Origin of the sequence: Xanthomonas sp. NCPPB 1068, assembly GCF_041479385.2 — a bacterium.
Classification (GTDB): domain Bacteria; phylum Pseudomonadota; class Gammaproteobacteria; order Xanthomonadales; family Xanthomonadaceae; genus Xanthomonas; species Xanthomonas cannabis.
The window spans coordinates 1,141,845-1,196,744 of sequence record NZ_CM192986.1; the positions used below are offsets into that span (position 1 = coordinate 1,141,845).

Consider the following 54,900-nt stretch of genomic DNA (forward strand, 5'->3'; position numbering starts at 1 on the left):
CGTGCCACCGGTGGTGACGATCAGAAGGTCTTCCATTGCTGCCAATCCTGTAGGGCCAACGCGGTGCAGGCCGCGCGAGGGCCGCCATGATACCGCCCGACTGCGGTGCTGGCTGCGGCCCGCGGGCAGGCAAGCCGGACACCTACGCTCACCTGGACAGGTGAGCGGTCCGCCACCGGGCCACCGGCGTGGTCAGTCCGCGCGCAGCTGCGCCGGTCAGCGCGCCCTGCGCTTGCTGCCGAACCGGGCCGCCACGCCAGGCCCGCTGACCAGCCCGATCACCAGCAGCGCCAGCAGCAGTTCCAGCCACGCCAGGCCGCGGGCGTGCGGCTGGCTCCAGGCAGCCATCACGCCGTGGCTGAACCATCCCAGCGCGAACACGCCGGCCCAGAAACGTGCGCGGGCGCTGCGTACCGCCAGCACACCGGTCAGCGCGGCCGGCAGCACGAACACGATGAGCGCGGCGATCGGGCGCGCATCGTCGTGGAACCAGACCACGAACAGCAGCGCCAGCGCCAGTAGCGCCGCCGTCAGCAGCCAGCGCGTGGCGCGCAGGCTCACGGGGTCGCCAGCCGCCGCGCGATGTCGGCCACCCGGCGGCCGAGCGCGCGCGCCAGCAGGGTCTCGTCCTCGCTCGGTTGCGGGTCGCCGCCGGCACCGGACACATGGCTGGCGCCGTACGGCGTGCCGCCGCTGGTGGTGTGGCTAAGCGCCGGCTCGGTGAACGGAATGCCGACGATCAGGCAGCCGTGGTGCAGCAAGGGCAGATGCATCGACAGCAGCGTGGATTCCTGCCCGCCATGCATCGAGGCGGTGGAGGTGAACACACCCGCCGGCTTGCCGGCCAGGGTGCCACTGGCCCATTCGGCGCCCAGGCTGTCCAGGAAGTGCTTCATCGGCGCAGCCATGTTGCCGAAGCGGGTGGGGCTGCCCAACAACAGGCCGCTGCATTCGGCCAGATCGGCGCGGTCCACGTACGGGGCGCCTTCGTCCGGCACCGGCGGGGCGCTGATCTGGGTGACCGCGGCCACCGGCGGCACCGTGCGCAGCCGCGCGCTCATGCCGGGCACTTCGCCGATGCCGCGCGCGATCTGCCGCGCCAGCCGCGCCACCGAACCGCCACGGCTGTAATACAGCACCAGAATCTCCGCCATCGCATCTACCAACTGTGTGAGTTGCCGCAGTATCGGCCAAGCGGCCGGCCTGCTGCACGCCGCAGGTGCGGCAAGGCCGCGATGACGGCGCATCGGGTACCCTTGCGCGATGTCGCGTGTGAACACCCTCCACCAATGGAAAGAGCGTCTGCGCGACCGCGCGCGGACGGTGAGCTTCGGGCGCTTTCTGTGGCGCCGCTTTCTCGATGACCGGCTGTTCCAGGCGGCGGCCTCGCTCGCGTACACCACCGTATTCGCACTGGTGCCGCTGGCCATCGTGGTGTTCGGCGTGTTGTCGGCATTTCCGGCCTTCAACGAGTGGAAGGACGCGCTCACCGACTTCATCTTCAACAATTTCGTGCCCGGCGCCGCGCGTTCGGTGCAGAACTACCTCAACCGCTCGCTGGAAGACCTGGGCAAGTTCACCGTGGCCGGTATGGTGGCGCTGGTGGCTTCGCTGCTGATCACCCTGCACAGCATCGAGCAGACCTTCAACAGCATCTGGCGGGTGGCCGCTGCGCGCCCCAAGGTGACGCGGTTCCTGATCTATTGGACGGTGCTGACGCTGGGCACGATGCTGGCCGCGGCCTCGATGGCGATGGCGGCCTACGTGTTTGCGCTGCCGCTGTTCCGCACCACCGAAGGCCAGTGGCTGGCCGAATTCGCCTGGCGGCTGGCGCCGATGGCGGTGGAGTTCGTCTGCATCGTGCTGATCTACCGCGTGGTGCCGCAGCACGTGGTGCGGCTGCGGCATGCGCTGCCGGGCGCGCTGCTGGCGGTGATCCTGATGGAAATCGTCAAATGGGGCTTCGGGTTCTATCTCGGTAATTTCCAGACGTATCAGCGCATCTACGGCGCGCTGTCGGCATTGCCGATCCTGTTGTTGTGGATCTATCTGAGCTGGGTGTCGGTGCTGCTGGGCGCCTCGCTGGCTTCGTCGATGTCCGCGTTCCGCTACCAGCCCGAAGCGATGCGGCTGCCGCCGGGCTTCGAGATCTACGGGCTGCTGCGGCTGCTGGGGCGTTTCCGCCAGGCGCGCATCCATGGAAACGGCCTGGACGAAGACCGCATCCTGGCGCTGGAACCCATGCTCACCGATACGCTGATGCAGGAGCTGCTGTGCGAGCTCAAACGCATCCGCCTGCTGCGTCGCGACGAGCGCGGGCAATGGCTGCTGGCGCGTGATCTGGACGTGGTGACCTTGGCCGAACTCTACGAAAACTGCCAGCTGCGCGTGCCGATCGAAGACCGCCCCTTGCCCTGTCGCGACGATGCCTATGGCCAGGCCGCCGCCGCCGCGCTCGAACAATTGCGCCAACCGTTGCGCAGCGTGCTGGCGCAACCGGTTGGCGACCTCTACACCCACCTTCCCGGAGATCCTCCATGACTGTGCGCCTTGTGCGCGGCGCGTGCGCGCTGCTGTTGCCGCTGTTAGTGCTGACTGCCTGCAAGCCCACCGGCGACGGCGCGCCCGCGGCCGATCATGCGGCCGCTCCCACCGCGCCGGTTCAGCCACCTGCAGCGCCTGCCGCTCCCGATCCGGCCGGCGCCGCCAACACCTCGGTCGTGCAGCAGACCGCCGAAATGCCCAAGCTCTCGCTGCCGACCGTAACCGGCGAGACCTACGATCTGGCCGCGCATCGCGGCAAGTGGGTGGTGGTCAATTTCTGGGCCACCTGGTGCGCGCCCTGCCTGAAGGAAATGCCGGAACTGTCGGCGCTGCACACCATGCGCGATGCCGTCGAAGTGGTGGGCCTGGCCTATGAAGACATCACCGCTGCGGACATGCAGGCCTTCCTGAAGGACCATCCGGTCTCCTATCCGGTCGCCATCCTCGACCCGTACCAGCCGCCGCAGGACTTCGCCACGCCGCGCGGCCTGCCGATGACCTATCTGATCGGCCCGGACGGCAAGGTGGCCAAGCAATTCCTCGGCCCGGTCACCGCGCGCGATATCGAAGCCGCCGTGGGCATCACCGGCAAGGCCGGTTGATGCAGGCCGCACGCTTTGTCATCAGCGGCGTGGTGCAAGGCGTCTACTACCGGGCCTCCACCCGCGACCGCGCGCTGGCACTGGGCCTGTCCGGGCACGCCCGCAACCAGGCCGACGGCAGCGTGGAGGTGATCGCCGCCGGCAACGCGGACGCCCTGGATGCGCTGGAAGCCTGGCTCTGGCAAGGCCCGCCGGCGGCGCGAGTGGCCGCGGTGACACGGGCACCGTGCCCGGTTCCGACGACTGAAGACTTTGTAACTGGCTGAGCGCCGGCCCGCACGGCGGGGCAACAGAGTTGGGGCACCGCGCCGATAACCTTGTCAACGCGATCAGGCGTTCAGGGGAATGTAATGGCCGCTCCAACTCAGGATCACAACGACGCGCACGATCAGCCGGCACGCCGCCGTCGCCAGCTGGCGCAATCCGCGCCATGGCTGTATCTCGGCGCGCTGCTGGGCAGCGGCTGGCTGCTGTTCGTGCAGCCGTCCACGCGCGTGCTGCAGTCTGGCCAGGCGGCCACCAGCTGGCTGGTGGCCTGGACCTTCGGCGGCATCGTGATCGGTGCGTTGCTGTGGAGCCTGCGGCTGGCGCGCCGTGGCCTGGCGCAGCCCTCGGCAAGCTACCCGCTGTCGGCACGCCTGCCTGAATCCTGGGCCGATGCCTACGCCGCATTGCTGCGTCCCGCGCCGCCGGCCCCGGTTGCCGTCTCCCGGTTGGACCCGGCCCACACCCAGCGTGGCGCGGCCTGGCATCGCTTCGGCGGCGGCATGCTCAGTGCGGAAACCTTCGACCCCGACGATGCCACCCGCGCGCCGTGGGATGGGCTCGATGCCCAGACCTGCATCGCGCGGCTGGACGAAGTGCGCACCGCCTGGCAGAACGCCTCGGCCAACCGCGCGCTGCAACAGGAACGCCGCTACTGGCTGGACGTGGTGCTGTCGCTGCTCGACCACGGTGTCATGCGGCCGTTGCAGGACGGCTACCTGCCCGACACCGCCGCGCTGCGGACCGAGCGTTTCCTGCTCGGCGCCGATGCCGGCCCGGTGGTACTGGCCGAGGTGCCGGCCCTGTTCGCACGTCGCCTGGCACTGGCCATCGACGCCATGCCGCCCGCCCAACGCGGCGCGGCCGAGGCGCAGTGGCGGCTGCTGCAGCAGATGCACGCCCTGGTGGCCGAAGGCCGCATGCTGGACGAGCGTTCGCAGGTGATCCAGGTGCTGGCCTGGAACCCGGACGTGGACCTGGACCAGGTCGAAGTGGCCTACATCCTGGCTGCCGAATACCGCGAAGGCATGCGCGACTGGCTGCGCCGCGCCGCCCTGGTGCGCCTGCCCGACAGCGCGCTGCGCCTGGACGAAGTGCTGCTGTCCTCGTGCAGCCCGCTCGGCGCGCAAGCCGATGACGTGGACTACATGGAAGCGATGCGCCCGCTGCACCGCGGTTTCATGCAGTTGTTCAGTCAGCGCCTGAGCCAACTGGTGCTGCAGGCCGAGCAGGCCGAACGTCAGGCCGGCCTGCATCCGCTGCCGCGCGCTACTGCGGCCAGCGATGAAGTCTCTCAGGACTGGCCGGCGTAATCGTCGATCGGCTCCAGCACGCCGTAATGTTCCTTGTGCGGCTTGCCGTGCAAGGGCGGTAACGCGAGTTGCGCTTCGGGCACCGACGTGTCCGGGAGCCGATCCAGTAGATCGCGGATCAGGCTCAACCGGCCCCGTTTCTGGTCGTTGAAATCCACCAGCGTCCACGGTGCATCGGGCGTGTGGGTCGCTTCGAGCATGCGCTCGCGGGCGGCGGTGTAGTCGTCGTATTTGTCGCGCGATTGCAGATCCACCGGCGACAGTTTCCAGCCCTTGAGCGGGTCTGCGTGACGCTCGGCGAAGCGTTCTTCCTGCTCTGCCTGGTCCACGCACAACCAGTACTTGAACAACAGGATGCCGTCGTCGACCAGCATCTGTTCAAAGCGTGGCGCCTGCTCCAGGAACGCGGCGTATTGCGCGTCGGTGCAATAGCCCATGACCCGTTCCACGCCCGCGCGGTTGTACCAGCTGCGATCCATCAGCACCAACTCGCCGCCCGCCGGCAGATGCGTGACATAGCGCTGGAAATACCACTGCGTGCTCTCGCGGTCGCTGGGCTTGGGCAGCGCCACCACCCGGCACTGGCGCGGATTGAGATGGCTGGCGATGGTCTGGATCACGCCGCCCTTGCCGGCGGTGTCGCGGCCTTCCACCAGCACCAGGGCGCGCTGATTGGTGTGGCGCAGCCAGCGCGCCATGCCGACCAGTTCCAATTGCAGCGGTGCCAGCAGTTTCTTGTAGGCCTTGCGTTTGAGATGCGACATGCGCGTTCCAGCCGGTGGAGAGCGCGCAGGCTATTCGCCCAGACGTGGACGCAGTGTCGCCAGATTGCACGGTTTGGTCCGCGCATCCAGCTGCGCACGCACGATCTTCTCCCATGCCGTGCGGCAGGCCGAAGTGGAACCGGGCAGGCAGAACACGAAGCTGTGGTTGGCAAGCCCGGCAAACGCGCGCGATTGCAGCGAGGAGGTGCCGATCTCGTCCACGCTGACCGCGCGGAACATTTCGCCGAAGCCGGGCATGACCTTGTCCAGCAACGGCATGATTGCCTCCGGAGTGCTGTCGCGGCCCGTAAAGCCGGTGCCGCCGGTGATCAGGATGCCGTCGACCTGTGCGTCGGCGATCCAGCCGGACACGATCGCGCGCATGCGGTAACGGTCGTCCGGGCACAGCGCACGTTCGTGCAGCACATGACCTTCGTGGGTGAGGGCATCGGCCAGGTAATCGCCGGAGCGGTCATCGGCCAGGGTGCGGCTGTCGGACACGGTCAGCACGCACAGGCGCAGCGGAATGAAGTCGAGAGTGGAAGGCATGCGCGCAGCCTAGCGAGCCGGGACGGCCGGGTACAGCGTTGTGGTGTGAAGTTGTACGAAGCGGCTGCCTATCAGGCGTTAGCTACCGCGTCGCTCTAAGCCCCTCTCCCTGCGGGAGAGGGGTTGGGGTGAGGGTACGGTTAACCAGTGTCACTGCCGCAGCCGCACCCTCATCCGGCGCTACGCGCCACCTTCTACCGAAGGGAGAAGGGAGAAGCATCCATGCCTGACTGTCGCTCGTATGGCAGCGCCAGCAAAAGATTCCGCGCCTCAAGCACCACGCCATCTAGCATGCCAACCCGGCAGCGCAACATCCGGCAACCGACGCTAACCTCCCAACCACCCACTGCGCCGCGCAATGCCACGCAGCAGCGCAGCCAGATCATCTGCAAATCCGTCCATATCGAAAACGCCACTGCGCAGGCGTTGTTCCGCCAATCGCACGCGCGCACCACGCAAGGCATCCGCATCGCTCGCCAGTTCGATCGCCTTGGCGACAAACGCAGCGTCATCGGCCACATTCATCTCATCCAGCCCCAGATGCTGATTCAGGCTGCCGGCCACGCGCGCGGCGAACGTCTCGCCTGGTGTGGTCAATACCGGGCAGCCCACCCATAGCGCGTCGGAGGCCGTGGTGTGCGCGTTGTACGGGTGCGTGTCCAGAAACAGATCCGCATGCCGATAGCGCGCCAGATACTGCGGATGCGGCAACTTCGGCATGAACACCAGCCGCTGCGGGTCCACGCCCTGTTCCTGCGCCACCGCGCGCAGTCGCGCATCGGCCCGGCCCGGCCCGGACAGCAGCCACAGCACGCTACCGGGCACCGCGCGCAACACCGCCAGCATGCGCGCCATGCTGCGTGGAGTGAGTTTGTAGCTGTTGTTGAAGCAGCACAGCACCACACCCTGCTCAGGCAAGCCGCACTCCGCACGCGGTGGCGGTTGCGCGACCGCGCGCGAGGTGTCCGACGGTTGAAACACGCGTGGCAGGCGCAGCACCTGTTCGCTGTAAAACGGCTCCAGCGACGGCGGCAGTGCAAACGCATCGCCCAGCACATGGTCCATCCAGGGCGCACCCGAGGTCCCCGGATACGCCAGCCAGTTGAGCTGCACCGGCGCCGGCCGCAGCGCGAACACTTCCGGGCGCCCGCCACCGCCCCAGCCGCGCAGATCGAACAGCAGATCGATGCCCTGGTCCCGGATGTGCTGCGCGGTCGCCAGATGCCCCAGTGCGGCGACGTCATGCAGGCGCGTCGCCTGCGCCAGGCGCGCACGGATCTCGCTGCCATCGTCATGGCTGGTCGCGAACAGGTGCACCTGCATGTCCGGCTGACGTCGCTGCAGCGCTTCGAACAAGGCCACGGTCAGCAAGCCGGTGGGGTGCGCGCCAAAGCCGTTGGAAACGAAGCCGAGCCGCAGCGCACCGCGGCTGCGCACCGTCACCGCAGGCAGCGGGCGTAAAGACGAGGCAATCGCCTGCGCACGGGTGCGGGCACACGCCAGTTGCTCGGCCGCGCTGGCGTCCTCGCTCAGGAATGCGAACGGCTCCACTGCCGCCTCGCCTCGCGCCACGGCGGCACGCACGTGCGCAGCCAGTGGCTCCAGTTCGCGCCAATCGCACAGGCGGCGTCGCCAATTGAGCAACTGCGCGGTGATGTAGGGTTCGTCGGGCAGCAACCGATGCGCACGCGCATAGGCGTCAGCCGCCTGCTCCGGTTGGCCGGCATCTTCCAGTGCGTGCCCAAGCCACAGCGCAATACCGGGATGCTGCGGTACCAGGTCCGAGGCCTGTTGCAGCAAGGTGGCGGCGTCTGCATGGCGCTGCTGCGCCCAGCGTACCCGGCCCAGCCGTGCAATCGCCTCCGGGTGACCAGGATGCATGGCCAGGGCGTGTTGTACCGCCACCTCGCCGGCGGTGCTGTCGCCCATGCCCAGCTCGGCATCGGCCAACATCAACCAGGCGACAAAGTCCCCCGGTTGGCGCCGCACCGCCTCGCGCAGCTGCAGCAGCTCGCGCGGGACGTTGGCACTCACGGGCCGTCGCTCAACCGCGCCAGTTCGTCGGCCTGATGCTCGTGCAGCAAGCGCGCGATCAGGGCATCCAGATCGCCTTCGATGATGTTGGGCAGGTCGTACAGCGTCAGCCCTTCCACACGATGGTCGGTGATGCGTCCCTGCGGGAAACTGTAAGTGCGGATGCGCTGGCTGCGATCGCCGCTGCCCACCTGCAGCTTGCGTGTCTGCGCTTCGGCGGCGGCGGCCTTGCTACGTTCGGTGTCCAGCAACTGCGCCTTCAGGCGCTTCATCGCCTTGTCGCGATTGGCGTGCTGGCTGCGTTCGGTCTGGCATTCCACCACCACGCCGGTCGGCACATGGGTGATGCGGATCGCCGATTCGGTCTTGTTGACGTGCTGTCCGCCCGCACCGGACGAGCGGAAGGTATCCACTTTCAGATCGGCCGGATTGATCGCGATCTCTTCCACGTCATCGGCCTCGGGAATGATCGCCACCGTCGCCGCCGATGTGTGGATGCGGCCCTGCGACTCGGTCGCGGGCACGCGCTGCACGCGGTGCGTGCCGGATTCGAACTTCAGCCGCGAATACGCGCCACGCCCGACCACCCGCGCCACCACTTCCTTGTAGCCGCCATGTTCGCCGGGGCTGTCGGATTCGATTTCTACCTTCCAGCCCTGGCGCTCGGCGTAACGCGCGTACATGCGGAACAGGTCACCGGCAAAGATGGCCGCTTCGTCGCCGCCGGTACCGGCGCGCACTTCCAGGAACAGGTTGCCGTCATCGCGCGGGTCGCGCGGCACCAGCAGCAGCGCCAGTTGCGCATCCAGCTCGTCCAGGCGTGCCTGCGCGGCGGCGATTTCCTCTTCGGCCAGTTCGCGCATTTCCGGGTCGCTGCGCAGGGCCTCGGCCGCGCTCAGGTCGGCCTTGGCGCGCGCTTCGTCTTCCAGCGCCACTGCCACCGGCTCCAGCTGCGACAGTTCGCGCGACAAGCTGCGGAACTTGTCGTTGTTGCCGACCACATCCGGGTCGGACAACAGGTGCTGCAGTTCTTCGCGGCGCTCGGCCAGCGCTTCGAGCTTACGGCGCAGGGTCGGCGTCATCTGTCCTCACGATCGGGGTAGCTATAGGGGGATGTTGGTAACCGGGCTTTTCCGGAAACAGCCGGTCGGCCGCACTGGTCAGTTCCAGGTCATTGTTAAGTGCCGCATCGCGCAGCGCAGCGGTGGGCGGATGCAGCAGACGGTTGGTCAGCGCATGCGCCAGCTGTTCCAGCACTTCGTCGGCGGGCTTGCCGTTGCTCAACTGTTGGCGTGCCTTGGCCAGCAACTCGTCACGGGTGCTGTCGCCGAATGCGCGCAGGCGCTTGAGCGGCGCCTGGCGTGCGTTGGCCTGCACGGTCTCGACGTAGCGTGCCACCTGCAGGTCGATGATGGCTTCGGCCTGATCGGCGGCCTCGCGGCGGCTGCGACGGTTGTCTTCGACCGCGCGCTCCAGATCGTCCACCGTGTACAGGTAGGCATCGCCCAGCTGCGCCACCGAGGCCTCGATGTCGCGCGGCACCGCCAGGTCGAACAGCAGCATCGGCTTGCGCTTGCGTGCGCGCAGCGCCTGTTCGACCTGGGCGCGCGTCACCACCGGCTCGCGCGCGGCGGTGGCCGAGAACACCACGTCGGCCTCGGCCAGGTGGCGTTCCAAGTCGGTCAATGGCAGCGCATAGCCGCCATGCTGGCTGGCCAGCGTCTGCGCATGGGCGAGGGTGCGGTTGGCGATCAGCAGGCGCCGCACGCGACCCTCGCTCAGATGCTTGGCCGCCAGCTCGATGGTCTCGCCGGCACCGACCAGCAATACGGTCGATTCGTTGAGCCGGGCGAACGATTCCTGCGCCAGCCGCACCGCCGTGGACGCCACCGACACCGGATTGGCACCGACCCGGGTATCGGTGCGCGCGCGCTTGGCCACCGAAAAGGTCTGCTGGAACAGCCGATCCAGGCCGCTGCCCAACGCACCGTGGGCGCGCGCCACCGCCCAGGCATCCTTCACCTGGCCCAGGATCTGCGGCTCGCCCAGTACCATCGAATCCAGCCCCGTGGCCACCCGGAACAGGTGACGTACCGCATCGGCATCCTGGTGTTGATACAGATACCCGCTCAGCCCGGGAGCGTGTGCGTCCAGCCAGCCGGCCAGCGTCTGCGCGTCGTCGGCCATCGCGTACAGCTCGGTACGATTGCAGGTGGACAACAGTGCCGCCTCGCGCACCTGCGGCAACGTACGCAACGATTCGAGCGCACGCGGCAGTGCCTCACCGGCGAACGCTGCACGTTCGCGCAGGTCCACAGGAGCGGTCTGGTGATTCAGTCCGAGCACCCACAACGTCATTGTTCAGTTGCTTGCGATAAGCTGGCGGCCATTCAGGGCCCCATTTTACGGCCCGGTTGCCCCCGATGCCTGTACCGATTCGCATCCTGAGTGTTCTTTTGCTGGTCGCAGTCTCCACCAGTGCCACTGCAGCACCCAAGAAAGCACCGCCCGCGCCACCCGCCAAGGCTGCCGGCGCCACCTCGCTGGAACCCGTGCTCGCTGGCGAATTCGCCTTGCAGGCCGGGCAACTGGACGATGCCGCCCGTGCCTACCTGGACGCCGCCAAGGCCGAAGCCGGCGACGCCGGGCTGGCCGAACGTTCCGCCCGCATCGCCATGCTCGCCAACGACGACCCGCGCGCCATCGAGGCGATGGCGCTGTGGCGCGCCCGCGCGCCATCGTCGATGTCGATGCGCAGCACCGAGGCGTCGCTGGCCTTGCGCCGCAATGACCTGCGCACCGCCCGTCGCGATCTGCTCGGCCTGCTCAAGGAACCCGACCCGCGCGGCTGGCGTTTTGCGTTGATCGCCCTGGCCAATGGCGGCCGCGAGCCAGAAGCCTCTGCCGACGTGCTCGAGGACCTGGTCAAGGCGGGTGCCATCCCCAACCAGATCGAGGCCTGGCAGGAGTTCGGCCGGCTTGCGCTGCGCATGGAGCGCCCGGCGCTGGCCAAGCGCATCGTCGATGAAGTGGTGCGCCGCTTCCCCGAAGAGCCGCGCGTGGCCTTGCTGCATGCCACCCAGCTGCAGCAGGAAGGCAAGAACGACGAGGCGTTGGCCCTGCTGAAGGCCGTCGAGCCGCAGGCGGTGAAGGACTCCGAACTGCGCGGCGCGCTGGCCTTCGCCTACGACGCCATGGGCCAGACCGAAGCGGCCGCACGCGTGCTCTCCACCGGGCCGCAGGACACCCAGACCTACGGGTTGCGGGCCTCCATGCTGGCCAAGGAAAAGGACCGCAGCGCGCTCCAGGCGCTGTACGGCGACCTCAAGAGCAATGCCACCAAGCCGGATCCGGATCGCCGCCTGCTGCTGGGCAAGATCGCCGAATTCCTCAAACGTTACGACGAGGCGGTGGAGTGGTACCGCGGCGTGCCGGGCGGCTCGCAGCTGAGCGAGGCGCGGTTGCGCGCGGCCAGCGCGTTGTATGAACTGGGTCGCAAGCCCGAGGCGCTGGCCGAAGTGCGTGCCCTGCAGGGCGATGCCAGTGCCGACGACGATGCCCGTCGCGATGCGTACGTGCTGGAGGCCGAGCTGCACCAGCGCGCCGAGGATGCCCCCGGCGAGCTGGACGCCTTCGAACGCGGCCTGGCCGCCTATCCGGACGACAGTGCGCTGCTGTACGCCCGTGGTCTTGCATGGGAGCGTCGCGACGACGTGCCGCGGGCCGAGGCCGACCTGCGCAAGATCCTGGTGGCCGAGCCGGAAAACGTCGCCGCGCTCAACGCGCTGGGCTACACCCTGGCCGATCGCACCACACGCTACAAGGAAGCGCTGGCGCTGATCGACCGCGCCCGCACCGCCGACCCGGACAACCCGGCCATCGTCGATAGCTACGGCTGGGTGCTGTACCGCATGGGGCGCAACAAGGAGGCCCTGGTACAACTTCGCCGTGCCTGGGCGCTGGTCAAGGACCCGGAAATCGCCGCCCACGTGGGCGAGGTGCTCTGGGTCAGTGGAAAGCAGGACGAGGCGCGGCGTTATTTCGATGAAGCGCGCCGGCTGGACCCGGACAATCGCGCGCTGCAGCGCGCCGTGGAAAAGTTCGGCCTATGAATCGCGGGATCCGCACGCTGGCCCTGAGCGGGCTGGTGCTGGCCATGCTATCCGGCTGCGTGAGCGTGCCGCGCGGGCAGGGCGGCGGAGCAGCAGTGGTCGAACAGGTGTCCGACCAGGCTCGCCAGGCCGAAGCCACGCGCCAGGCCTGGCTGCAGGCCCACCCCACCTGGTCGTTCCAGGGCCGGGTGGCGATCAGTAAGGACCGTGACGGCGGCAGCGGCCGCATCGACTGGCAGCAGGATGGCCCGCAATACCGCGTGCAGCTCAGTGCGCCAGTGACCCGGCAGAGCTGGGTGCTCACCGGCGACAGCGCCACCGGCGCCGGCCGGATCGAAGGGCTGGATGGCGGCCCGCGCAGTGGGCCGGACGCAGAGCAGGTGTTGCTCGAGGCGACCGGCTGGACCATTCCGGTCAACCGGATGGCGGACTGGGTGCGCGCGCTGCGCATCGCCGACACCGGTGCGCAGCGCGTGGACCTGGATGCCGCCGGGCGCCCGCGCACCGTGCAACAGGGCGGCTGGACCATCGAGTTCCTGGCCTGGGCTCCTGCCGGTGACGGCCAACCCGAGCTGCCGCAACGCATCGAAGCCCGCAACGGCAGCGCCAAGGTGCGCCTGCTGGTCGATCAATGGACGGTCTCGCCCTGATGTCGGCGCCAGAAGGGTGGTCGGCATGGCCCGCGCCGGCCAAGCTGAACCTGTTTCTGCAGATCGTCGGGCGCCGCGCCGATGGCTACCACCTGCTGCAGACCGTGTTCCGGCTGCTGGACTGGGGGGACACCATTCATCTTCGTTTGCGCGGCGATGGCCTGATTCGGCGTATCGGCGAGAGTCTGCCCGGCGTAACCGAAGACGACGATCTGGTGATTCGCGCCGCGCGGCTCCTGCAATCGGCCGCCGGCACGGACGCGGGTGCCGAGATCCGGGTCGACAAACGCATCCCCGCCGGTGGCGGTTTCGGTGGCGGCTCCTCGGACGCGGCAACCGTGCTGGTGGCGCTCAATGTCTTGTGGGACCTGGGTTTGCCGGTCGATGCGCTGGCCGGGCTGGGCCTGCAACTGGGCGCGGACGTGCCGGTGTTCGTGCGCGGGCACAACGCCTGGGCCGAGGGCGTCGGCGAGCAATTGACCCCGATCGCGCTCCCGGACGCGGCCTATGTGCTGGTCGATCCAGGTGTCCACGTGCCCACGCCGGCCTTATTTCAATCACAGGAATTGACGCGGGATGCCGCGCCCGCGAAAATAGCGGACTTCGCTTCCGGTTCTCTGCTCGACAATGCGTTCGAGCCGATCCTGCGGCGCCGTGAACCCGCTGTCGAGGCCGTGTTCCTGGCGCTGTCCAGGATCGGAACGCCGCGTTTGACCGGGTCGGGAAGTGGGTGCTTCGTCGAATTCGCCACGCGCGCTGCTGCAGAGCAGGCCATGGCGCAGTTGCCGGGCAGCCTGCGGGCGTGGGTCGTGATGGGTGCAGCGCACTCGCCATTGCTCGACGCACTGGACGCGAGACAAGTTTGATGCAGGGGCGTCGCCAAGAGGCCCAAGGCACCAGGTTTTGATCCTGGCATTCGTAGGTTCGAATCCTACCGCCCCTGCCAATGTGTTGATGTGGGTCGCTCTGCAAGAGGTGTAGATGCAGATTCGTCTGCAGGCGCCCGCAGCTTCATGTGCGCAGATCGAGGTACGGCCGGGCAACGGCGTGGCTCCTCTGCTCTTCCGCCGACCCGCACGCTCTTCGCCGCCGCCTGAGAGATCCCATGCAAGATCAACGTAACCTGCTGGTGTTCTCCGGCAATGCCAACAAGCCGCTTGCCCAGAGCATCTGCAAGGAGCTCGGCGTGCGCATGGGCAAGGCGCTGGTCACGCGCTTCTCCGATGGCGAGGTGCAGGTCGAAATCGAAGAAAGCGTGCGCCGGCAGGAAGTGTTCGTCATCCAGCCGACCTGCGCGCCGAGCGCCGAGAATCTGATGGAGCTGCTGGTGCTGATCGACGCGCTCAAGCGCGCCAGCGCCCAGTCCGTCACCGCGGTGATCCCGTATTTCGGCTATTCGCGCCAGGACCGTCGCATGCGCTCCTCGCGCGTGCCGATCACCGCCAAGGTCGCAGCCAAGATGATCTGCGCGATGGAGGCCGACCGCGTGCTGACGGTCGACCTGCATGCCGACCAGATCCAGGGCTTCTTCGATGTGCCGGTGGACAACGTCTATGCCTCGCCGCTGCTGCTGGCCGATATCTGGCGCGCCTACGGCACCGACAACCTGATCGTGGTGTCGCCGGACGTGGGTGGCGTGGTGCGCGCGCGCGCCGTCGCCAAGCGCCTGGATGACGCCGATCTGGCCATCATCGACAAGCGCCGTCCGCGCGCCAACGTCGCCACCGTGATGAACATCATCGGCGACGTGCAGGGCAAGACCTGCGTGCTGGTGGACGACCTGGTCGATACCGCCGGTACCCTGTGTGCGGCTGCCGCTGCGCTCAAGCAGCGCGGTGCGCTCAAGGTGGTGGCCTACATCACCCACCCGGTGCTGTCCGGTCCGGCGGTGGACAACATCAACAATTCGCAGCTCGACGAGCTGGTGGTCACCGACACGATCCCGTTGAACGAAGCGGCACGGACCTGCCCCAAGATTCGTCAGCTGAGCGTGGCCGAACTGCTGGCCGAGACCATTCGCCGCATCGCCTTCGGCGAATCGGTCAGCTCGCTCTACGTCGACTGATCTCCCATTCGGTGCCCGGATCTCTCGGGTGCCGGTACCACGTCTCTCCTGGTCGCGGGTGAGACGCTTCATCGCCGCGAGGCGGTATTCCAAACTAGGTAGTGAAACAACATGGCAAAGACTCACGAAATCAAGGTCGAGCGCCGCGCAGACGAGGGGAAGGGTGCGAGCCGCCGCCTGCGTCACGCTGGCGTCATTCCGGCCATCGTCTACGGTGGCGAACTCGAGCCGGTCAGCATCCAGCTCAACCATGAGCAGATCTGGCTTGCCCAGCAGAACGAGTGGTTCTACTCGTCGATCCTGGACCTGAACCTCAATGGCGACGTGCAGCAGGTGCTGCTGCGTGACATGCAGCGCCATCCGTTCAAGCAGCTGATCATGCACATCGACTTCCAGCGCGTCAGCGCCAACGAGAAGCTCAGTGCCGCTGTGCCGCTGCACTTCATCAACGAAGCAACCTCGCCGGCCGGTAAGTCCAGCGAAGTGGTCGTCACCCACGAGCTCAACGAAGTCCAGGTGGTCTGCCTGCCGAAGGATCTGCCGGAGTTCATCGAAGTCGACCTCGGTGCCCTGGAAGTGGGCAACGTGATCCATCTGTCCGAGATCAAGCTGCCGGCCGGTGTTGAAATTCCGGAACTGAAGCTGGGCAAGGAACACGACGTTGCCGTGGTTGCTGCCAAGCACGTGCGCGTCGAGGAAGAAGACGCTGCCGGTGAAGAAGGCAGTGAAGGCGCAGAGACCAAGTAATCCGTTGGCCGATCCCTCGCAGCATGCGGGGAATCGGCTGCGGTCACTGGCATGTCTACACTTCGTCTGATCGTCGGGCTGGGTAATCCCGGTCCCGAACACGCGCAAACCCGGCATAACGCCGGGTTTCGTTTCGTCGATGCCCTCGTCGAGCGCAGTGGCGCCCGCTGGAGCCTGGACAGCAAGCTGTTCGGCGAGACGGCCAGGGTCGATATCGCGGGGCAGCCGGTCTGGCTGCTCAAGCCGGCGACGTTCATGAATCTCAGTGGTAAATCGATCACCGCCGCATTGCGGTTCTGGAAGATCGAGCCGGAGCAGATGCTCGTCGCCCACGACGAACTGGATCTGTCACCCGGCACGGCACGGCTCAAGTTCGACGGCGGACATGGCGGCCAGAACGGTCTGCGTGACACCATCCGCCTGCTCGGCCATGGCAAATTTCACCGCTTGCGCGTCGGCATCGGTCATCCCGGTCACAAAGACCGCGTGGTGCCCTGGGTGCTGGGACGGGCAGGGCGCGAGGACGATGTGGCGATTGGTCAGGCGATAGATGCGGCCATCGACGTGCTGCCGCTGGCAATGGATGGCAATTTCAACGAGGCGATGAAGCGCCTGCATACGGAAAAATAGAGAATGGGGAATCGGGAATGGGAGGAGCGTTGCTCTTGCCATTCTCGATTCCCGATTCTCCATTCACTGGAAAACCCATGGGTATCAAATGCGGCATCGTCGGCCTGCCCAACGTCGGCAAGTCGACCCTGTTCAATGCGCTGACCAAGGCGGGCATCGCTGCGGCCAATTTTCCGTTCTGCACCATCGAGCCCAACGTCGGCATCGTGCCGGTGCCCGATCCGCGCCTCAACCAGCTGGCCGAGATCGTCAAGCCACAGAAGCTGATTCCGACCGCGGTCGAGTTCGTCGACATCGCCGGCCTGGTGGCCGGTGCGGCGAGCGGTGAGGGCCTGGGCAACAAGTTCCTGGCGCACATCCGCGAAGTGGATGCGATCACCCACGTGGTGCGTTGCTTCGAGAACGATGACGTCATCCACGTCAACAACAAGGTCGACCCCATCTCCGATATCGAAACCATCGATACCGAGCTGGCGCTGGCCGACCTGGACAGCGTGGAAAAGGCACTCAATCGCGCCGAGCGCAGTGCCAAGGGCGGCGACAAGGAGGCTGCGGCACGCAAGCCGGTGCTGGCCAAGCTGCAGGCGGCGCTGGCTGATGGAAAGTCGGGGCGTACGGCCGGCCTGGATGAGGAAGAGAAGGCGCTGGTGCGCGATCTGTTCCTGCTCACGCTCAAGCCGGTGATGTACATCGCCAACGTGCTGGAAGACGGTTTCGAGAACAATCCGCACCTGGATGCCGTGCGCGCGCACGCTGCTGCCGAAGGTGCAGAAGTGGTGCCGGTCTCTGCCGCGATCGAAGAAGAGCTGTCCCAGCTGGACGACGGGGACCGCGATACCTTCCTGGCCGACCTCGGGCTGAGCGAGCCTGGCTTGAATCGCGTCATTCGCGCCGCTTACACGCTGCTCGGCCTGCAGACCTACTTCACTGCGGGCGTCAAGGAAGTGCGCGCCTGGACGGTCAGGGCTGGCTCCACCGCGCCGCAGGCGGCGGCCGTCATTCACACCGATTTCGAGAAGGGCTTCATCCGCGCCGAGACCATCGGTTTCGATGATTTCATCAAGTATCGCGGCGAAGCCGGTGCGCGCGACGCGGGCCGTCTGCGTCTGGAAGGCAAGGAATATCGCGTCCAAGAAGGCGACGTGCTGCACTTCCGTTTCAACGTCTGATCCGATGCGTGCGGCGTCGTTCGCCGCGCGCTGTCGGGTGTGACGAATAGTTCAAAATTTTTGTTGACACCGGGTGCGTCCCACAACAAAATAACGGGCTGCTTCACCCCGAACCGATTCGCTTCACCGCGCAACGGTCCGGTAGTAAAAGCTGGAGGGATACCCAAGCGGCCAACGGGGGCAGACTGTAAATCTGCTGGCTTACGCCTTCGGTGGTTCGAATCCACCTCCCTCCACCAGTTTCACGTTGTGGCATGCAGTTCCCGGCGCGGGAGTAGTTCAACGGTAGAACCTCAGCCTTCCAAGCTGATGGTGCGGGTTCGATTCCCGTCTCCCGCTCCATTGAACGCAAATGCATGGCATAATGCAAAACTCGCTCACGTAGCTCAGTCGGTAGAGCACCTCCTTGGTAAGGAGGAGGTCGAAGGTTCGATTCCTTTCGTGAGCACCATTACTCAATCGTCTTAACTCCAAACGATTACCGAGAACTTGCACCCATGGCAAAAGCTAAATTCGAGCGCACCAAGCCGCACGTGAACGTCGGCACCATCGGTCACGTCGACCATGGCAAGACCACGTTGACCGCCGCGCTGACCAAGATCGGTGCAGAGCGTTTCGGTGGCGAGTTCAAGGCGTATGACGCGATCGACGCAGCGCCGGAAGAAAAGGCGCGCGGCATCACGATTTCGACCGCGCACGTCGAATACGAATCCCCGACCCGCCACTACGCACACGTTGACTGCCCCGGCCACGCCGACTACGTCAAGAACATGATCACCGGTGCGGCGCAGATGGACGGCGCGATCCTGGTGTGTTCGGCCGCGGACGGCCCGATGCCGCAGACCCGTGAGCACATCCTGCTCTCGCGTCAGGTCGGTGTGCCGCACATCGTCGTGTTCCTGAACAAGGCCGACATGGTCGACGACGCCGAGCTGCTCGAGCTGGTCGAAATGGAAGTGCGCGAGCTGCTCAGCAAGTACGACTTCCCGGGCGACGACACCCCGATCATCCACGGTTCGGCCCGTCTGGCGCTGGACGGTGATCAGAGCGAGATCGGTGTGCCGGCCATCCTGAAGCTGGTCGACGCCCTGGACAGCTTCATTCCGGAGCCGACCCGTGACGTCGACCGTCCGTTCCTGATGCCGGTCGAAGACGTGTTCTCGATCTCCGGCCGCGGCACCGTGGTGACCGGTCGTATCGAGCGCGGCATCATCAAGGTGGGCGACGAAATCGAAATCGTCGGCATCCGCGACACGCAGAAGACCACGGTCACCGGCGTGGAAATGTTCCGCAAGCTGCTGGACCAGGGCCAGGCAGGCGACAACGCCGGTCTGCTGCTGCGCGGCACCAAGCGTGACGACGTAGAGCGTGGCCAGGTGCTGTGCAAGCCGGGTTCGATCAAGCCGCACACCGAGTTCGAAGCCGAAGTCTACGTGCTGTCCAAGGACGAGGGTGGCCGTCACACCCCGTTCTTCAAGGGCTACCGTCCGCAGTTCTACTTCCGCACCACCGACATCACTGGCGCGTGCCAGCTGCCGGAAGGCGTGGAGATGGTGATGCCGGGCGACAACGTCAAGATGGTCGTGACCCTGATCAACCCGGTCGCGATGGACGAAGGTCTGCGCTTTGCAATCCGCGAAGGCGGCCGCACCGTCGGCGCCGGCGTGGTTGCCAAGGTCATCAAGTAAGCAGTGCCTGCAGTTCGGCGACTTCGGTCGCCGATTTGCGCGAATGGCGGGCCGGCTGAACCTCGGTCCGCCTTCGTTGTCTTGGGGTTTGCGGTAAACGAGTACATACGCCAGTAGCTCAATTGGCAGAGCAGCGGTCTCCAAAACCGCAGGTTGGGGGTTCGAGTCCCTCCTGGCGTGCCACTCCTCTTTCCGGCCCAGCGATTCGGGTCAGATCGGTAACTAGAGCCGGATGAATAGCAAAATCGAGCCTTCCAAAAGCGCGTCTGCTGCCAGCGCTGATATCGTGAAATATGTGATCTCTGCGATCCTGGTGGTTGCGGGGCTATTTGTGTGGTTCTGGTTTTCCGCTCCCGAGCGCGCGACTCAGTTGGGCGCCTGGACGCCGCAGTTGCGCGCGCTGGCGGTCATCGTCGGGTTGGTGGCGGGTGCGTTTGTATTTCTGGGGACCGGCAAGGGCCGTGAAACCCGTGAATTCATGTCCGAATCCAGGTTTGAGCTGCGTAAGGTGGTCTGGCCGACGCGCCAGGAAGCCATTCGCACCACCTGGGTCGTGATTGTTGTTGTGATCATTCTGAGTTTGCTGTTGGGCGGCTTCGACTTCGTCATCCAGAAGCTCACGCAGTGGTTCCTGGCTCGTTGAGGAGAATCAAGCAGTGAAGCGTTGGTACGTCGTTCACGCCTATTCAGGCTTTGAAAAATCGGTTGCGCAGGCATTGCGCGACCGCATCGTCCGCACCGAGATGGAAGATCGTTTCGGTGAGGTGCTGGTGCCGACTGAAGAAGTCATCGAGATGCGCGCCGGCCAGAAGCGTCGCTCCGAGCGCAAGTTCTTCCCCGGCTACGTGCTGGTGCAGATCGAGACGCATGAAGAGGCCGGTATTCCGCGCATCGACAACGAAAGCTGGCACCTGGTGAAGGAAACTTCCAAGGTCATGGGCTTCATCGGTGGTACGGCCGACCGTCCTCTACCGATCCGCGACGAAGAGGCGGACGCCATCCTGCAGCGTGTGCAGGACGGTGTTGAAAAACCGCGCCCGAAGGTCTTGTTCGAACCGGGGCAGATGGTGCGCGTCACCGACGGTCCGTTCAACGACTTCAATGGCGTTGTCGAGGAAGTCAATTACGAGAAGAGCAGGCTGCGCGTTGCCGTGCTCATCTTCGGTCGCTCCACACCGGTCGAGCTCGAGTTCGGGCAGGTCGAGAAGGGTTGACCCTCGGCGGCGCCGGCTAGGCGCCTGCCTCAAATGCTGCTATAGTGCGCGGCTCGCTGACCTGGCGACCGCCGGGAAATATTGGCTGCCGCAAGGCGGCCATCTGCGTGTAATGACAACGCGAAGCCGGGACGCGTGATTCTCCCGGTCCGATGGGGAGCCTGCCGTGCAGGCGCTAGCACCCGGAGAGCATCGAAATGGCTAAGAAGATAGTTGCGTACATCAAGTTGCAGGTGAAGGCCGGTCAGGCCAATCCTGCGCCGCCGGTCGGCCCTGCGCTGGGTCAGCGCGGTCTGAACATCATGGAGTTCTGCAAGGCGTTCAATGCGGCGACCTCCAAGCTGGAACCGGGCCTGCCGACGCCGGTGATCATCACCGCGTATTCGGACCGCACCTTCACCTTCATCACCAAGAGCACCCCGGCCAGCGTGCTGCTCAAGAAGGCTGCAGGCGTCACGTCCGGCTCGAAGCGTCCCAACACCGACAAGGTGGGCAAGGTCACGCGCAAGCAGCTGGAAGAGATCGCCAAGACCAAGGAAGCCGATCTGACGGCAGCCGAGCTCGAAGCGTCGGTTCGTACGATTGCGGGTACTGCCCGCAGCATGGGTTTGACGGTGGAGGGCTAAGACATGGCACAGACCAAGCGCGTTAAGGCCATTGCGGCCGCTGTCGTTCCGGGCAAGACCTATGCCTTCGAAGACGCAATCAAGATCCTGAAGACCGCCACCAAGGCCAAGTTTGTCGAGTCCATCGACGTTGCCGTGCGTCTGGGCGTGGACGCCAAGAAGTCCGACCAGCAGGTGCGCGGTTCCACCGTGCTGCCGGCAGGTACCGGCAAGAGCGTGCGCGTTGCCGTGTTCGCACCGGCCGGTGCCAAGGCTGACGAAGCCCTGGCTGCTGGTGCCGAGGCAGTGGGCATGGACGACCTGGCCGAGAAGATGCAGGCCGGCGACCTGAGCTACGACGTGGTCATTGCCACCCCGGACGCCATGCGCGTCGTCGGTAAGCTGGGCACCCTGCTGGGCCCGCGCGGCCTGATGCCGAACCCGAAGGTCGGCACTGTGTCGGCGAACCCGGGCGAAGCGGTCAAGAACGCCAAATCGGGCCAGGTGCGCTACCGCACCGACAAGGCCGGCATCATTCACTGCACGATCGGCAAGGCCAGCTTCGATGACGAAGCGCTGAAGTCGAACCTGCAGGCCCTGCTGGCCGATCTGCTGAAGGCCAAGCCGGCGACCTCCAAGGGTACCTACCTGCAGAAGGTGTCGGTCAGCTCGACCATGGGTCCGGGCGTAACGGTCGACCAGTCGAGCCTGTCGCTGAAGTAATCGAATGCGTCAGGCGTCATGCGCCTGACGTGTTTGTGGAGTACAGCATTGTTTTTCCGGCCCGGGTTACCGTGTGCTGGGAGTCCGTTCCCTCCTTTGGGGTAACGGACATTTTGAAGGCGATCGCCGGCGTGTCCGGCGGTAGCCGTCAAAGACCGCAGGCGCGGTCAGCGCAGGTCGACGACGGGCACGGATGCTCGCACTGGCAGGGAGTCGCCGTCGACGTAGCGGGGTCGCTTAATCGGTTCGTTTTTGAACTGGCCGGCGTAGATGGTGTCGCCCTTCTGGAGCTTTCTGGTTTACGCGCGTCTGGGACATCCCGGATCGAGTCCACTCCAGGTCTAGAACGGCCACCAACGGAACATCGGTCGATGTTCCCGGCTTCCAGGATGGAGGCTGCCCTGGACCGCAACCGGCAGGAGCCGCGAGCGGAGTAGTTTGAAGCGGGGATTAGCGATTCGGCATTTGGGATTGGCAACGGCGGCGTGATCGCTGTGACGAATCCCGAATCACCAATCCCGAATCCCGGCTTTAACGGAGGAGTGCAATGGCTCTCAATCTGTCCCAGAAGCAAGACGTAGTCGCCGAGCTGGCAGACATCGCCGCCAAGGCCCACTCCCTGATCGCCGCCGAATACGCTGGCACCACGGTCTCCCAGATGACCGCGATGCGCAAGCAGGCCCGCGAGACCGGCGTGTTCTTGAAAGTCGTCAAGAACACCCTGGCCGTGCGTGCCGTCGAAGGTACCGAATTTGCTGTCGCGTCCGACAAGCTGGTTGGTCCTTTGGTGTATGCGTTTTCGATGGAGGAACCCGGCGCTGCCGGGCGCCTGATCAAGGAATTTGCCAAGAGCAACGAAAAGCTGCAGGCCAAGGTCGTGGCAATTGGCGGGGAACTGTTCCCGGCCAGCCACGTCGACGTGTTGGCCTCGCTGCCGACCCGTGACCAGGCCCTGGCCATGCTGGCTCGCGTGCTGTCCGAACCGGCTGCGATGTTCGCCCGTGCCGTCAAGGCCGTCGGCGACAAGCAGGGTGGTGGCGACGAAGCCGCCGCGCCGGCTGCCGAGACTGCCGAAGCTTGATGTCCTAGCGTTCGCTAGAACCCAATCCAGAATCAACTCTTAAAGGTAATCACAATGTCCCTTACCAACGAACAGATCGTCGACGCCATCGCCGAGAAGTCCCTGATGGAAGTGATGGAGCTGGTCAAGGCCATCGAAGAGAAGTTCGGCGTCTCCGCCGCCGCCCCGGTCGCAGCCGCTGCTGCTGGCCCGGCCGCCGTGGTCGAAGAGCAGACCGAGTTCACCGTGGTGCTGACCAGCGCCGGCACCAACAAGGTTGCCGCCATTAAGGCTGTCCGTGGCGTGACCGGCCTGGGTCTGAAGGAAGCCAAGGATCTGACCGAAGCCGGTGGCACGCTGAAGGAAGGCGCCACCAAGGACGAAGCCGAGAAGATCAAGAAGGAACTGACCGAAGCCGGTGCGACGGTCGAAATCAAGTAAGCAACACCTTGCATCGCCAGCGGTTCATGGTGATGCACTGAAGGCTGGGGGCGTAAAGCCCCCGGCCTTTGGCCGTTTCGGACGTAAGTCGGAGTGAGGGTCGAAAAGTCGCAACTGCAAGGTGTGCGCTCTTACGATTCCCGAATCCCCATTCCCGATTCCGGCCTCACCGAGTTGGTAGTTGGAAGTAGCGGGAGAAGGCGTGCTGGTGCCGGCAATACCAGCGACTTCCAACTGACAATTTTGTTATTTCAGGGCCGCCGCGACGTGGCCCCCGCAGCCTAGGGTGAAGACCTCATGACGTCTTATTCGTTCACCGAAAAAAAGCGTATCCGCAAGGACTTCGGCAAGCAGCGCTCGATTCTCGAAGTGCCGTTCCTGCTTGCCATCCAGGTGGATTCCTATCGCGAATTCCTGCAGGAAGACGTGGAGCCGACCAAGCGCAAGGACCTCGGTCTGCATGCCGCTCTGAAGTCGGTGTTCCCGATCTCCAGCTACAGCGGTAACGCTGCGCTCGAGTACGTGGGCTACAAGTTGGGTCAGCCGGTGTTTGACGAGCGTGAATGCCGTCAGCGCGGCATGAGCTATGGCGCGCCGCTGCGCGTGACCGTGCGCCTGGTGATCTACGACCGCGAGTCGTCGACCAAGGCCATCAAGTACGTGAAGGAGCAGGAGGTCTATCTCGGCGAAATTCCGCTGATGACCGGCAACGGTACCTTCATCGTCAACGGCACCGAGCGCGTGATCGTCTCGCAGCTGCATCGCTCGCCGGGCGTGTTCTTCGACCACGACCGTGGCAAGACTCACAGCTCGGGCAAGCTGCTGTACAGCGCCCGCATCATCCCGTACCGCGGCTCCTGGCTGGACTTCGAGTTCGACCCGAAGGATGCGCTGTTCACCCGTATCGACCGTCGCCGCAAGCTGCCGGTGTCGATCCTGCTACGTGCGCTTGGCTACAGCAACGAAGAGATGCTGGCCGAGTTCTTCGAGATCAACACCTTCCACATCAATCCGGACGAAGGCGTGCAGCTGGAGCTGGTGCCGGAGCGCCTGCGTGGTGAAACGCTGAACTTCGATCTGGCCGATGGCGACAAGGTCATCGTGGAAGCGGGCAAGCGCATCACTGCGCGTCACGTCAAGCAGCTGGAAGCCGCCGGCGTTGCCGCGCTGGCTGTGCCGGACGACTACCTGGTCGGCCGCATCCTGTCGCACGACGTGGTCGATGGTTCCACCGGTGAGCTGCTGGCCAACGCCAACGACGAAATCAGCGAAGACCAGCTGGCGGCGTTCCGCAAGGCCGGCGTCGACGCGGTCGGCACCCTGTGGGTGAACGATCTGGATCGTGGCCCGTACCTGTCCAACACCTTGCGCATCGATCCGACCAAGACGCAGCTGGAAGCGCTGGTGGAAATCTACCGCATGATGCGTCCGGGCGAGCCGCCGACCAAGGAGGCTGCGCAGAACCTGTTCCACAACCTGTTCTTCACCTTCGAGCGCTACGACCTGTCGACGGTCGGCCGCATGAAGTTCAACCGCCGCGTCGGCCGCAAGGACGTGCTGGGCGAATCGGTGCTGTACGACAAGAAGTACTTCGCCGAGCGCAACGACGAAGAATCCAAGCGCCTGGTCGCCGAGCACACCGATACTTCCGACATCCTGGAAGTGATCAAGGTGCTCACCGAAATCCGCAACGGTCGCGGCGTGGTCGATGACATCGATCACCTGGGTAACCGTCGTGTGCGTTCGGTCGGCGAAATGGCCGAGAACGTGTTCCGCGTGGGCCTGGTCCGCGTCGAGCGCGCGGTCAAGGAGCGGTTGTCGATGGCCGAGTCCGAAGGCCTGACCCCGCAGGAACTGATCAACGCCAAGCCGGTGGCTGCCGCAATCAAGGAATTCTTCGGTTCCTCGCAGCTGTCGCAGTTCATGGATCAGAACAACCCGCTGTCGGAAGTGACGCACAAGCGTCGCGTCTCCGCACTGGGCCCGGGCGGTCTGACCCGCGAACGCGCAGGCTTCGAAGTGCGCGACGTGCATCCGACCCACTACGGCCGCGTCTGCACCATCGAAACGCCGGAAGGCCCGAACATCGGCCTGATCAACTCGCTGGCGGTGTTCGCCCGCACCAACCAGTACGGCTTCCTCGAGACGCCGTACCGTAAGGTGCTGGACGGCAAGGTCTCCGACGACGTCGAATACCTCTCGGCGATCGAAGAAAACGAGTACGTGATCGCCCAGGCGAACGCGCTGACCGATGCCAAGAACATGCTCACCGAGCAGTTCGTGCCGTGCCGGTTCCAGGGCGAATCGCTGTTGAAGCCGCCGTCCGAAGTGCACTTCATGGACGTCTCGCCGATGCAGACCGTCTCGGTCGCTGCGGCGCTGGTGCCGTTCCTGGAACACGACGACGCCAACCGCGCACTGATGGGCGCCAACATGCAGCGCCAGGCCGTGCCGACGCTGCGTTCGCAGAAGCCGCTGGTTGGTACCGGTATCGAGCGTGCAGTTGCGCGCGACTCGGGCGTGACCGTGAATGCGTTGCGTGGTGGCGTGATCGAGCAGATCGACGCGGCCCGCATCGTGGTCAAGGTCAACGAGGCAGAAATCGGCGGCGGCACCGATGCCGGCGTGGATATCTACAACCTGATCAAGTACACCCGCTCCAACCAGAACACCTGCATCAACCAGCGTCCGCTGGTGAACGTGGGCGACGTGATCGCGCGCGGCGACGTGCTGGCCGACGGCCCGTCCACCGACATCGGTGAACTGGCGCTGGGTCAGAACATGCTGATCGCCTTCATGCCGTGGAACGGCTACAACTTCGAAGACTCCATCCTGCTCTCCGAGCGCGTGGTGGAAGAAGATCGTTACACCACGATCCACATCGAAGAGCTGACCTGCGTTGCACGCGACACCAAGCTGGGGCCGGAGGAAATTTCCGCCGATATCCCGAACGTGTCCGAGCAGGCGTTGAACCGCCTGGACGAGAGCGGCGTGGTGTACATCGGTGCAGAAGTGCGCGCCGGCGACATCATGGTCGGCAAGGTCACGCCGAAGGGCGAAAGCCAGCTGACCCCGGAAGAAAAACTGCTGCGTGCGATCTTCGGCGAGAAGGCGTCCGACGTGAAGGACAGCTCGCTGCGCGTGCCTCCGGGCATGGACGGCACCGTCATCGACGTGCAGGTCTTCACCCGCGACGGCATCGAGAAGGACAAGCGTGCGCGTCAGATCGAAGAGTCCGAAATCAAGCGCGTCAAGAAGGACTTCGACGACCAGTTCCGCATCCTGGAAGCGGCCATCTACGCACGTCTGCGCTCGCAGATCGTGGGTAAGGTCGCCAACGGCGGCGCGAACCTGAAGAAGGGCGACAACGTCACCGACGCATATCTGGACGGGCTGAAGAAGTCCGATTGGTTCCAGCTGCGCATGAAGGACGAAGACGCTGCCGACGCCATCGAACGCGCACAGAAGCAGATCCAGGCGCACGAGAAGGAATTCGAAGCACGTTTTGCCGACAAGCGCGGCAAGATCACCCAGGGCGATGACCTCGCACCGGGCGTGCTGAAGATGGTCAAGGTGTTCCTGGCCGTGAAGCGCCGCATCCAGCCGGGCGACAAGATGGCGGGCCGCCACGGCAACAAGGGTGTGGTTTCCAATGTCGTGCCGGTGGAAGACATGCCGTACATGGCGACCGGCGAGCCGGTGGACATCGTGCTGAACCCGCTCGGCGTGCCGTCGCGTATGAACATCGGCCAGATTCTGGAAGTGCATCTGGGTTGGGCCGCCAAGGGCCTGGGTCGCAAGATCCAGCGCATGCTGGAAGCACAGGCGGCGGTGAGCGAGCTGCGCAAGTTCCTCAACGACATCTACAACCACGACGGCGCGATCAGTGCCGAGCGCGTGGACCTGTCGCAGTTCAGTGATGAGGAATTGCTCAACCTGGGCAAGAACCTGATCGACGGCGTGCCGATGGCCACCCCGGTGTTCGATGGCGCCAGCGAAGCCGAGATCAAGCGCATGCTGGAACTGGCCGACCTGCCGCAGAGCGGTCAGACCCAGCTGTACGACGGTCGCACCGGCGAGGCGTTCGATCGCAAGACCACGGTTGGCTACATGCACTACCTGAAGTTGAACCACTTGGTCGACGACAAGATGCATGCACGTTCGACCGGCCCGTACTCGCTCGTGACCCAGCAGCCGCTGGGCGGCAAGGCGCAGTTCGGTGGCCAGCGCTTCGGTGAGATGGAAGTCTGGGCGCTGGAAGCCTACGGCGCGGCCTACACCCTGCAGGAAATGCTGACGGTGAAGTCCGACGACGTGCAGGGCCGCAACCAGATGTACAAGAACATCGTCGATGGTGAGCACGAGATGGTCGCGGGCATGCCGGAATCCTTCAACGTGTTGGTGAAGGAAATCCGCTCGCTGGCGATCAACATGGAACTGGAAGAGTGATGAACCGGGACTCGGGACCCGGGACCGGGGACACGGAAAAGCAGGGGCTTCGCGCTTCTCGTTTTTCCGGGTCCCGGGCCCCGGGTCCCGGTCCCGAGATCACGCGTTTCCCGCCCATCTCAGATACGAAATTCCTCCGACCCGGAGATATCAAATGAAAGACCTGCTCAACCTCTTCAATCAGCAGCGCCAGACGCTGGATTTCGACGCGATCAAGATCGCGCTGGCGTCGCCGGACCTGATCCGTTCGTGGTCCTACGGCGAAGTGAAGAAGCCCGAAACCATCAACTACCGGACCTTCAAGCCCGAGCGTGACGGCCTGTTCTGCGCCGCCATCTTCGGACCGATCAAGGACTATGAGTGCCTGTGCGGCAAGTACAAGCGCATGAAGCACCGCGGCGTGGTCTGCGAAAAGTGCGGCACCGAAGTCACCCTGGCCAAGGTGCGTCGCGAGCGCATGGGCCACATCGACCTGGCCTCGCCGGTCGCGCACATCTGGTTCCTCAAGTCGCTGCCCTCGCGCATCGGCCTGATGCTGGACATGACCCTGCGTGACATCGAGCGCGTGCTGTACTTCGAAGCCTATGTCGTCACCGAGCCGGGCCTGACCCCGCTCGAGCGCCGCCAGCTGCTGACCGAAGAGCAGTACCTGACCGCACGCCAGGAGTACAACGACGACTTCGACGCCGCCATGGGCGCCGAGGCGGTGTACGAGCTGCTGCGCACGATCGACCTGCAGTCGGAAATGACCCGCCTGCGCGAAGAGATCGCCAGCACCGGTTCGGAAACCAAGCTCAAGCGTCTCACCAAGCGCATCAAGCTGATCGAAGCCTTCCTGGAATCGGGTAACCGTCCGGAGTGGATGGTCATGACCGTGCTGCCGGTGCTGCCGCCGGACCTGCGTCCGCTGGTGCCGCTGGATGGTGGCCGCTTCGCGACTTCGGATCTGAACGATCTGTACCGCCGCGTGATCAACCGCAACAACCGTCTGCGTCGCCTGCTCGAGCTCAATGCGCCCGACATCATCGTGCGCAATGAAAAGCGCATGCTGCAGGAATCGGTCGATGCGTTGCTGGACAACGGCCGTCGCGGCCGTGCCATCACCGGCACCAACAAGCGCCCGCTGAAGTCGCTGGCCGACATGATCAAGGGCAAGCAGGGCCGGTTCCGTCAGAACCTGCTCGGCAAGCGCGTGGACTACTCCGGCCGTTCGGTCATCACCGTCGGTCCGTACCTCAAGTTGCACCAGTGCGGCCTGCCGAAGAAGATGGCGCTGGAGCTGTTCAAGCCGTTCGTGTTCGCCAAGCTGCAGCGTCGTGGCCTGGCCACCACCATCAAGGCCGCCAAGAAGCTGGTCGAGCGCGAAGAAGCCGAAGTCTGGGACATCCTGGAAGAGGTCATCCGCGAGCATCCGGTGCTGTTGAACCGTGCGCCGACCCTGCACCGTCTGGGCATCCAGGCGTTCGAGCCGGTGTTGATCGAAGGCAAGGCCATCCAGCTGCATCCGCTGGTGTGTACTGCGTTCAACGCCGACTTCGACGGTGACCAGATGGCCGTCCACGTGCCGCTCTCGCTGGAAGCCCAGCTGGAAGCGCGTGCGCTGATGATGTCCACCAACAACATCCTGTCGCCGGCCAACGGCGAGCCGATCATCGTGCCGTCGCAGGACGTGGTGTTGGGCCTGTACTACATGAGCCGCGCCCTTGAGAACAAGAAGGGCGAAGGCATGGTGTTTGCGAACACCAGCGAAGTGAAGCGCGCTTACGACAACCGCGTGGTGGAACTGCACGCCAAGGTCAAGGTCCGCATCACCCAGGTGGACGTGGACGCGGTGGACGGCAAGCGCACCAGCGGCACCTCGATCGTGGATACCACTGTCGGTCGCGCGCTGCTGAGCGAAATCCTGCCCGAAGGCCTGCCGTTCCAGCTGGCCAACACCGAGATGACCAAGAAGAACATCTCGCGTCTGATCAACTCCAGCTACCGTCTGCTGGGCTTGAAGGACACCGTCGTGTTCGCCGACAAGCTGATGTACACCGGCTATGCCTACGCCACCCGTGCAGGCGTGTCGATCGGCATCGACGACATGCTGATCCCGGACGAGAAGAAGGGCATCCTCACCGAGGCAGAAGCCGAAGTGCTGGAAATCCAGGAGCAGTACCAGTCGGGTCTGGTTACCGCCGGCGAGCGCTACAACAAGGTCGTGGACATCTGGTCGCGTACCAGCGAGCGCATCGCCAAGGCGATGATGGACACGATCGGTACCGAAAAGGTCGAAAACGCCAAGGGTGAGACCATCGACCAGAAGTCGATGAACTCGCTGTACATCATGGCCGACTCCGGTGCCCGTGGTAGCCAGGCGCAGATCCGTCAGCTGGCCGGTATGCGCGGCCTGATGGCGCGTCCGGACGGCTCGATCATCGAGACGCCCATCAAGGCGAACTTCCGCGAAGGTCTGAACGTGCAGGAGTACTTCAACTCCACCCACGGCGCACGTAAGGGTCTGGCCGATACCGCGCTGAAGACCGCGAACTCGGGTTACCTGACCCGTCGTCTGGTCGACGTGGCGCAGGACGTGGTGATCACCGAAGTCGATTGCGGCACCACCGAAGGGTTGATCATGACCCCGATCGTGGAAGGCGGCGACGTGGTGGAGCCGTTGAAGGAGCGCGTGCTGGGTCGTGTGGTGGCCGAGGACGTGTACCTGCCGGGCAACGATGAAGAGCCGATCGTCACCCGCAACACGCTGCTCGACGAAGCCTGGGTTGCCAAGCTCGAAGACGCCAGCGTGCAGTCGGTGAAGGTGCGTTCGACCATCAGCTGCGAATCCTCGTTCGGCGTGTGCGCACGTTGCTACGGTCGCGATCTCGCACGCGGTCACCAGGTCAACATCGGTGAAGCGGTCGGCGTCATCGCCGCCCAGTCGATCGGTGAGCCGGGTACCCAGCTGACCATGCGTACGTTCCACATCGGTGGTGCGGCGTCGCGTGCGGCGGCCGTGGACAACATCACGGTCAAGACCACCGGTTCGATCAAGTTCAACAACTTGAAGTCGGTCGAGCATGCCAATGGTTCGCTGGTCGCGGTGTCGCGTTCGGGCGAGCTGTCGGTGCTCGACGGCCACGGTCGCGAGCGCGAGCGTTACAAGCTGCCGTACGGCGCCACCATCACTGCCAAGGACGGTGACGCAGTGAAGGCCGGGCAGGGCGTGGCCAACTGGGATCCGCATAACCACCCGATCGTGTCGGAAGTGGCCGGTTTCATCCGCTTCATCGACTTCGTCGACGGCGTCACCGTCATCGAGAAGACCGACGAGCTGACCGGTCTGGCCTCGCGCGAAATCACCGACCCGAAGCGTCGCGGTGCACAGGCCAAGGAACTGCGCCCGATCGTGCGCATCGTCGACGGCAAGGGCAACGACCTGACCATCCCGAACACGGATCTGCCAGCCCAGTACCTGCTGCCGCCGCGCTCCATCGTCAACCTGCAGGACGGCGCTGCCGTCGGCGTGGGCGACGTGGTGGCGAAGATTCCGCAGGAAGCGTCCAAGACCCGCGACATCACCGGTGGTCTGCCGCGCGTTGCCGACTTGTTCGAGGCACGCAAGCCGAAGGATCCGGCGATCCTGGCCGAGCGTTCGGGCATCATCAGCTTCGGTAAGGACACCAAGGGCAAGCAGCGCCTGATCATCAAGGACACCGATGGTTCGGAACACGAGGAGCTGATCCCGAAGTACCGCCAGATCATCGTGTTCGAAGGCGAGCACGTGACCAAGGGCGAAACCGTGGTGGACGGCGAGCCGAGCCCACAGGACATCCTGCGTCTGCTGGGCGTCGAGCCGCTGGCCGCGTACCTGGTCAAGGAAATCCAGGACGTGTACCGCCTGCAGGGCGTGAAGATCAACGACAAGCACATCGAAGTGATCACCCGCCAGATGTTGCGCAAGGTCGAAATCGTCGACCAGGGCAACAGCAAGTTCCTCAACGGCGAGCAGGTCGAGCGCCAGCGCGTCATCGAGGAAAATGCACGTCTGACCACGCGCAACGAACTGCCGGCCAAGTACGATCCGGTGTTGCTGGGTATCACCAAGGCCTCGCTGGCCACCGAGTCGTTCATCTCGGCGGCGTCGTTCCAGGAGACCACCCGCGTGTTGACCGAGGCGGCCGTTCGCGGTACCCGCGACAACCTGCGCGGTCTGAAGGAAAACGTGATCGTGGGTCGTCTGATTCCGGCCGGTACCGGTCTGGCGTATCACGCCAGCCGTCGCAAGGCGTCGGGTCTGACCGACTCTGAAATGGAAACGCTGTCGGGCAAGCCCGCAGTGGCCGAACCGGTCGCAGCCGTGGCCGACGCTGGCGCGGACGAGGAGTAAGCGCTCCGACGGCGGTCGCAAGGCCGCCGTAAGCCAAGCGAAAAGGAGGGCAGGAGGCCCTCCGTTTTCCGGTCCTGGAAGGATCAGCAGGGTTAGGTTTCCGTGAAGTTGACGGAGTTTTGCCCTGCCAGCTATACTTCTCTGTCTCGGTGGGCCGTTTCACGGCCTGCCTTCGTTTTCATGCAAGGCCGTTTCGGCCTCCAATCAGAAGAATCGACTGATGGCAACGATCAATCAGCTGGTCCGCAAGCCCCGGCAAGCGACCACCTACAAGAGTGCCTCACCGGCACTGGACAAGTGTCCGCAGCGCCGCGGCGTCTGCACACGCGTCTACACCACTACCCCGAAGAAGCCGAACTCGGCCCTGCGTAAGGTCGCCAAAGTGCGTCTGACGAACCAGGAAGAGGTCATCAGCTACATCGGTGGTGAAGGCCACAACCTGCAGGAGCACTCCGTGGTCCTGATTCGCGGTGGTCGCGTCAAGGATCTTCCCGGTGTGCGTTATCACACCGTCCGTGGTTCGCTGGACGCCGCCGGCGTCGCAAAGCGCCGTCAAGGTCGTTCCAAGTACGGCGCCAAGCGCCCGAAGAGCTAAGGAAATACTCTAATGTCCCGTAAAGGTTCTACTCCGCAGCGCACCGTCCTGCCTGATCCCAAGCATGGCAGCGAAACCATTGCCCGCTTCATCAACATGGTGATGCAAAGTGGCAAGAAGTCGGTTGCTGAGAAAATTGTCTATGGCGCAATGGACGTCATTGGCGAAAAGAATCCGAATGCCATCGAGCTGGTGCAGAAAGCACTGGACAACGTGGCCCCGGCTGTCGAAGTCAAATCGCGTCGCGTCGGTGGTGCTACCTATCAGGTGCCCGTCGAAGTGCGCTCCTCCCGTCGCATGGCGCTGGCAATGCGCTGGTTGATCGACTCCGCGCGCAAGCGTGGTGAGAACACCATGCCGCGTAAGCTGGCTGCCGAACTGCTGGACGCTGCGGAAAGCCGTGGCGGCGCGATCAAGAAGCGCGAAGAGACCCACCGTATGGCGGAAGCGAACAAGGCGTTCGCACACTACCGCTGGTGACCTCGGGGGCCTTGGTAACGGGGCCCTTCAGCACCATATGAGTGCTGTTTGCGACGCCTCTGGCGTCGCTACCAATCCGAAGGCCGCCGAAAGGCGGCGTTCGGCCATCCGAAATCCAAGAAATTGAGAGGCTCCCCGTGGCCCGCACCACCCCTATCGAGCGTTACCGCAACTTCGGCATCATGGCCCACATCGATGCCGGCAAAACCACCACCTCCGAACGCATCCTGTTCTACACCGGTGTGAGTCACAAGATCGGCGAAGTCCATGACGGCGCGGCAGTGATGGACTGGATGGAGCAGGAGCAGGAGCGTGGTATCACCATCACCTCCGCGGCAACCACTGCGTTCTGGTCGGGCATGGACAAGTCCATGCAGCAGCACCGCTTCAACATCATCGACACCCCCGGGCACGTCGACTTCACCATCGAAGTGGAGCGCTCCTTGCGCGTGCTCGACGGTGCGGTGTTCGTGCTGTGTGCGGTCGGTGGCGTGCAGCCGCAGTCCGAGACCGTGTGGCGTCAGGCCAACAAGTATTCCGTGCCGCGCATGGCCTTCGTCAACAAGATGGACCGTACCGGTGCCAACTTCGACAAGGTTGTGGAGCAGCTGAAGGCCCGTCTGGGTGCGTACGCTGTGCCGATGCAGGTGCCGATCGGCGCCGAAGACGGCTTTGAAGGCGTGGTCGACCTGCTCAAGATGAAGGCGATCCACTGGGATTCCGCATCGCAGGGCACCACCTTCGAATACCGCGACATCCCGGCCGATCTGGTCGATGTGGCGACCGAGGCGCGTTCGTTCATGATCGAGGCGGCTGCAGAAGCCAGCGAAGATCTGATGGACAAGTACCTCAACGAAGGCGACCTGACCGAAGAAGAGATCCTGCAGGGTCTGCGCGAGCGCACCCTGAAGGTCGAGATCGTGCCGGTGTTCTGTGGTTCGGCGTTCAAGAACAAGGGCGTGCAGGCGATGCTCGACGGCGTCGTGCACCTGCTGCCGTCGCCGGCCGACCGTCCGCCAGTGCAGGGCATCGACGAGGACGAGAAGGAAGACACGCGCGCTGCGAGCGATACCGCGCCGTTCTCGGCGTTGGCGTTCAAGATCATGACCGACCCGTTCGTGGGCTCGCTCACGTTCTTCCGCGTCTACTCGGGCACGCTGAATTCCGGTGACCAGGTCTATAACCCGGTCAAGTCGAAGAAAGAGCGTGTGGGCCGCATCCTGCAGATGCACTCCAACAATCGCGAAGAGATCAAGGAAGTGCGCGCTGGCGACATCGCCGCTGCCGTGGGTCTGAAGGACGTCACCACCGGCGACACCCTGTGTGCGCAGGACAAGATCATCACCCTGGAGCGCATGGTGTTCCCGGAGCCGGTGATCTCGATGGCCGTCGAGCCGAAGACCAAGTCGGACCAGGAAAAGATGGGTATGGCCCTGGGCCGTCTGGCGCAGGAAGATCCCTCGTTCCGCGTCAAGACCGACGAAGAATCCGGCCAGACCATCATCTCGGGCATGGGTGAGTTGCACCTGGACATCATCGTCGACCGTATGCGTCGCGAGTTCAATGTCGAGGCCAACGTCGGCAAGCCGCAGGTGGCCTACCGCGAGACGATCCGCAAGTCCGACGTCAAGTCCGACTACAAGCACGCCAAGCAGTCCGGTGGTAAGGGTCAGTACGGTCACGTGGTGATCGAGCTGTCGCCGATGACCGAGGAAGATCGCAAGAGCGACAACGTCAAGGACGATTTCCTCTTCATCAACGACATCACCGGCGGCATCATTCCGAAGGAATTCATCCCCTCGGTTGAGAAGGGTCTGCGCGAAACGATCACCAGTGGTCCGATCGCCGGCTTCCCGGTGGTGGGCGTGAAGGTCAAGCTGGTGTTCGGCTCGTACCACGACGTCGACTCCTCGGAAATGGCGTTCAAGCTGGCCGCGTCGATGGCGTTCAAGCAGGGCTTTGCGAAAGCCAGCCCGGTGTTGCTGGAGCCGATCATGAAGGTCGAGATCGTCAGCCCGGAGGATTACCTGGGTGACGTGATGGGCGACGTGAGCCGCCGCCGTGGCGTGTTGCAGGGTCAGGACGACAGCCCGTCGGGCAAGATCATCAACGCGATGATTCCGCTGGGTGAAATGTTCGGTTATGCGACCTCGCTGCGCTCCATGAGCCAGGGCCGTGCGACGTTCTCGATGGAATTCGACCACTACGAAGAGGCACCGGCCAACATCGCCGACGCCGTCACCAAGAAGGGCTGAGTTCGCTCAGCCGCTTCAAAAATTTTTCAATTAGAGGTAGTAAGTCATGGCAAAAGCTAAATTCGAGCGCACCAAGCCGCACGTGAACGTCGGCACCATCGGTCACGTCGACCATGGCAAGACCACGTTGACCGCCGCGCTGACCAAGATCGGTGCAGAGCGTTTCGGTGGCGAGTTCAAGGCGTATGACGCGATCGACGCAGCGCCGGAAGAAAAGGCGCGCGGCATCACGATTTCGACCGCGCACGTCGAATACGAATCCCCGACCCGCCACTACGCACACGTTGACTGCCCCGGCCACGCCGACTACGTCAAGAACATGATCACCGGTGCGGCGCAGATGGACGGCGCGATCCTGGTGTGTTCGGCCGCGGACGGCCCGATGCCGCAGACCCGTGAGCACATCCTGCTCTCGCGTCAGGTCGGTGTGCCGCACATCGTCGTGTTCCTGAACAAGGCCGACATGGTCGACGACGCCGAGCTGCTCGAGCTGGTCGAAATGGAAGTGCGCGAGCTGCTCAGCAAGTACGACTTCCCGGGCGACGACACCCCGATCATCCACGGTTCGGCCCGTCTGGCGCTGGACGGTGATCAGAGCGAGATCGGTGTGCCGGCCATCCTGAAGCTGGTCGACGCCCTGGACAGCTTCATTCCGGAGCCGACCCGTGACGTCGACCGTCCGTTCCTGATGCCGGTCGAAGACGTGTTCTCGATCTCCGGCCGCGGCACCGTGGTGACCGGTCGTATCGAGCGCGGCATCATCAAGGTGGGCGACGAAATCGAAATCGTCGGCATCCGCGACACGCAGAAGACCACGGTCACCGGCGTGGAAATGTTCCGCAAGCTGCTGGACCAGGGCCAGGCAGGCGACAACGCCGGTCTGCTGCTGCGCGGCACCAAGCGTGACGACGTAGAGCGTGGCCAGGTGCTGTGCAAGCCGGGTTCGATCAAGCCGCACACCGAGTTCGAAGCCGAAGTCTACGTGCTGTCCAAGGACGAGGGTGGCCGTCACACCCCGTTCTTCAAGGGCTACCGTCCGCAGTTCTACTTCCGCACCACCGACATCACTGGCGCGTGCCAGCTGCCGGAAGGCGTGGAGATGGTGATGCCGGGCGACAACGTCAAGATGGTCGTGACCCTGATCAACCCGGTCGCGATGGACGAAGGTCTGCGCTTTGCAATCCGTGAAGGTGGCCGCACCGTCGGCGCCGGCGTGGTTGCCAAGGTCATCAAGTAAGCAGTGCCTGCAGTCGGCGGCGTTTGCCGCTGGCGTAGCACGGAAGGGTCGGCGCAAGCCGGCCCTTTTTATTGCCCCTCGGCCTGGATTGATCTACCGGCATCCGGCCGCAGGTTCTGCGCTTGCGCGCTGAAATTTACGTCGCTATAATGCGCGGCTCGGTGTCCCTGGGTAGGGCGCTGGGTTACAGCGAAAAGAACGGCAGGATGCCGCTCGTGTTCGCCAGACCGGGAAGGTCGTGTTGCATGGAGCACTCAACAACTCATCCGTTGTTGACCGTGCTCTAGCTGCGCATTATACTTTTCCGTCTGGGCAGGCCGGTTTACCGGGCTGCCTCAGTTTTTGGGCGGAGGAAAGCCCTCGTCGGCAGGAAGTACGACGATTTCACCAACGCAGGAATATCGGGGCAGGTATCCCAGAGGCCTTGCCCGTCGCTCTTTTAACGAAGGAAGCTTCCGTCATGTCGGAACAAAAGATCCGGATTCGGTTGAAGGCGTTCGATCATCGTTTGATCGACCGTTCGGCCAGCGAGATCGTCGAAACGGCCAAGCGGACCGGCGCGCAAGTGCGTGGCCCGATCCCGCTGCCGACCAAGATCGAACGTTACACCATCCTCGTATCCCCGCATGCCGACAAGGATGCGCGTGACCAATACGAAACCCGCACGCACAAGCGTGTGCTCGATATCGTCGACCCCAACGACAAGACCGTGGACGCGCTGATGAAGCTCGAACTCGCGGCTGGCGTCGACGTCCAGATCAAGCTCACCTGAGGACTACGACCATGACGAAGAAATATTCGTTGGGCTTCGTGGGCCGCAAGGCTGGTATGAGCCGCGTCTTCACTGAAGACGGCCGCTCGGTACCGGTCACGCTGATCGAAGCAACTCCGAACCGCATCGCGCAGATCAAGACCGTAGAAGTAGACGGATACAGCGCCGTGCAGATTACCGTTGGCGCGCGTCGCGCCGCACTGGTCAACAAGCCGGCCGCCGGTCACTTCGCCAAGGCGAAGGTCGAAGCGGGTCGTGGCTTGTGGGAATTCCGCGTTGAAGACGCGCAGCTCGGCGATTTCGCCGTCGGCGGCGAAATCAAGGCGGACATCTTCGAGGTCGGCCAGAAGGTCGACGTCCAGGGCGTCACCAAGGGTAAGGGTTTCCAGGGCACCATCAAGCGCTACAACTTCCGTATGGGCGATGCAACCCACGGTAACTCGCTGTCGCATCGCGCGCCGGGTTCGTTGGGTCAGCGCCAGACCCCGGGTCGTGTTTTCCCGGGCAAGAAGATGTCGGGCCACATGGGCGCCGTGCAGCAAAGCACGCAGAACCTGGAAGTGGTCAAGGTCGACGTCGAGCGTGGTCTGATTGCTATCCGCGGCGCCGTGCCTGGCGCAGCTGGTGGCGACGTGATCGTCCGTCCGGCGAGCAAGGCATAAGGAGAGATGACGATGGAACTCGTTATCACGGGTAGCAACAACAAGGTCTCGGTCTCCGATGCCGTGTTCGGTCGCGAATTCAGCGAGGATCTGGTTCACCAGGTCGTCGTCGCTTATCGCAACGCCGGTCGCGCTGGTACCAAGGCACAGAAGACGCGTTCGGAAGTTGCGGGCACGACCAAGAAGTCGAAGAAGCAGAAGGGCGGCGGCGCGCGTCATGGCGCACTGACGGCTCCGATCTTCGTCGGCGGCGGCGTGACCTTTGCGGCCAAGCCGCGCAGCTTCGAGCAGAAGGTCAACCGCAAGATGTACCGCGCGGCCATCTGCGCGATCTTCTCCGAGTTGAACCGCCAGGGTCGTCTGATGATCGTCGACGCGTTCGACCTCGAAGCGACCAAGACCAAGGGTCTGATCGAGAAGCTGAAGGGACTGGATGTGGGCAAGCGCCCGCTGATCGTCACCGAAGAAGCCTCCGAGCACCTGTATCTGTCCGCCCGCAATCTGCCGTATGTGCAGGTGCGTGACGTGCAGGGTCTGGATCCGGTCGCACTGGTCGGGGCCGATACGGTCGTGATCACCGCCGATGCGGTCAAGAAGGTCGAGGAGTGGCTGGCATGAGCAGCAACGAAAAAATCTTCAGCGTGCTGCGTGCTCCGCGAGTCTCCGAAAAGACCGCGCGCCTGCAGGAAATCTCCAACCAGTATGTCTTCGAAGTTTCGAACGACGCCACCAAGGCCGATGTAAAGGCCGCGGTTGAGCAGCTGTTCGACGTCAAGGTCAAGGCAGTCAACGTGGTCAACGTCAAGGGCAAGAGCAAGTCCTTCCGTAACCGTGCTGGCAACCGTGGCAATTGGCGCAAGGCGTACGTCCGCCTGGTCGATGGTCAGTCCATCGACGTAACGGCCAAGGCCTGAGGTCCATCCCATGCCATTGATGAAGTTCAAACCCACCTCTCCCGGCCGTCGTTCCGCCGTGCGCGTGGTTACTCCCGATCTGCACAAGGGCGCACCGCACGCGGCGCTGCTCGACTCGCAGAGCAAGTCCGGTGGTCGTAACCACCACGGCCGCATCACCGTGCGTCACGTCGGTGGTGGCCACAAGCAGCACTACCGCATCATCGACTTCAAGCGCAACAAGGAAGGCATTCCGGCGCGTGTGGAGCGGATCGAATACGATCCGAACCGTACCGCTCACATCGCCCTGCTGTGCTACGTCGACGGCGAGCGTCGCTACATCATCGCCCCGAAGGGCCTGAAGGCTGGCGACCAGGTCATTGCCGGTGCCAATGCACCGATCAAGACCGGCAACACGCTGCCGCTGCGCAACATCCCGGTCGGTACGACGGTTCACGGTATCGAGCTGAAGCCGGGTAAGGGCGCTCAGATCGCACGTGCTGCCGGTGCAGCCGTCCAGCTGGTCGCTCGCGAAGGCATCTATGCCACGCTGCGTCTGCGCTCGGGCGAAATGCGCAAGGTGCCGGTCGAGTGCCGCGCCACCATCGGCGAAGTCGGCAACGACGAGCACAACCTCGAGAAGCTGGGCAAGGCCGGCGCCAAGCGTTGGCGCGGTGTTCGCCCGACCGTTCGCGGTGCGGCCATGAACCCGGTCGATCACCCGCACGGTGGTGGTGAAGCGAAGGCTGGTCAGGGTAATCCGCATCCGGTCACCCCGTGGGGTGTTCCGACCAAGGGTTACAAGACGCGCAAGAACAAGCGCACCCAGCAGTTCATCGTCCGCGATCGTAGGGGCTAATCGACCATGGCACGTTCACTTAAGAAGGGCCCGTTCGTCGATCACCACCTTGCAAAGAAGGTGGAGTCCGCTGCGGGTAGCAAGAAGCCGATCAAGACCTGGTCGCGCCGTTCGATGATCCTGCCTGAAATGGTAGGCATCACCATCGCCGTGCATAACGGCAAGAACCACATTCCGGTGCTCGTCAACGAGAATATGGTCGGCCACAAGCTCGGCGAATTTGCCGTCACCCGGACCTTCAAGGGTCACGGTGGCGACAAGAAGTCGGGCAGGTAAGGAGAGATGACGATGGAAGCGAAAGCAATCCTGCGCACCGCGCGCATCTCCCCGCAGAAGGCCCGTCTGGTCGCTGACCAGGTGCGTGGTTTGTCCGCCGAACGTGCGGTCAATCTGCTGAAGTTCTCGGACAAGAAGGCTGCGCACCTGATCAAAAAGGTGGTGGAGTCGGCGATCGCCAATGCCGAGAACAATCAGGGCGCGGATGTCGACGAGCTGAAGGTCAAGACCATCATGGTTGATGAAGGTCCCTCCCTGAAGCGTTTCATGGCGCGGGCGAAAGGCCGCGGTACCCGCATCCTCAAGCGCACCAGTCACATCACTGTGATTGTCGGCGCCGCCAAGTAAGCGGAAAGGAAAAGACCATGGGTCATAAAGTTCATCCGACTGGAATCCGTCTTGGTATCTCCAAAGACTGGAACTCCAAGTGGTACGCAAACAAGGGCGACTTCGCCGGTTACCTGGCAGCCGACCTGAAAGTGCGTGAAATGCTGCGCAAGAAGCTCGCGCAGGCAGGTGTCAGCAAGATCTTGATCGAGCGCCCTGCCAAAACCGCCCGCGTCACCATTCACACCGCCCGTCCGGGCGTGGTGATCGGCAAGCGTGGTGAGGATATTGAAAAGCTGCGTAAGGAAGTGAGCGAACTGATGGGCGTTCCGGCGCACATCAACGTCACCGAAGTGCGCAAGCCGGAGCTGGATGCGCAGCTGGTCGCCGAGTCGATCGCGCAGCAGCTCGAGCGTCGCATCATGTTCCGCCGCGCAATGAAGCGCTCGGTCGGTAACGCGATGCGCTTGAGTGCCCTGGGCATCAAGGTCAACGTGGCTGGCCGCCTCAACGGTGCAGAAATCGCCCGTTCGGAGTGGTACCGCGAAGGTCGCGTGCCGCTGCACACGCTACGTGCCGACATCGATTACGGTTTTGCCGAGGCGTCTACGACGTACGGCATCATCGGTATCAAGGTCTGGATCTATAAGGGCGAGGTTTTCGACTTCTCCCAGGTTGGCCAGGAAAAGCAGGACGACAGCCCGCGCAACGATCGTAACGATCGCGGCGACCGTGGTGACCGCCCGTCGCGCCCGGCTCGTGAAGCGAGGTAACGGCAATGTTGCAACCCAAGCGAACCAAATATCGCAAGATGCACAAGGGCCGCAATGACGGCCTGGCATGGAGCGGAAACGCCGTCAGCTTCGGCGAATACGGCCTCAAGGCCACGGCGCACGGTCAGCTGACTGCGCGCCAGATTGAAGCAGCACGCCGCACGATCAGCCGCCATGTCAAGAAGGGCGGCAAGATGTGGATCCGTGTGTTCCCCGACAAGCCGATCACCAAGAAGCCGATCGAAGTCCGCATGGGCTCCGGTAAGGGCAACGTGGAGTACTGGGTCGCGCAGATTCAGCCGGGCCGCATGATCTATGAAATCGAGGGGATTCCCGAAGAGACCGCACGTGAGGCGTTCCGCCTTGCCGCTGCCAAGCTCTCGGTGACGACCACTTTCGTGACCCGGACGGTGCGCTGATGGATATCAAACAACTCCGCGAAAAGTCGGCTGACGAACTGAAGGCCCACCTGACCGACCTGCGTAAGGAGCAGTTCTCGCTCCGTATGCAGCAGGTCACCGGCCAGCTGCCGAAGACCCACGAAACCCGCCGGGTGCGCCGCGAGATTGCTCGCGTCAAGCACCTGCTCGGCAGCACCAAGTAAGGACGGCCGCGATGAGCGACAATAATGAAAAGCAAACGCTGCGCACGGTCGAAGGCCGTGTCGTCAGCAACAAGATGGACAAGACGGTCACCGTGTTGGTGGAGCGCCAGGTCAAGCATGCTCTGTACGGCAAGTACATCAAGCGCTCGACCAAGCTGCACGCACACGATGCCGACAATGCCTGCAATGAAGGCGATGTCGTGCGTGTGACCGAGATTGCTCCGATGTCCAAGACCAAGAACTGGCGGGTGGTGGAAATCGTCACCCGTTCGGCCGAATAAGGGAGATCTGAATCATGATCCAGATGCAGAGCTACCTCGATGTCGCCGACAATTCGGGTGCCAAGGAAGTGATGTGCATCAAGGTGCTGGGCGGCTCCAAGCGCCGCTACGCACACATCGGTGACATCATCAAGGTGACCGTCAAGGACGCCATTCCGCGTGGCAAGGTCAAGAAGGGCGAAGTCTACGACGCCGTCGTGGTGCGTACCCGCAAGGGTGTGCGCCGTCCCGACGGTTCGCTGATCCGCTTCGATGGCAATGCCGCTGTGCTGTTGAACAACAAGCAGGAGCCGATCGGGACCCGCATCTTCGGGCCGGTGACGCGCGAGCTGCGTTCCGAGAAGTTCATGAAGATCGTCTCGCTCGCTCCCGAAGTGCTGTGAGCGGAGGACATACACATGGCTAACCGTATCAAGAAGGGCGACCAGGTCGTCATCAACACCGGCAAGGACAAGGGTAAGCAGGGTGAAGTGGTGCGTGTGGACGGCGATCGCGTGATCGTCTCCAACGCCAACGTCATCAAGCGCCACACCAAGCCGAACCCGCAGGCGGGTGTCGCCGGCGGCGTGGTCGAGCGTGAAGCGTCGATCCATATCTCCAACGTCAATATCGTCAACCCGGCAACGGGCAAGGGCGAGCGCGTTGGCTTCAAGGTGCTGGAGGATGGACGCAAATTGCGTGTGTTCCGCTCCAGCGGTGAGGCGCTCGACGCCTGAGGAATGAGATCATGAACACTCGTCTCGAAAAGTTTTACAAGGAAAACGTGGTGCCGGCCCTGATGAAGGAATTCGGCTACACCAATCCGATGGAAGTGCCGAAGCTGGTCAAGGTCACGCTCAACATGGGCGTGGGCGAGGCGGCTACCAACAAGAAGATTCTGGAAAATGCGGTCGCCGACATGTCCAAGATCTCCGGCCAGAAGCCGGTGGTCACCAAGTCGCGCGTTTCGGTCGCATCGTTCAAGATTCGTGACGGTTGGCCGATCGGCTGCAAGACCACCTTGCGTCGCGCCAAGATGTACGAGTTCCTGGATCGCCTGATCAACATCTCGTTGCCGCGCGTGCGCGACTTCCGTGGTGTGTCCGGTCGTTCCTTCGACGGTCGTGGCAATTTCAACATGGGTGTGAAGGAACAGATCATCTTCCCGGAAATCGACTTCGACGCCGTCGACGCGATCCGCGGTATGGATATCGCCATCACCACCACCGCCAAGACGGATGCGGAAGCGAAGGCGCTGCTGGCAGCGTTCAAGTTCCCGTTCCGTAACTGACCATAGAGGACATCCGAAATGGCAAAGACCTCCATGATCCACCGCGACATCAAGCGCGCGAAGCTGGCCAAGAAGTTCGCCGGCAAGCGTGATGCGCTGAAGAAGATCCTCTCCAGTCAGGATGCGTCCTACGAAGAGAAGATCGATGCGTCGACCAAGTTGCAGAAGCTGCCACGCGATTCGTCGCCGAGCCGCCACCGCAACCGTTGCGAGCTGTCGGGTCGTCCGCGCGGCGTCTACCGCAAGTTCGGTCTGGGTCGCAACATGCTGCGCAAAGCCACAATGAACGGCGACGTTCCGGGCCTGCGCAAGGCAAGCTGGTAACAGCAGCCCGGCCGCTCGCGGCCGGTTTGAGCAGGATTGTTCTGTTCAACGAGGGAGTCCGACGCAAGTCGGGCTCTTTTGTCGTATACTTCCGCTTCTGTCTTGCCCGTGCGGGTTTGACGTGGCGTCAAGGGTCCTGGCCCATCCCCAGGAAAACACAAGATTTTCGCGAAAGCGGATATCGGTGCACTCAAAGGTACTCATATGAGCATGACTGATCCCATCGCCGACCTGCTGGTTCGCATCAAGAATGCGGCCGCGGTTGGTAAGCAGACGGTGAAATTGCCGTCGTCCAAGATCAAGGTTGCGATCGCCCAGGTCCTGAAGGACGAGGGTTACATCACCGACCTGCGCGTTACGGCCACCGAAAACAACAAGTCGGAGCTGGAAATCGTGCTGAAGTATTTCGAAGGCCGCCCGGTCATCGAGACCCTGAAGCGTTTCTCGCGCTCGGGTCTGCGCCAGTACCGCGGCAAGACCGAGCTGCCCAAGGTCCTGGGTGGCCTGGGTATCGCCATCATCTCCACGTCGAAGGGCATCATGACCGATGCGCAGGCTCGCGAAGCCGGCGTTGGTGGTGAAGTCCTGTGCTTCGTGGCCTAAGGGAAGGAATCGAACATGTCCCGTGTAGCCAAGAAGCCTGTGTCCCTTCCGAAGGGTGTTGAGCTCAACGTCCAGCCTGAGCTGGTCAGCGTCAAGGGCCCGAAGGGCACCCTGACCCTGCCCAAGCCGGTGGGTGTGGAAATCGCCATCGATGGCGACGTCGCCACGCTGTCGGCCAATGATCCGTCGCAGATCGCCATCACCGGCACCGTGCGCGCCATCCTGGCCAATATGGTCAAGGGTGTGTCCGAAGGCTTCGAGCGCAAGCTCGAGCTGGTCGGCGTCGGTTACCGTGCCGCCATGCAGGGCAAGGATCTGAGCCTGGCGCTCGGTTTCTCGCACCCGTTGGTGTTCGTGGCGCCGGAAGGCATCACGCTGTCGACCCCGACCCAGACCGAAATCGTGGTCCAGGGTGCCGACAAGCAGCGCGTTGGCGAAGTCGCCGCCAAGATCCGCGGTTTCCGTCCGCCGGAGCCCTATAAGGGCAAGGGTGTGAAGTACGCCGGTGAAGTCATCATTCGCAAGGAAGCCAAGAAGGCGTAAGGCAGGTCCCTCTGCTAGGAGCCCGGCCATCCATGGCCGGACTTCTCAATGCACAGCCTGTCTTCCTTCAGCTTCCGTAGGACACATATCATGAGCATCAACAAGAATATTGCCCGCCTGCGTCGTGCCAAATCGACCCGTGCACACATCCGTGAGCTGGGCGTCGCCCGTCTGTCGGTGCTGCGCACCGGTCAGCACCTGTACGCGCAGGTCTTCACTGCCGACGGCTCCAAGGTGATCGCTGCTGCGAACACCCTGCAGGCTGACGTCAAGGACGGCCTGAAGAACGGCAAGAACAGCGATGCGGCCGTCAAGGTCGGCAGGCTGATCGCCGAGCGCGCCAAGGCTGCTGGCATCGAGAAGGTCGCCTTCGACCGCTCGGGCTATCGCTATCATGGCCGCATCAAGGCGCTCGCCGACGCAGCTCGCGAAGGCGGCCTGCAGTTCTAAGTGCTGCTGCGGATGTGGTCATCGACCACATCCGCGATACCGCCGGCAGGGAGATGCCGGACCGACCCGTTCTTTTGTAGCGGCATCGGGAACACTGCGTGACTCCACAACCATAAGCGGCTTCGAGCCGTACATACTCAATCAATCAAGGAATCAAGATGGCAGAAGAACGTGCACCGCGGGGTCGTGATCGCGACCGTAACCGCGAAGAGAAAGTCGACGATGGCATGATCGAAAAGCTGGTCGCGGTCAACCGCGTCAGCAAGACGGTCAAGGGCGGCCGCCAGTTCACCTTCACCGCGCTGACCGTGGTCGGCGATGGTCTGGGCAAGGTCGGTTTCGGTTATGGCAAGGCGCGCGAAGTGCCGGTTGCCATCCAGAAGTCGATGGAGCAGGCGCGCAAGAACCTGGCCACTGTCGATCTGAACAACGGCACCTTGTGGCATGCGGTCAAGTCGGGCCATGGCGCAGCACGCGTGTACATGCAGCCGGCTTCGGAAGGTACAGGCGTCATCGCAGGCGGCGCCATGCGCGCAGTGCTGGAAGCGGTCGGCGTCAAGAATGTGCTGGCCAAGGCTGTTGGTTCGCGTAATCCGATCAACCTGGTCCGCGCAACCCTGAAGGGTCTGTCGGAAGTGCAGTCGCCGGCGCGTGTTGCGGCCAAGCGCGGCAAGAAGGTGGAGGAGCTCAACCATGGCTAAGGACACCAACAAGACCGTGAAGGTGCGCCTGGTGCGTGGCCTGCGTGGAACCCAGTCGCGTCACCGTCTGTCGGTGCGTGCGTTGGGCCTGAATAAGCTCAACGATGTGCGTGAACTGAAGGACAGCCCGCAGGTGCGTGGCCTGATCAATACGGTTCACTACCTCGTCAAGGTTGAGGAGTAATCCCATGACTCTGCGTCTTAATGACCTCAAGCCCGCCGATGGCGCCCGTACCGAGCGCACCCGCGTCGGCCGTGGTATCGGTTCGGGCCTCGGCAAGACCGCTGGTCGCGGTCACAAGGGTTCGTTCGCTCGTAAGGGTGGCGGCAAGATCAAGGCCGGCTTCGAAGGCGGCCAGACTCCAATGCAGCGCCGTCTGCCGAAGATCGGTTTCCGCTCCAAGATGGCGCGCGACACCGCAGAAGTGTTGTCCTACCAGCTGGACAAGTTGGATGCCGGTGATGTCGACTTTGCAGCGCTGCGTGCGGCCAATCTGGTCCCGAGCCGCGCCAAGAAGGCGAAGATCGTGCTGAAGGGCGAGCTGAGCAAGAAGTTCGTGCTGAAGGGCGTTGCGGCAACCGCAGGCGCCAAGGCGGCAATCGAAGCTGCCGGCGGCAGCGTAGAGGAGTAATCGGCAGATGGCGCAGGCTGGCATTGGTAACCTCGGTGGCGGGCTCGGCAAGTTCACGGAACTTCGCCAGCGGCTGCTGTTCGTCCTCGGGGCATTGATCGTCTATCGCATCGGCTGCTATGTGCCGGTGCCGGGCGTGAATCCCGATGCCATGCTTTCGTTGATGCAGGCGCAGGGCGGCGGCATCGTGGACATGTTCAACATGTTCTCGGGCGGCGCCCTGCACCGTTTCAGTATTTTTGCGTTGAATGTGATGCCGTATATCTCGGCGTCGATCGTGATCCAGTTGGCCACGCACATCTTTCCCGCGCTCAAGGCGATGCAGAAAGAAGGTGAGTCCGGCCGACGCAAGATCACCCAGTATTCGCGTATCGGTGCGGTGCTGCTGGCAGTGGTGCAGGGCGGCAGTATCGCGCTGGCGCTGCAGAATCAGACCGCGCCGGGTGGCGCTCCCGTCGTGTATGCGCCGGGCATGGGTTTCGTGCTCACCGCGGTGATTGCGTTGACCGCCGGTACCATCTTCTTGATGTGGGTTGGCGAGCAGGTGACCGAGCGTGGCATTGGTAACGGTGTATCGCTGATCATCTTCGCGGGCATCGTGGCGGGCCTTCCGTCTGCTGCGATCCAGACGGTCGAGGCGTTCCGCGAAGGCAATCTGAGTTTCATCTCGCTGCTGTTGATCGTCATCACCATCCTGGCGTTTACGCTGTTCGTGGTGTTCGTCGAGCGCGGGCAGCGGCGGATCACGGTCAACTACGCGCGCCGCCAGGGCGGTCGCAATGCGTACATGAACCAGACCTCGTTCCTGCCGTTGAAGCTCAACATGGCCGGCGTGATCCCGCCGATCTTCGCATCCAGCATCCTGGCATTCCCGGCCACGCTGTCGATGTGGTCTGGCCAGGCGGCGTCGGGTAGCGGTGTTGGCTCGTGGTTGCAGAAGATCGCCAACGCGCTGGGTCCTGGCGAGCCGGTGCACATGCTGGTGTTTGCGGCGCTGATCATTGGTTTTGCATTCTTCTACACCGCGCTGGTGTTCAACTCGCAGGAAACTGCCGACAACCTCAAGAAGTCGGGCGCGTTGATCCCGGGCATCCGTCCGGGCAAGGCGACGGCCGACTATGTGGATGGCGTGTTGACGCGCCTGACCGCAGCCGGCTCGTTGTACCTGGTGATCGTCTGCCTACTGCCGGAAATCATGCGCACGCAGCTCGGCACTTCGTTCCATTTCGGCGGTACCTCGTTGCTGATTGCGGTGGTGGTGGTGATGGACTTCATCGCCCAGATCCAGGCGCACCTGATGTCGCATCAGTATGAGAGCTTGCTGAAGAAGGCCAACCTCAAGGGCGGCTCGCGCGGCGGTCTGGCGCGCGGTTAAGTGGTACACTAGATCTTCATTACGTGAAGACGGCCTGGTTCCCGGGCCACGATCTTCCGATCAGAAGGGCGGCTCGCGCGACGTCTCGCGCGCGGGTGTGACGGGGTGGTCCTGTGCGGGAGTAGCACAGGCGATTCGGAGAGGTTTTCTGGATCAACACCGTCCGGCGCCGGAGCGAGGGCACACTCCCCACGCCGGGTCCATGGAACCTCTGGTTCCACGGGCTTCAAAGCAATCCGAGGCCTTGCTATAATTCCGAGTTCACTTTTGATCCATCCTGCCGGATGGCGCCTGGGCGCTGTCGGGCCATCACTCAGTTGGAGAATCGCGTCATGGCGCGTATTGCAGGCGTCAACCTGCCAGCCCAGAAGCACGTCTGGGTCGGGTTGCAAAGCATCTACGGCATCGGCCGTACCCGTTCGAAGAAGCTCTGCGAATCCGCAGGCGTTACCTCGACCACGAAGATTCGTGATCTGTCCGAACCCGAAATCGAGCGCCTGCGCGCCGAAGTCGGCAAGTATGTCGTCGAAGGCGACCTGCGCCGCGAAATCGGTATCGCGATCAAGCGACTGATGGACCTGGGCTGCTATCGCGGTCTGCGTCATCGCCGTGGTCTCCCGCTGCGTGGTCAGCGCACCCGTACCAACGCCCGCACCCGCAAGGGTCCGCGCAAGGCGATCAGGAAGTAAGGGATAGATCATGGCCAAGCCAGCAGAAAAGAAAACGAAGAAGAAGATCAAGCGCGTCATCACTGACGGCGTCGCTCACGTCCACGCTTCGTTCAACAACACCATCGTCACCATCACCGATCGCCAGGGCAATGCACTGTCGTGGGCTACGTCCGGCGGCGCCGGTTTCCGTGGTTCGCGCAAGTCGACCCCGTTCGCTGCTCAGGTTGCCGCCGAAAAGGCTGGCCGCGCTGCGCTTGACTACGGCGTGAAGTCGCTGGAAGTGCGTATCAAGGGTCCGGGTCCGGGCCGTGAGTCGGCCGTGCGTTCGTTGAACAACGTGGGCTACAAGATCACCAACATCATCGACGTGACGCCAATCCCGCACAACGGGTGCCGTCCGCCGAAGAAGCGTCGCGTCTAAAGGGAGCGATAAGAAATGGCTCGTTATATCGGTCCTACCTGTAAGCTCGCCCGCCGCGAAGGCGCCGACCTTTCCCTCAAGAGCCCGGCGCGTGCGCTGGACTCCAAGTGCAAGCTTGAGCAGAAGCCCGGCCAGCACGGCGCGGCTCGCAAGGGCAAGCTCTCCGACTACGCCACCCAGCTGCGTGAAAAGCAGAAGGTCAAGCGTATCTACGGTCTGCTGGAACGTCAGTTCCGCAACTACTACAAGAAGGCCTCGACCAAGAAGGGCAACACCGGCGAGAACCTGCTGCAGTTGCTGGAAACCCGTCTGGACAACGTGTGCTACCGCATGGGCTTTGCCGTCACCCGTCCGGCCGCGCGCCAGCTGGTGTCGCACCGTGGCGTACTGGTCAATGGCAAGTCGGTGAATCTGGCCTCGTACCAGATCAAGGCTGGCGATGCGATCACGCTGTCGGAAAAGGCACAGAAGCAGCTCCGCGTGCAGGAAGCCCTGACCGTGGCTGAGCAGCACGACATGACGCCGTCGTGGGTTGAAGTCGATTCGAAGAAGTTCAGCGGCGTGTTCAAGGCCGTTCCGGATCGCGCTGACCTGCCTTCGGATATCAACGAAGCGCTGATCGTCGAGTTGTATTCGAAGTAATTCACATTGGAGAGCCTCCGGCATTGCCGGAGGTTCGCAGGAGACCCCGCAACATGACGGTTACCGCCAACCAGGTTCTGCGCCCCCGTGGTCCGCAGATCGAACGTCTTACCGACAACCGTGCCAAGGTCGTGATCGAACCCTTGGAGCGCGGTTACGGGCACACGCTGGGCAATGCCCTGCGTCGTGTGTTGTTGTCGTCGATCCCCGGTTTTGCGATCACCGAGGTCGAGATCGACGGCGTGCTGCACGAGTACACCACGGTCGAAGGTTTGCAGGAAGACGTGCTTGACGTCCTGCTGAACCTGAAGGATGTGGCCATTCGTATGCACAGTGGCGATAGCGCCACGCTGTCGTTGTCCAAGCAGGGTCCGGGCACGGTCACTGCGGCCGACATCAGGACCGATCACAACGTTGAGATCATCAACGGCGACCACGTGATCTGCCACCTGACCAAAGACACCGCACTGAACATGCGCCTGAAGATCGAGCGTGGGTTTGGCTACCAGCCGGCTGCTGCGCGCCGTCGTCCGGACGAGGAGACCCGTACCATCGGTCGCCTGATGCTGGATGCGTCGTTCTCGCCGGTGCGTCGCGTTGCTTACGCCGTGGAAGCTGCACGCGTCGAACAGCGTACCGACCTCGACAAGCTGGTCATCGATATCGAAACCAACGGCACGATCGATGCCGAGGAAGCCGTGCGCACCGCCGCCGACATCCTCAGCGATCAGCTGTCGGTGTTCGGCGATTTCACCCACCGCGATCGCGGTGCGGCCAAGCCGGCTGCCAGCGGCGTGGATCCCGTGCTGCTGCGTCCGATCGACGACCTCGAGCTGACCGTGCGTTCGGCCAACTGCCTGAAGGCCGAGAGCATCTACTACATCGGCGATCTGATCCAGAAGACCGAAGTGGAGCTGCTCAAGACCCCGAATCTGGGCAAGAAGTCGCTCACCGAAATCAAGGAAGTGCTGGCACAGCGCGGCCTTGCACTGGGCATGAAGCTGGAGAACTGGCCGCCGGCCGGCGTCGCCCAGCACGGCATGCTTGGTTAATGCATCAAGGCATGGGCGTCTTCGGGCGCCCATGCTGTTTTTTTACATCGACGGGCCAGAGCCCGCGATGACATCCGGTCAAAGGACGGCCGGCTCGGACCAACCGCAGTCCATTCAACAGCGCCAGGATGGCGACAACGTGTCTCAAAGCAGTCTCAACATTCTTTAGGAAATCACACTCATGCGTCACCAGAAATCCGGTCGTAAATTCAACCGCACCAGCGCGCACCGCGAAGCCATGTTCCGCAATATGGCCGCTTCGCTGTTCAAGCACGAGCTGATCAAGACCACCTTGCCGAAGGCCAAGGAACTGCGTCGCGTCGCCGAGCCGCTGATCACCATCGGCAAGGTCGATGGCGTTGCCAATCGTCGTCTGGCGTTTGCCCGCCTGCGCGACAAGGAAGCAGTGGGCAAGCTGTTCGTCGAACTGGGCCCGCGTTACGCGACCCGTCCCGGCGGCTACCTGCGCATCCTGAAGGCCGGCTTCCGTGCCGGTGACAATGCGCCGATGGCGTATGTCGAGCTGGTCGACCGTCCGGTCGTGGCAGAGGAAGTGGCCGAGTAATCGGATCGCACCTGCAGGATTCTCGAAAAGCCCGGCTGATGCCGGGCTTTTTGTTTGGCATGTACTTGGCATGTGCGGCAGGTGTCCGTCAGCGCGTTTAGGATGCTGCGCGAGGGGTATTGCCCTGCTCCGTGCGTGGGCTGCGGGCGCGTTTGGGGTGCGTGCCGTCGATCGCCAGAGCGCAGTGGCCGGATGCAGACTAAGTCGTCAGGCCGGCCTGCGGCGTTCTTCGCAGCATGCGACGGGGCACGTGGAGGCATGCGTGGTCACGGCCGCGGCGATGACTGATAATCGGGGCTCGAACCTAGGCAAGCAGTAACGATGAATCCATTTCGTTGGGGTTTTCGGGCGCAGTTTCTGTTGGGCTTTCTCGCGTGTGCAGGACTGCTGGCCTATGCGATCTATGTGCAGTTGCACCTTGGACTCGAACCATGCCCGCTGTGCATCTTCCAGCGCATCGCGTTTGCCGCCCTGGCCGTGTTCTTCCTGCTGGGCGCATTGCATGGGCCGCGGCGCGCTGGGGCGCGCAAGGTCTACGGGGTGTTGAGCTTCATTGCGGCAGGCGTGGGCATGGGCATCGCGGCGCGGCATGTCTGGGTGCAGATCCGCCCCAAGGACATGATGTCGTCGTGCGGTCCGCCGCTGAGCTTTCTGAGCGAGACGATGGGGCCATTTGAAGTGTTCCGTACCGTGCTGACCGGCACTGGTGACTGCGGCAACATCGATTGGCGTTTTCTGGGCCTGAGCATGCCGATGTGGAGCATGGTCTGGTTTGTCTCGCTTGCGCTGTGGGCGCTGTACGCCGGCTTCAAGGCACGACGCAGCTCGGTTCACCACTGACGCCTGGTGTGCGGCTGAATGTATGGCGGTAGCGGCCTGAGCCTGGCGGCGGAGGCCTGCCACTGAACTGAAAACGCGGTAGCACGTGGTTGCACCGCGCTTTCGCACAGACGGTATCCAGCTCGGTGATCTGCGGGGCGGCAGCCTCGGCGGCCGAGACGGAGGACGGCAGGATGGAGGCGATGGGAGCGGAGAGCGTGCAGGGGGCAGGGCGGTCGCACGATTGACCAGTGGGAGGATGTGTAACCCTTAACCTTGTGCTCCAGAGCGGTGTTGGCGTAGATGGGAAGTCGTGCCCGCTGTGGGCGCTTTGCCTGCCGTTCAGTCGCGTCCGCCGTAGCGGTGCAGGTTCTGATAGCGACGGCGCCCGATGCTGGCGGCGGACTTCGCATCGCTGCTTTGCCTGACGCGCCCGGCTCTGCCACCATCACGGGCTGTCCAGGAGCCTCGTCATGAATCTTTCCGCCCCAACTTCCGTTTCCGATGCCGCTGCCTCGTCGTGGGCGCCCGGCAGCTGGCGCGGCAAACCTGCGCTGCAGCTGCCGGTGTATCCGGACCAGGGCGCGTTGCAGGCGGCCATGGACGAGTTGGGACAGCTGCCGCCGCTGGTGACCTCATGGGAGATCTTCGCGCTCAAGCGCCAGCTGGCCGAAGCCCAGGAAGGCAAGCGCTTCCTGCTGCAGGGCGGCGACTGTGCGGAAAATTTCAGCGATTGCGAATCGGGCACCATTTCCAATCGTCTCAAGGTGCTGCTGCAGATGAGCCTGGTGCTGGTGCACGGCCTGCGCCTGCCGGTGGTACGGGTGGGCCGCTTTGCCGGGCAATACGCCAAGCCGCGCTCGGCCGATACCGAAACCCGTGATGGTGTGACCTTGCCGAGCTATCGCGGCGATGTGATCAATGCGCCTGCCTTCACCGAGGCGGCGCGTGTGCCCGATCCGCGCCGCATGATCACCGCGCATTCGCGTTCGGCGATGACGATGAACTTCGTGCGCGCCTTGATCGACGGCGGCTTCGCCGATCTGCACCACCCCGAGTACTGGAATCTGGACTGGGTGGGCTATTCGCCGCTGGCGGCGGACTACCAGAAGATGGTGGCTTCGATCGGCGATGCGGTGCGCTTCATGGAGACCTTGTCCGGCTCGGAGGTGTACAACCTCAATCGCATCGACTTCTACACCTCACACGAAGCGCTGCTGCTGCCGTACGAAGAAGGCCTGACCCGGCAGGTGCCGCGCCAGTGGGGCTGGTTCAACCTCAGCACGCACTACCCATGGATCGGCATGCGCACCGCGGCGCTGGATGGCGCGCACGTGGAGTACCTGCGTGGCGTGCGCAATCCGATCGCGATCAAGGTGGGGCCGTCGGTGCAGCCGGACCAACTGCTGCGCCTGATCGATGTGCTCAACCCCGAAGACGAGCCGGGACGTCTGAGCTTCATCCATCGCATGGGTGCGGCACAGATTGCCGAAAAACTGCCGCCGCTGCTGGACGCGGTCAAGCGTGACGGGCGCCGCGTGCTGTGGGTGTGCGATGCGATGCACGGCAATACCGAGAGCACCGGAAATGGCTACAAGACCCGGCGTTTCGACAATATCCGCAGCGAGGTGGAGACCTCGTTCGACCTGCATGTGGCAGCCGGCACGCGGCTGGGTGGCGTGCATCTGGAACTCACCGGCGAAGATGTCACCGAGTGCACCGGTGGCGCGCGCGAGTTGACCGAGCGCGATCTGGAGCGTGCGTACCGCTCCAGCGTGGATCCGCGGCTGAACTACGAACAGTCGCTGGAAATTGCGATGGCAATCGTGCGCAAGCAGCAACAGGTGGCGTCGCAACCGCTGGGCGCATGACCGGCGTGTGCGCATGACGTGACGCTCATGCCGCTTGCGGCATGCTCTGGCAGCCATCCCTCTCTCTCCCCACAGGAGGAACGGTTTGACTGCCGATTGGAACGTCATCCGCGAATACGCAATCCCGCTTGGCGCCGCGCTGCTGGCCGGTGCTGGCACCTGGGCGCTGATGCTGTGGCTGTTTCGCCGCATGCAGGGCCGCGACTACCGCCGTGCGCGCATCATCCGCGTGATCACGCTGCCGGCGGCGTTCATCCTGCCGCTGTTGTTCCTGGGTGTTGCCACCGAGGCCACGCCGCTGACCGGCAAGGCGCTGGCGGCAGTGCAGCATCTGTTGCATGTCGGCATCGTCGGCTGCGTAACCTGGTTGCTGGTACGCGCGGTGGCGGCTGGCGAAGCGGCGATCCTGCGCAGCAATCCGATCGAAGTCTCCGATAACCTCACCGCCCGACGCATCCAGACCCAGACGCGGGTGCTGAGCCGCGTCGTGATGGGCACGGTGATCCTGCTCGGCATTTCGGTGGTGCTGCTGGGCTTTGAGCAAGTACGCCAGATCGGCAAGACCTTGCTGGCCTCGGCCGGCATCATCGGGCTGGTGGCCGGTATTGCGGCAAAGCCGGTGTTCGGCAACCTGATCGCCGGATTGCAGATCGCGCTGACCCAGCCGATCCGTCTGGACGACGTGGTGATCGTCGAAGGCGAGTGGGGCCGTATCGAAGAGATCGGCAGTTCGTATGTGGTGGTGCGGATCTGGGATGAGCGGCGCATGGTGGTGCCGCTGACCTGGTTCATCGAAAACCCGTTCCAGAACTGGACGCGCGCCAGTGCGGACCTGCTCGGCACCGCGTTCCTGTGGCTGGATTACCGCACGCCGATCGCGGCGGTGCGCGCGGAACTGGAACGCATCTGTCAGAGCGAGCCGCTGTGGGATGGCCGCGTCTGCGTCACCCAG

General features: G+C 63.7%; 62 protein-coding genes and 5 tRNA genes (2 of these 67 running past the window's edge). 59 read left to right on the forward strand and 8 right to left on the reverse strand.

Annotation, left to right across the window (positions count from 1 at the left end; all coding sequences use genetic code 11):
• The 3 genes from ACCQ12_RS04800 to wrbA all read right to left on the reverse strand — a co-directional run.
• Positions 1-36: the beginning of an asparaginase domain-containing protein gene (locus ACCQ12_RS04800; protein ID WP_372383073.1), read on the reverse strand. 450 nt of this gene lie to the left of the window's left edge; only the first 36 of its 486 coding nucleotides appear in the window; it begins with the start codon at positions 34-36; its stop codon lies off the left edge, out of view.
• Positions 37-216: 180 nt separating this feature from the next.
• Entirely contained in the window at positions 217-561 is a 345-nt protein-coding gene (locus ACCQ12_RS04805) for a DUF2069 domain-containing protein (RefSeq protein ID WP_166750212.1), read from the reverse strand.
• Positions 558-1,154: an NAD(P)H:quinone oxidoreductase gene (wrbA, locus tag ACCQ12_RS04810; RefSeq protein WP_372383074.1), complete on the reverse strand. Its 597-nt coding sequence runs from the start codon at positions 1,152-1,154 to the stop codon at positions 558-560. Before wrbA ends, ACCQ12_RS04805 begins: the two co-directional genes overlap by 4 nt.
• A 109-nt stretch (positions 1,155-1,263) precedes the next feature.
• On the opposite strand from wrbA, the gene ACCQ12_RS04815 reads away from it, so the two are divergent.
• The 4 genes from ACCQ12_RS04815 (at position 1,264) to ACCQ12_RS04830 (ending at position 4,723) form a co-directional block, all read left to right on the forward strand.
• On the forward strand, positions 1,264-2,541 hold the full coding sequence (locus ACCQ12_RS04815; protein WP_372383075.1) for a YihY family inner membrane protein: 1,278 nt from the start codon (positions 1,264-1,266) through the stop codon (positions 2,539-2,541).
• Entirely contained in the window at positions 2,538-3,146 is a 609-nt protein-coding gene (locus tag ACCQ12_RS04820) for a TlpA family protein disulfide reductase (RefSeq protein ID WP_372383076.1), read from the forward strand. The genes ACCQ12_RS04815 and ACCQ12_RS04820 overlap by 4 nt, the downstream gene beginning before the upstream one ends.
• Complete coding sequence (locus tag ACCQ12_RS04825) at positions 3,146-3,412, forward strand: acylphosphatase (protein WP_372383556.1); 267 nt, start codon at positions 3,146-3,148, stop codon at positions 3,410-3,412. Before ACCQ12_RS04820 ends, ACCQ12_RS04825 begins: the two co-directional genes overlap by 1 nt.
• 84 nt (positions 3,413-3,496) lie before the next feature.
• Positions 3,497-4,723, forward strand: a complete 1,227-nt coding sequence (locus ACCQ12_RS04830; RefSeq protein ID WP_372383077.1) for a hypothetical protein — start codon at positions 3,497-3,499, stop codon at positions 4,721-4,723.
• On the opposite strand, the gene ppk2 is transcribed toward ACCQ12_RS04830, so the two are convergent.
• From ppk2 to hemA, 5 genes are all read right to left on the reverse strand, one after another.
• Positions 4,705-5,487 (reverse strand): polyphosphate kinase 2, encoded by a 783-nt coding sequence (gene ppk2 / locus ACCQ12_RS04835; RefSeq protein WP_104580874.1) that lies wholly within the window; start codon positions 5,485-5,487, stop codon positions 4,705-4,707. The two genes, ACCQ12_RS04830 and ppk2, sit on opposite strands and share 19 nt — an antisense overlap.
• A gap of 30 nt (positions 5,488-5,517) precedes the next feature.
• A complete protein-coding gene (gene moaB / locus ACCQ12_RS04840; protein ID WP_166743983.1) occupies positions 5,518-6,036 on the reverse strand; it encodes a molybdenum cofactor biosynthesis protein B in 519 nt (172 codons plus the stop codon).
• A 327-nt stretch (positions 6,037-6,363) separates the two neighbouring features.
• Positions 6,364-8,070: an O-linked N-acetylglucosamine transferase, SPINDLY family protein gene (locus tag ACCQ12_RS04845; protein ID WP_372383078.1), complete on the reverse strand. Its 1,707-nt coding sequence runs from the start codon at positions 8,068-8,070 to the stop codon at positions 6,364-6,366.
• Positions 8,067-9,152 carry a peptide chain release factor 1 gene (gene prfA, locus ACCQ12_RS04850; RefSeq protein WP_047695370.1) on the reverse strand — a complete coding sequence of 362 codons (1,086 nt, stop codon included), beginning with the start codon at positions 9,150-9,152 and terminating at the stop codon, positions 8,067-8,069. Before prfA ends, ACCQ12_RS04845 begins: the two co-directional genes overlap by 4 nt.
• A complete protein-coding gene (hemA, locus tag ACCQ12_RS04855; protein WP_372383079.1) occupies positions 9,130-10,428 on the reverse strand; it encodes a glutamyl-tRNA reductase in 1,299 nt (432 codons plus the stop codon). The genes prfA and hemA overlap by 23 nt, the downstream gene beginning before the upstream one ends.
• A gap of 65 nt (positions 10,429-10,493) precedes the next feature.
• Between hemA and ACCQ12_RS04860 the strand changes: the two genes are divergently transcribed.
• The 55 genes from ACCQ12_RS04860 to ACCQ12_RS05130 all read left to right on the forward strand — a co-directional run.
• Positions 10,494-12,182 carry a tetratricopeptide repeat protein gene (locus ACCQ12_RS04860; protein WP_372383080.1) on the forward strand — a complete coding sequence of 563 codons (1,689 nt, stop codon included), beginning with the start codon at positions 10,494-10,496 and terminating at the stop codon, positions 12,180-12,182.
• Positions 12,179-12,832, forward strand: coding sequence for a lipoprotein insertase outer membrane protein LolB (lolB, locus tag ACCQ12_RS04865; protein ID WP_372383081.1), 654 nt, complete (start codon positions 12,179-12,181; stop codon positions 12,830-12,832). The genes ACCQ12_RS04860 and lolB overlap by 4 nt, the downstream gene beginning before the upstream one ends.
• Positions 12,814-13,698: a 4-(cytidine 5'-diphospho)-2-C-methyl-D-erythritol kinase gene (ispE, locus tag ACCQ12_RS04870; protein WP_372383082.1), complete on the forward strand. Its 885-nt coding sequence runs from the start codon at positions 12,814-12,816 to the stop codon at positions 13,696-13,698. Before lolB ends, ispE begins: the two co-directional genes overlap by 19 nt.
• Positions 13,699-13,701: 3 nt before the next feature.
• Positions 13,702-13,778 (forward strand) — tRNA-Gln (locus ACCQ12_RS04875).
• A 159-nt stretch (positions 13,779-13,937) separates the two neighbouring features.
• Complete coding sequence (locus ACCQ12_RS04880) at positions 13,938-14,897, forward strand: ribose-phosphate diphosphokinase (RefSeq protein ID WP_039411276.1); 960 nt, start codon at positions 13,938-13,940, stop codon at positions 14,895-14,897.
• 111 nt (positions 14,898-15,008) lie between these two features.
• Positions 15,009-15,644 (forward strand): 50S ribosomal protein L25/general stress protein Ctc, encoded by a 636-nt coding sequence (locus tag ACCQ12_RS04885; protein WP_046964355.1) that lies wholly within the window; start codon positions 15,009-15,011, stop codon positions 15,642-15,644.
• Between the two features lie 51 nt (positions 15,645-15,695).
• Positions 15,696-16,274, forward strand: a complete 579-nt coding sequence (gene pth / locus ACCQ12_RS04890) for an aminoacyl-tRNA hydrolase (protein WP_372383083.1) — start codon at positions 15,696-15,698, stop codon at positions 16,272-16,274.
• Between the two features lie 77 nt (positions 16,275-16,351).
• A complete protein-coding gene (ychF, locus tag ACCQ12_RS04895; RefSeq protein ID WP_372362422.1) occupies positions 16,352-17,443 on the forward strand; it encodes a redox-regulated ATPase YchF in 1,092 nt (363 codons plus the stop codon).
• A gap of 153 nt (positions 17,444-17,596) precedes the next feature.
• Positions 17,597-17,682 (forward strand) — tRNA-Tyr (locus tag ACCQ12_RS04900).
• A 29-nt stretch (positions 17,683-17,711) separates the two neighbouring features.
• A tRNA-Gly gene (locus ACCQ12_RS04905) sits at positions 17,712-17,785 on the forward strand.
• Between the two features lie 33 nt (positions 17,786-17,818).
• Positions 17,819-17,894 (forward strand) — tRNA-Thr (locus ACCQ12_RS04910).
• Between the two features lie 46 nt (positions 17,895-17,940).
• A complete protein-coding gene (gene tuf, locus ACCQ12_RS04915) occupies positions 17,941-19,131 on the forward strand; it encodes an elongation factor Tu (protein WP_166752379.1) in 1,191 nt (396 codons plus the stop codon).
• Positions 19,132-19,238: 107 nt separating this feature from the next.
• Positions 19,239-19,314 (forward strand) — tRNA-Trp (locus tag ACCQ12_RS04920).
• A 49-nt stretch (positions 19,315-19,363) separates the two neighbouring features.
• On the forward strand, positions 19,364-19,774 hold the full coding sequence (gene secE, locus ACCQ12_RS04925) for a preprotein translocase subunit SecE (RefSeq protein ID WP_039415354.1): 411 nt from the start codon (positions 19,364-19,366) through the stop codon (positions 19,772-19,774).
• Between the two features lie 13 nt (positions 19,775-19,787).
• The gene (gene nusG, locus ACCQ12_RS04930) at positions 19,788-20,345 is read left to right on the forward strand and encodes a transcription termination/antitermination protein NusG (RefSeq protein WP_029219215.1); all 558 of its coding nucleotides are present in this window, start codon (positions 19,788-19,790) and stop codon (positions 20,343-20,345) included.
• Between the two features lie 197 nt (positions 20,346-20,542).
• Positions 20,543-20,971 (forward strand): 50S ribosomal protein L11, encoded by a 429-nt coding sequence (gene rplK / locus ACCQ12_RS04935; protein ID WP_039415357.1) that lies wholly within the window; start codon positions 20,543-20,545, stop codon positions 20,969-20,971.
• Positions 20,972-20,974: 3 nt separating this feature from the next.
• Complete coding sequence (rplA, locus tag ACCQ12_RS04940) at positions 20,975-21,673, forward strand: 50S ribosomal protein L1 (RefSeq protein ID WP_039415360.1); 699 nt, start codon at positions 20,975-20,977, stop codon at positions 21,671-21,673.
• Positions 21,674-22,220: 547 nt separating this feature from the next.
• Positions 22,221-22,754 (forward strand): 50S ribosomal protein L10, encoded by a 534-nt coding sequence (gene rplJ, locus ACCQ12_RS04945; protein ID WP_029219217.1) that lies wholly within the window; start codon positions 22,221-22,223, stop codon positions 22,752-22,754.
• A 54-nt stretch (positions 22,755-22,808) separates the two neighbouring features.
• Positions 22,809-23,174 (forward strand): 50S ribosomal protein L7/L12, encoded by a 366-nt coding sequence (gene rplL / locus ACCQ12_RS04950; RefSeq protein WP_039414348.1) that lies wholly within the window; start codon positions 22,809-22,811, stop codon positions 23,172-23,174.
• A 297-nt stretch (positions 23,175-23,471) separates the two neighbouring features.
• A complete protein-coding gene (gene rpoB, locus ACCQ12_RS04955; protein ID WP_166743989.1) occupies positions 23,472-27,623 on the forward strand; it encodes a DNA-directed RNA polymerase subunit beta in 4,152 nt (1,383 codons plus the stop codon).
• 154 nt (positions 27,624-27,777) lie between these two features.
• On the forward strand, positions 27,778-31,995 hold the full coding sequence (gene rpoC, locus ACCQ12_RS04960; RefSeq protein ID WP_047695307.1) for a DNA-directed RNA polymerase subunit beta': 4,218 nt from the start codon (positions 27,778-27,780) through the stop codon (positions 31,993-31,995).
• Positions 31,996-32,215: 220 nt separating this feature from the next.
• Positions 32,216-32,590: a 30S ribosomal protein S12 gene (rpsL, locus tag ACCQ12_RS04965; protein ID WP_003469157.1), complete on the forward strand. Its 375-nt coding sequence runs from the start codon at positions 32,216-32,218 to the stop codon at positions 32,588-32,590.
• A 12-nt stretch (positions 32,591-32,602) separates the two neighbouring features.
• Positions 32,603-33,070 (forward strand): 30S ribosomal protein S7, encoded by a 468-nt coding sequence (rpsG, locus tag ACCQ12_RS04970; RefSeq protein ID WP_011260032.1) that lies wholly within the window; start codon positions 32,603-32,605, stop codon positions 33,068-33,070.
• A gap of 137 nt (positions 33,071-33,207) precedes the next feature.
• Positions 33,208-35,325, forward strand: coding sequence for an elongation factor G (gene fusA / locus ACCQ12_RS04975; RefSeq protein WP_039565346.1), 2,118 nt, complete (start codon positions 33,208-33,210; stop codon positions 35,323-35,325).
• Positions 35,326-35,371: 46 nt separating this feature from the next.
• Positions 35,372-36,562: an elongation factor Tu gene (tuf, locus tag ACCQ12_RS04980; RefSeq protein ID WP_166752379.1), complete on the forward strand. Its 1,191-nt coding sequence runs from the start codon at positions 35,372-35,374 to the stop codon at positions 36,560-36,562.
• A gap of 460 nt (positions 36,563-37,022) precedes the next feature.
• Positions 37,023-37,334, forward strand: a complete 312-nt coding sequence (gene rpsJ / locus ACCQ12_RS04985) for a 30S ribosomal protein S10 (RefSeq protein WP_003486723.1) — start codon at positions 37,023-37,025, stop codon at positions 37,332-37,334.
• Positions 37,335-37,345: 11 nt separating this feature from the next.
• Complete coding sequence (gene rplC, locus ACCQ12_RS04990) at positions 37,346-37,996, forward strand: 50S ribosomal protein L3 (protein ID WP_011036123.1); 651 nt, start codon at positions 37,346-37,348, stop codon at positions 37,994-37,996.
• Between the two features lie 12 nt (positions 37,997-38,008).
• A complete protein-coding gene (rplD, locus tag ACCQ12_RS04995; RefSeq protein ID WP_010371054.1) occupies positions 38,009-38,614 on the forward strand; it encodes a 50S ribosomal protein L4 in 606 nt (201 codons plus the stop codon).
• Positions 38,611-38,910 (forward strand): 50S ribosomal protein L23, encoded by a 300-nt coding sequence (rplW, locus tag ACCQ12_RS05000; RefSeq protein WP_057661879.1) that lies wholly within the window; start codon positions 38,611-38,613, stop codon positions 38,908-38,910. The genes rplD and rplW overlap by 4 nt, the downstream gene beginning before the upstream one ends.
• A gap of 10 nt (positions 38,911-38,920) precedes the next feature.
• On the forward strand, positions 38,921-39,748 hold the full coding sequence (gene rplB / locus ACCQ12_RS05005) for a 50S ribosomal protein L2 (RefSeq protein ID WP_003486715.1): 828 nt from the start codon (positions 38,921-38,923) through the stop codon (positions 39,746-39,748).
• A 6-nt stretch (positions 39,749-39,754) separates the two neighbouring features.
• On the forward strand, positions 39,755-40,024 hold the full coding sequence (gene rpsS / locus ACCQ12_RS05010) for a 30S ribosomal protein S19 (protein ID WP_005917128.1): 270 nt from the start codon (positions 39,755-39,757) through the stop codon (positions 40,022-40,024).
• A gap of 12 nt (positions 40,025-40,036) precedes the next feature.
• On the forward strand, positions 40,037-40,372 hold the full coding sequence (gene rplV / locus ACCQ12_RS05015) for a 50S ribosomal protein L22 (RefSeq protein ID WP_002811686.1): 336 nt from the start codon (positions 40,037-40,039) through the stop codon (positions 40,370-40,372).
• A 17-nt stretch (positions 40,373-40,389) separates the two neighbouring features.
• On the forward strand, positions 40,390-41,124 hold the full coding sequence (rpsC, locus tag ACCQ12_RS05020) for a 30S ribosomal protein S3 (RefSeq protein WP_039412819.1): 735 nt from the start codon (positions 40,390-40,392) through the stop codon (positions 41,122-41,124).
• 5 nt (positions 41,125-41,129) lie between these two features.
• Positions 41,130-41,543 carry a 50S ribosomal protein L16 gene (gene rplP / locus ACCQ12_RS05025; protein ID WP_003486706.1) on the forward strand — a complete coding sequence of 138 codons (414 nt, stop codon included), beginning with the start codon at positions 41,130-41,132 and terminating at the stop codon, positions 41,541-41,543.
• Positions 41,543-41,728 carry a 50S ribosomal protein L29 gene (gene rpmC, locus ACCQ12_RS05030; protein ID WP_003486703.1) on the forward strand — a complete coding sequence of 62 codons (186 nt, stop codon included), beginning with the start codon at positions 41,543-41,545 and terminating at the stop codon, positions 41,726-41,728. Before rplP ends, rpmC begins: the two co-directional genes overlap by 1 nt.
• 11 nt (positions 41,729-41,739) lie before the next feature.
• Positions 41,740-42,009 carry a 30S ribosomal protein S17 gene (gene rpsQ / locus ACCQ12_RS05035; protein ID WP_003486701.1) on the forward strand — a complete coding sequence of 90 codons (270 nt, stop codon included), beginning with the start codon at positions 41,740-41,742 and terminating at the stop codon, positions 42,007-42,009.
• A gap of 14 nt (positions 42,010-42,023) precedes the next feature.
• On the forward strand, positions 42,024-42,392 hold the full coding sequence (gene rplN / locus ACCQ12_RS05040) for a 50S ribosomal protein L14 (RefSeq protein WP_003486699.1): 369 nt from the start codon (positions 42,024-42,026) through the stop codon (positions 42,390-42,392).
• Positions 42,393-42,407: 15 nt separating this feature from the next.
• A complete protein-coding gene (gene rplX, locus ACCQ12_RS05045) occupies positions 42,408-42,725 on the forward strand; it encodes a 50S ribosomal protein L24 (RefSeq protein ID WP_003486696.1) in 318 nt (105 codons plus the stop codon).
• An 11-nt stretch (positions 42,726-42,736) separates the two neighbouring features.
• Positions 42,737-43,279 (forward strand): 50S ribosomal protein L5, encoded by a 543-nt coding sequence (gene rplE, locus ACCQ12_RS05050; protein WP_010371090.1) that lies wholly within the window; start codon positions 42,737-42,739, stop codon positions 43,277-43,279.
• A gap of 18 nt (positions 43,280-43,297) precedes the next feature.
• The gene (rpsN, locus tag ACCQ12_RS05055) at positions 43,298-43,603 is read left to right on the forward strand and encodes a 30S ribosomal protein S14 (RefSeq protein ID WP_005917137.1); all 306 of its coding nucleotides are present in this window, start codon (positions 43,298-43,300) and stop codon (positions 43,601-43,603) included.
• A 204-nt stretch (positions 43,604-43,807) separates the two neighbouring features.
• Complete coding sequence (gene rpsH, locus ACCQ12_RS05060; RefSeq protein WP_010371096.1) at positions 43,808-44,206, forward strand: 30S ribosomal protein S8; 399 nt, start codon at positions 43,808-43,810, stop codon at positions 44,204-44,206.
• Positions 44,207-44,221: 15 nt separating this feature from the next.
• Positions 44,222-44,749: a 50S ribosomal protein L6 gene (rplF, locus tag ACCQ12_RS05065; protein ID WP_039565326.1), complete on the forward strand. Its 528-nt coding sequence runs from the start codon at positions 44,222-44,224 to the stop codon at positions 44,747-44,749.
• 90 nt (positions 44,750-44,839) lie between these two features.
• Positions 44,840-45,199 (forward strand): 50S ribosomal protein L18, encoded by a 360-nt coding sequence (rplR, locus tag ACCQ12_RS05070; RefSeq protein ID WP_372383557.1) that lies wholly within the window; start codon positions 44,840-44,842, stop codon positions 45,197-45,199.
• Positions 45,200-45,357: 158 nt separating this feature from the next.
• Positions 45,358-45,900: a 30S ribosomal protein S5 gene (gene rpsE, locus ACCQ12_RS05075; RefSeq protein ID WP_003486682.1), complete on the forward strand. Its 543-nt coding sequence runs from the start codon at positions 45,358-45,360 to the stop codon at positions 45,898-45,900.
• Positions 45,893-46,084: a 50S ribosomal protein L30 gene (gene rpmD, locus ACCQ12_RS05080; protein ID WP_003486678.1), complete on the forward strand. Its 192-nt coding sequence runs from the start codon at positions 45,893-45,895 to the stop codon at positions 46,082-46,084. Before rpsE ends, rpmD begins: the two co-directional genes overlap by 8 nt.
• Before the next feature lie 4 nt (positions 46,085-46,088).
• Positions 46,089-46,532 carry a 50S ribosomal protein L15 gene (gene rplO / locus ACCQ12_RS05085; RefSeq protein ID WP_003486676.1) on the forward strand — a complete coding sequence of 148 codons (444 nt, stop codon included), beginning with the start codon at positions 46,089-46,091 and terminating at the stop codon, positions 46,530-46,532.
• A gap of 7 nt (positions 46,533-46,539) precedes the next feature.
• Positions 46,540-47,907, forward strand: coding sequence for a preprotein translocase subunit SecY (gene secY, locus ACCQ12_RS05090; protein WP_039412801.1), 1,368 nt, complete (start codon positions 46,540-46,542; stop codon positions 47,905-47,907).
• Positions 47,908-48,239: 332 nt separating this feature from the next.
• Positions 48,240-48,596 (forward strand): 30S ribosomal protein S13, encoded by a 357-nt coding sequence (gene rpsM / locus ACCQ12_RS05095; RefSeq protein ID WP_003486672.1) that lies wholly within the window; start codon positions 48,240-48,242, stop codon positions 48,594-48,596.
• 10 nt (positions 48,597-48,606) lie between these two features.
• Positions 48,607-48,999, forward strand: a complete 393-nt coding sequence (gene rpsK / locus ACCQ12_RS05100; RefSeq protein WP_003486671.1) for a 30S ribosomal protein S11 — start codon at positions 48,607-48,609, stop codon at positions 48,997-48,999.
• A gap of 15 nt (positions 49,000-49,014) precedes the next feature.
• Positions 49,015-49,641, forward strand: coding sequence for a 30S ribosomal protein S4 (rpsD, locus tag ACCQ12_RS05105; protein WP_002811641.1), 627 nt, complete (start codon positions 49,015-49,017; stop codon positions 49,639-49,641).
• Positions 49,642-49,694: 53 nt separating this feature from the next.
• A complete protein-coding gene (locus ACCQ12_RS05110; RefSeq protein ID WP_002811635.1) occupies positions 49,695-50,693 on the forward strand; it encodes a DNA-directed RNA polymerase subunit alpha in 999 nt (332 codons plus the stop codon).
• A gap of 181 nt (positions 50,694-50,874) precedes the next feature.
• Positions 50,875-51,258 (forward strand): 50S ribosomal protein L17, encoded by a 384-nt coding sequence (rplQ, locus tag ACCQ12_RS05115; protein ID WP_003486665.1) that lies wholly within the window; start codon positions 50,875-50,877, stop codon positions 51,256-51,258.
• 321 nt (positions 51,259-51,579) lie between these two features.
• On the forward strand, positions 51,580-52,098 hold the full coding sequence (locus tag ACCQ12_RS05120; protein ID WP_039413213.1) for a disulfide bond formation protein B: 519 nt from the start codon (positions 51,580-51,582) through the stop codon (positions 52,096-52,098).
• Positions 52,099-52,550: 452 nt separating this feature from the next.
• On the forward strand, positions 52,551-53,948 hold the full coding sequence (locus ACCQ12_RS05125) for a class II 3-deoxy-7-phosphoheptulonate synthase (RefSeq protein WP_372383084.1): 1,398 nt from the start codon (positions 52,551-52,553) through the stop codon (positions 53,946-53,948).
• An 85-nt stretch (positions 53,949-54,033) separates the two neighbouring features.
• Positions 54,034-54,900, forward strand: partial view of a mechanosensitive ion channel family protein gene (locus ACCQ12_RS05130; protein WP_104581681.1) — the 5' portion only. It continues 261 nt past the right edge of the window; only the first 867 of its 1,128 coding nucleotides appear in the window; its start codon is at positions 54,034-54,036; its stop codon lies off the right edge, out of view.

Coding starts and splice junctions, on each gene's coding strand:
- rpsG (WP_011260032.1), top strand. CDS start 32,603: ATGTCCCGTAAAGGTTCTACTCCGCAGCGCACCGTCCTGCCTGATCCC.
- ispE (WP_372383082.1), top strand. CDS start 12,814: ATGGACGGTCTCGCCCTGATGTCGGCGCCAGAAGGGTGGTCGGCATGG.
- rplB (WP_003486715.1), top strand. CDS start 38,921: ATGCCATTGATGAAGTTCAAACCCACCTCTCCCGGCCGTCGTTCCGCC.
- ACCQ12_RS04820 (WP_372383076.1), top strand. CDS start 2,538: ATGACTGTGCGCCTTGTGCGCGGCGCGTGCGCGCTGCTGTTGCCGCTG.
- rpsC (WP_039412819.1), top strand. CDS start 40,390: ATGGGTCATAAAGTTCATCCGACTGGAATCCGTCTTGGTATCTCCAAA.
- rplK (WP_039415357.1), top strand. CDS start 20,543: ATGGCTAAGAAGATAGTTGCGTACATCAAGTTGCAGGTGAAGGCCGGT.
- rplR (WP_372383557.1), top strand. CDS start 44,840: ATGAGCATCAACAAGAATATTGCCCGCCTGCGTCGTGCCAAATCGACC.
- rplW (WP_057661879.1), top strand. CDS start 38,611: ATGAGCAGCAACGAAAAAATCTTCAGCGTGCTGCGTGCTCCGCGAGTC.
- rplJ (WP_029219217.1), top strand. CDS start 22,221: ATGGCTCTCAATCTGTCCCAGAAGCAAGACGTAGTCGCCGAGCTGGCA.
- ACCQ12_RS05120 (WP_039413213.1), top strand. CDS start 51,580: ATGAATCCATTTCGTTGGGGTTTTCGGGCGCAGTTTCTGTTGGGCTTT.
- rpsE (WP_003486682.1), top strand. CDS start 45,358: ATGGCAGAAGAACGTGCACCGCGGGGTCGTGATCGCGACCGTAACCGC.
- rplE (WP_010371090.1), top strand. CDS start 42,737: ATGAACACTCGTCTCGAAAAGTTTTACAAGGAAAACGTGGTGCCGGCC.
- rpmC (WP_003486703.1), top strand. CDS start 41,543: ATGGATATCAAACAACTCCGCGAAAAGTCGGCTGACGAACTGAAGGCC.
- rpsS (WP_005917128.1), top strand. CDS start 39,755: ATGGCACGTTCACTTAAGAAGGGCCCGTTCGTCGATCACCACCTTGCA.
- ACCQ12_RS04860 (WP_372383080.1), top strand. CDS start 10,494: ATGCCTGTACCGATTCGCATCCTGAGTGTTCTTTTGCTGGTCGCAGTC.
- rplX (WP_003486696.1), top strand. CDS start 42,408: ATGGCTAACCGTATCAAGAAGGGCGACCAGGTCGTCATCAACACCGGC.
- ACCQ12_RS04825 (WP_372383556.1), top strand. CDS start 3,146: ATGCAGGCCGCACGCTTTGTCATCAGCGGCGTGGTGCAAGGCGTCTAC.
- rpsD (WP_002811641.1), top strand. CDS start 49,015: ATGGCTCGTTATATCGGTCCTACCTGTAAGCTCGCCCGCCGCGAAGGC.
- prfA (WP_047695370.1), bottom strand. CDS start 9,152: ATGACGCCGACCCTGCGCCGTAAGCTCGAAGCGCTGGCCGAGCGCCGC.
- rpsL (WP_003469157.1), top strand. CDS start 32,216: ATGGCAACGATCAATCAGCTGGTCCGCAAGCCCCGGCAAGCGACCACC.
- hemA (WP_372383079.1), bottom strand. CDS start 10,428: ATGACGTTGTGGGTGCTCGGACTGAATCACCAGACCGCTCCTGTGGAC.
- rpoC (WP_047695307.1), top strand. CDS start 27,778: ATGAAAGACCTGCTCAACCTCTTCAATCAGCAGCGCCAGACGCTGGAT.
- rplF (WP_039565326.1), top strand. CDS start 44,222: ATGTCCCGTGTAGCCAAGAAGCCTGTGTCCCTTCCGAAGGGTGTTGAG.
- ACCQ12_RS04885 (WP_046964355.1), top strand. CDS start 15,009: ATGGCAAAGACTCACGAAATCAAGGTCGAGCGCCGCGCAGACGAGGGG.
- rplA (WP_039415360.1), top strand. CDS start 20,975: ATGGCACAGACCAAGCGCGTTAAGGCCATTGCGGCCGCTGTCGTTCCG.
- rplV (WP_002811686.1), top strand. CDS start 40,037: ATGGAAGCGAAAGCAATCCTGCGCACCGCGCGCATCTCCCCGCAGAAG.
- tuf (WP_166752379.1), top strand. CDS start 17,941: ATGGCAAAAGCTAAATTCGAGCGCACCAAGCCGCACGTGAACGTCGGC.
- ACCQ12_RS04815 (WP_372383075.1), top strand. CDS start 1,264: ATGTCGCGTGTGAACACCCTCCACCAATGGAAAGAGCGTCTGCGCGAC.
- rplN (WP_003486699.1), top strand. CDS start 42,024: ATGATCCAGATGCAGAGCTACCTCGATGTCGCCGACAATTCGGGTGCC.
- secY (WP_039412801.1), top strand. CDS start 46,540: ATGGCGCAGGCTGGCATTGGTAACCTCGGTGGCGGGCTCGGCAAGTTC.
- rpsM (WP_003486672.1), top strand. CDS start 48,240: ATGGCGCGTATTGCAGGCGTCAACCTGCCAGCCCAGAAGCACGTCTGG.
- rpsQ (WP_003486701.1), top strand. CDS start 41,740: ATGAGCGACAATAATGAAAAGCAAACGCTGCGCACGGTCGAAGGCCGT.
- ACCQ12_RS05125 (WP_372383084.1), top strand. CDS start 52,551: ATGAATCTTTCCGCCCCAACTTCCGTTTCCGATGCCGCTGCCTCGTCG.
- rpsK (WP_003486671.1), top strand. CDS start 48,607: ATGGCCAAGCCAGCAGAAAAGAAAACGAAGAAGAAGATCAAGCGCGTC.
- rplP (WP_003486706.1), top strand. CDS start 41,130: ATGTTGCAACCCAAGCGAACCAAATATCGCAAGATGCACAAGGGCCGC.
- ACCQ12_RS05110 (WP_002811635.1), top strand. CDS start 49,695: ATGACGGTTACCGCCAACCAGGTTCTGCGCCCCCGTGGTCCGCAGATC.
- rpoB (WP_166743989.1), top strand. CDS start 23,472: ATGACGTCTTATTCGTTCACCGAAAAAAAGCGTATCCGCAAGGACTTC.
- rpmD (WP_003486678.1), top strand. CDS start 45,893: ATGGCTAAGGACACCAACAAGACCGTGAAGGTGCGCCTGGTGCGTGGC.
- rplL (WP_039414348.1), top strand. CDS start 22,809: ATGTCCCTTACCAACGAACAGATCGTCGACGCCATCGCCGAGAAGTCC.
- lolB (WP_372383081.1), top strand. CDS start 12,179: ATGAATCGCGGGATCCGCACGCTGGCCCTGAGCGGGCTGGTGCTGGCC.
- secE (WP_039415354.1), top strand. CDS start 19,364: ATGAATAGCAAAATCGAGCCTTCCAAAAGCGCGTCTGCTGCCAGCGCT.
- rplC (WP_011036123.1), top strand. CDS start 37,346: ATGACGAAGAAATATTCGTTGGGCTTCGTGGGCCGCAAGGCTGGTATG.
- rplD (WP_010371054.1), top strand. CDS start 38,009: ATGGAACTCGTTATCACGGGTAGCAACAACAAGGTCTCGGTCTCCGAT.
- rpsN (WP_005917137.1), top strand. CDS start 43,298: ATGGCAAAGACCTCCATGATCCACCGCGACATCAAGCGCGCGAAGCTG.
- tuf (WP_166752379.1), top strand. CDS start 35,372: ATGGCAAAAGCTAAATTCGAGCGCACCAAGCCGCACGTGAACGTCGGC.
- ACCQ12_RS04830 (WP_372383077.1), top strand. CDS start 3,497: ATGGCCGCTCCAACTCAGGATCACAACGACGCGCACGATCAGCCGGCA.
- moaB (WP_166743983.1), bottom strand. CDS start 6,036: ATGCCTTCCACTCTCGACTTCATTCCGCTGCGCCTGTGCGTGCTGACC.
- rplQ (WP_003486665.1), top strand. CDS start 50,875: ATGCGTCACCAGAAATCCGGTCGTAAATTCAACCGCACCAGCGCGCAC.
- rpsH (WP_010371096.1), top strand. CDS start 43,808: ATGAGCATGACTGATCCCATCGCCGACCTGCTGGTTCGCATCAAGAAT.
- rplO (WP_003486676.1), top strand. CDS start 46,089: ATGACTCTGCGTCTTAATGACCTCAAGCCCGCCGATGGCGCCCGTACC.
- ychF (WP_372362422.1), top strand. CDS start 16,352: ATGGGTATCAAATGCGGCATCGTCGGCCTGCCCAACGTCGGCAAGTCG.
- pth (WP_372383083.1), top strand. CDS start 15,696: ATGTCTACACTTCGTCTGATCGTCGGGCTGGGTAATCCCGGTCCCGAA.
- rpsJ (WP_003486723.1), top strand. CDS start 37,023: ATGTCGGAACAAAAGATCCGGATTCGGTTGAAGGCGTTCGATCATCGT.
- ppk2 (WP_104580874.1), bottom strand. CDS start 5,487: ATGTCGCATCTCAAACGCAAGGCCTACAAGAAACTGCTGGCACCGCTG.
- wrbA (WP_372383074.1), bottom strand. CDS start 1,154: ATGGCGGAGATTCTGGTGCTGTATTACAGCCGTGGCGGTTCGGTGGCG.
- ACCQ12_RS04880 (WP_039411276.1), top strand. CDS start 13,938: ATGCAAGATCAACGTAACCTGCTGGTGTTCTCCGGCAATGCCAACAAG.